Below are 54,712 nucleotides of genomic sequence, written 5' to 3'. Positions count from 1 at the left end.
CAGCTTCTGTCCGGCCGCGACGTGTCGGAAGTGCCGTCGGCGCTGATCGGCCTGCCGGCGCCGCAGACCAACCTGCCGCCGCTGCAAGGCAGCGCCTTGCCGGGGCTCGATTCGAAGGCCTTCGCCGGCAAGGTCACGCTGGTCAACGTCTTTGCCTCGTGGTGCGCGCCGTGCCGCGACGAGCATCCGGTGCTGCTCGCTCTGTCGAAGGACAAGCGTTTCGTGCTGGCGGCGCTGAACTACAAGGACGAGCCCGCGAACGCCCGCCGATTCCTCGGCGAGGTCGGCAATCCCTACCAGGCGATCGGTGTCGACGAGGCGGGCCGGGCGGCGATCGACTGGGGCGTCTACGGCGTGCCGGAGACCTTCGTCGTCGGCAAGGACGGCAAGATCGCCTACAAGCATGTCGGGCCGATCACGGCCGAATCTGCGGAAACTCTGCTCTTGCCGCAGATCGAGAAGGCGCTGGCGGCGCATTGATATCAGGTGATGGCGGCCTGCGAATCGCGGCTTCCTGCGCGCTTCCGGTGCTCACGTACCTAAGTACGCTCCGCTCCGGTTCTCGGAATCCACCATTCTCGACTCGGCCTGACCTGAATCTCAACGCGCCTGACGGCGCGGAGCTGGTTGGGGCGAAAAACTCAGCCGTAGATCTGCTTGTGGATCTGGTAGAGCATCTCGGAGCGGTCGGCGCGCATGTCGGCCAGATCGCGGCTGGAGAAGCTGTCGATTTCGGCGACGAGGCGGTTGTACTGCTTGCGCTTGGCGATGCTGGTGCGAGCGCGGGAAACAAAGTTGTCGAAGATCATGACGAGGGTCCTTTCGTGCCGCGTTCTGGCGGCGAATTGTTCCTCCCTTGATCGATACGGAGCATGACATAGGAATAGTGCGTTGCAAAAAGAAGATGTTGCAATGCACCATTGCGCTGAACGCATAGCCGGTTAACCGGCCGTTACCGCCGAGCAAACCTGATTGAAGGCTGCCAAGGCCTCAAGAGACGGTGAAGCCGTTATCACCGATCTTGCCATATCGCTCGCCGGCTGGCTTGATCGCGACCGACTGAATGCCGGGAGGAGATGCATGGCGGCCGCCGACTACTACGAAATTCTCGATCCGCGTTTCGCGCGGTTGTTCAACTCCAACGCGCAAGTGGAGAAGCTGTTCACCGGATGCCGCTGGGCGGAAGGCCCGGCCTGGTTCGCCGCCGGCCGTTATCTCGTCTGGTCGGATATCCCGAACAACCGCATGCTGCGCTTTGACGAGACCGACAGCGGCGTCAGCGTGTTCCGCCAGCCGTCGGGAAATTCCAACGGCAACACGGTCGACCGGCAGGGCCGGCTGGTCACCTGCGAGCATTCGGGCCGCCGTGTCAGCCGCACCGAGCATGACGGCTCGATCATCACCATCGCCGACAAATGGCGCGGCAAGCGGCTGAATTCGCCCAACGACGCGGTGGTGAAGTCCGACGGTTCGATCTGGTTCACCGATCCGAGCTACGGCATCGACACCGACTATGAAGGCGACAAGGCCGAGAGCGAGATCGGCGCCTGCAACGTCTACCGGGTCGATCCGGACAGCGGCGAGATCGATGCCGTCATCACCGACATGGTGAGGCCCAACGGGCTTGCCTTCTCGCTCGACGAAAGCAAACTCTATGTCGCCGACACCGGGCGCACCCACGGCGCCAAGAACCCTGCGCATATCCGCGTCTTCAACGTCGGCAAGGGCGGCAAGAAGGTCTCCGGCGAAAAGGTCTTCGCCGACTGCACGGCCGGCCTGTTCGACGGCTTCCGGGTCGACGAGGACGGGCGCATCTGGACGAGCGCCGCCGACGGCGTCCATTGCTACGATCCGGACGGCACATTGATCGGCAAGATCAAGGTGCCGGAGGTCGTCGCCAACTGCGTGTTCGGCGGCAACAAGCGGAACTGCCTTTACATCGCGGGCACGACGTCGCTCTACATGGTGCGGCTGATGGTGAATGGCGCCAAAACGTATTGACGGCTCGCCGGAGAGCGCCCCTCCATGCCGTGACCTTCGACGTCGGTGCAACGGCGCAGAATTCTGTAACCGTTGTAATGCCTTAGCGTAACGGCACGGGTCCTAGGGTCTGCGCTGCGTCGCTTCGCTCCAGGATGACGACCTCATATTCGACCGCGTATAGACGCCGCGAAGCCCTGCACCGCCGCGCGCATCGCCAGCCGGTTCTCGGCCGTCGTCAAGATCGCCTCCATCTCCGGCGGCTTCTTGCCGATCAGGACGATCTCCAGCGCCGTCTCCTCAAAGAGGACGAAAGACATGGTGCGCATGATCTCGCTGAGCGCGGCGCGGGCGTAGAGCGAGCGCGGCGAGGCGTGCACCAGCATGGCCGGCTTGGCGACGGCGGCGTCGCGCGACACCAGCCAGTCGAGCGCGTTCTTCATACCGCCCGGCACGCCATGGGCATATTCCGGACAGGAGACGATGACGCCGTCGGCCGCGGTGACGGCCTCGATCAGCGCTGCCGCTTCCGGTGGCGTGCGCTCGCCCTCGTCGTCCGGGTTGAAGATCGGCAGCCGGCCAAGTCCGTCATAGAGGGTCACGCGGGAGCCGGCCGGCGCGTTTTGAGCCAGCGCCGCGAGCAGCGCCGAATTCGTCGAGGCGGCGCGCAGGCTGCCGGAAATGGCAAAGATGTTGAGCAAGCGGGAACTGTCCGGGCGAATCGTGCCCGAGGCTACCACATGGTCTGCCGGTAATCCTGGTCCAGCTCGCGGTCGATGTCGCCGGCCGCCTCGGCGAGCGCCAGCTGGTCGCGGATGATCTGGCCGAGCGTCGGCAGCGTCGCGCGGTCGTACCAGGTCTCCGGCTTCCACAGATCCGAGCGCATGAAGGCCTTGGCGCAATGCATGTAGGCGGCCTTGACCGACACCACGACGACGCTCTGCGGCTCCTTGCCGTCGACGGCCAGCCGCCCGCGCAGGCCGGCATCGACGGTGATGCGGGCGTCGCCGTTGACGCGCAGCGTCTCGTCATGCCGGGAATGAGGAACAACAGCCCGACCGAGGGATTGCGGACGATGTTCTCCAGCGTGTCCAGCCGGTTGTTGCCGGGCCGGTCGGGGATGGCGATGGTGTTGTCGTCGAGGATGGCGGCGAAGCCGGGCTTGTCGCCTTTCGGCGTCACGTCGGCATTGCCGGCGCCGTCGGAGGAGCCGATCAGCACGAAGGGGCTCTTGCCGATGAAGGAGCGGCAGTGGCCGTCGAGCGCCTTCAGCTCCTTGCGGATGGGGCCGTCGGTCGGTCGGGGCGTCTTGTAGATCGTCCTCAGCTCGTCGCGCGTGGTGAGGAATTCCATGCCCGTCCCCCTCTCAGTTCTATTTGCCGGCGTTCTCTTCCTTGGCCTTTTCCTCCAGCGAATGGCGCATGATCAGCGGCATCTGGCTGAAGGTGAAGAGAAGCGTGATGGGCATGATGCCCCAGACCTTGAACGTAACCCAGGCATCGGTCGAGAAATTGCGCCAGACGACTTCGTTGACGATGGCCAGGAAGAGGAAGAACAGCCCCCAGCGGAAGGTAAGCTTCCTCCAGCCCTCGGTGTCGAGGCTGAAGGCGGAATCGAAGACGTAGCCAAGCAGCGACTTGCCGAAGAACAGGCCGCCGAGCAGCACGCCGCCGAACAGCGTGTTGACGATAGTCGGCTTCATCTTGATGAAGATGTCGTCCTGCAGATAGAGCGTCAGTGCGCCGAAGACGAAGACCACGACACCCGACACGAGCGGCATGATCGGCAAGGTGCGGGTCAGCAGCCAGGACGCCATCAGCGCGATGGCGGTGGCGGCCATGAACAGGCCCGTGGCGACGAAAATCGGTCCGCCGAGCTCGCCCAGCGCCGGAAATTTCTGCACCAGCCATTCGCCGCGCGCATTGGCGAAGAAGAACACCAGCAGCGGGCCGAGCTCAAGCAGCAGCTTGAGCGCCGGGTTGACGCCTTCCTTCTTCTGTTTCTGCGGGTCGGACGGGTCGCGTTCGAGGATGTTCATGGAAGTCCTTGTTGTCCCGAAAGTCGGCGCTTTTGGGATCGTTCAAGCCACGCCGGCGATCGCCCTGGCGAATTCGCTGGCTGAAAAAGGTTCGAGGTCGTCGACCTGTTCGCCGACGCCGATGAAATAGACCGGCAGCCTGTGCTTGGCCGCGATCGCCACCAGAATACCGCCGCGCGCCGTGCCGTCCAGCTTGGTCATCACCAGGCCGTTGACGCCGGCGACGTTGCGGAAGATCTCGACCTGGTTGAGCGCATTCTGGCCGGTGGTGGCGTCGACCGTCTGCAGCACGGTGTGCGGCGCTTCCGGGTCGAGCTTGCCGAGCACGCGCACGATCTTCTCCAGCTCCGCCATCAGCTCGGCCTTGTTCTGCAGCCGGCCGGCGGTGTCGATGATCAGCACGTCGGAGCCGGCCTCCTTGGCCTTCTCGAAGGCGTCATAGGCGAGGCCGGCGGCATCGGCGCCGAGCTTGGAGGCGATGACCGGCGATTTCGTCCGCTCACCCCAGATCTTGAGCTGCTCGATCGCGGCGGCGCGGAAGGTGTCGCCGGCGGCGAGCATTACCGACAGGCCGCCATCGGTCAGCTTGGCGGCCAGCTTGCCGATGGTCGTGGTCTTGCCGGTGCCGTTGACGCCGACCACCAGGATGACATGCGGCTTGTGGCTGAGGTCGAGCTCCAGCGGCAGCGCGACGGGGGTCAGCACCTTCTCCACCTCGGCCGCCATGACCGAGCGCACCTCCGTGTCGGAGACGTCCTTGCCGTAGCGGCTGGAGGCCAGCGCATCGGTGACGCGGAGCGCGGTTTCCAGGCCGAGATCGGCGCGGATCAGCACGTCCTCCAGGTCCTGCAGCGTGTCCTCGTCCAGCTTGCGCTTGGTGAAGACGCCGGCGATGTTGCCCGAGAGCTCGCGCGAGGAGCGGGCAAGCCCGTCGCGCATGCGCTGGAACCAGGAACGTCTTGCCACCGGCTCCGGCGCCTTCTGCGCCTCGGCCTTCTGCTCGACCTTTTTCGCGACGGTTACCTTGCCGGCGGACGGCGCGGGCCTTGGCTGCGGCGCGGGGACGGCTTCTGGCTCGGGTGCAATCTCGGCAAGGATCCGCTCCGGTTCGACCGGCGCAGGCTGGCGAATAGGAGGAGAGATTTCCGCCGGCGGAGCAGGCTCCAGTGACGCCAAATCCTGTGGAGGTCGGCGCTGCCCCTCACCCTTACCCTCTGCCCGTGAAGGACGGGGAGAGGGGGGCGTCGGCGTTGGCACTTCTTCCTTCTCCCCGTCACTATGCGGGGAGAAGGTGCCGGCAGGCGGATGAGGGGCGGCGCCGACCTCTGAAGATGGCTCGATAGAAGGTGCCTCGGCCGGTGGAATCTCGATCGGCGACGGCGTATCGGCAGGGACTTCGCTGGGCAGGGTCGGCACCTCGATCGGCGACGGCTCAGGCTGCGGTTCCGGACGCGACGGGACAATTTCCGGCTCGGCCGGCGCGGGTGCAGGCACCTCTTGGGGCTGCGGCTCGGGCGCTGGTGCCGGTACCGTCGGCTGTGTTGGGATTTCTTCGGGTACCGGCGGCTCGGGCTGAGGCTCCTCTATGGGTTCAGGCTCCGGCAGCGGTTCCGGCTCAGCCGGAACGGTTGGCTCCGGCACGGGCGGAATGATCGGAGCCGGCTCGGGCTTCGGCTCTTCCGGCGCCGGTTGCGGCGTGGGTGCGGCCTCCACTGCGGGAGGCGGAGCCGGCATCGTGACTTCCGCCTCAGGCTGCGGCTCGTCGCGCTTCAGCAATTCCGGAACAGCCTGCTCGGCCGCCGGTTTCAGCGCGTCCAGCGCATCCCATTTGATCGGCGGCAGCGGGGCGGTCTCGTCGACGCGCTCCTCGACGACTTCCTTCTTGCCGAACGAAAATATCTTCTTGAAGAAACCGGCCATGCTTTGCGTTTTCTCAGGCAGCGCGGGCGGTCAGCGGCGCCGCGATCAGGCGGGTGCCGTCATGGCCGGTGATGATGGCCTCGACGATCTCGCCCGGCATCCCGGCGTCGATGGCGGCCAGCGTGAACCCCTCGGTGCGGCCGAGGCCGTCGCGCTCGACCAGGATCGACTGGCGCGTGCCGGCAAGGGCAGCGAGATGGCGGCGATAGGCGGCCTCGCCGGCGGCGCGCAGCCTGGCGGCGCGCTGCTTGACCACCTCGCGGCGGACCTGCGGCATGCGCGCGGCGGGCGTGCCTTCGCGTGGGCTGAACGGGAAGACGTGGAGATGCGTCAATCCGCATTCCTCGACTATTCTTTCCGAATTCTCGAACATCGCCTCGGTCTCGGTCGGGAAGCCGGCGATGATGTCGGCGCCAAAGACGATGCCGGGGCGCAGCTTGCGCACGTCCTCGCAGAAGCGGATCGACTGGTCGCGCAGATGGCGGCGCTTCATGCGCTTCAGGATCATGTCGTCGCCCGACTGCAGCGACAGATGCAGATGCGGCATCAGCCGGGGCTCGGTGGCGATGGCATCCAGCAGGTCGTCGTCGGCCTCGATGGAATCGATCGAGGACAGCCTGAGCCGCGTCACCTCTGGCACCTGGCGCAGGATCGTCTTCACCAGCTTCCCAAGCTTCGGGGCGCCCGGCAGGTCGGCGCCAAAGCTGGTCATGTCGACGCCGGTCAGCACGACCTCGGCATAGCCATTGCCGGCCAGCCGCTTGACCTGCTCGACCACGGCGCCCATCGGCACCGAGCGCGAATTGCCGCGGCCGTAAGGGATGATGCAGAAGGTGCAGCGGTGGTCGCAGCCGTTCTGCACCTGGACGAAGGCGCGCGCCCGGCCCTCGATCGCATCGACCATGTGGCCGGCCGTCTCGCGCACCGAGAAGATGTCGTTGACGCGCGCCTTCTCAGTGTCGTTGACGCCGAAATCGGGCAGCGCGCGATAGGAGTTCGCCTTCAGCTTCTCCTCATTGCCGAGCACGAGGTCGACCTCGCCCATGGCGGCGAAGTTCTGCGGCTCGGTCTGCGCCGCGCAACCGGTGACGATGATGCGGGCGTGCGGGTTCTCGCGGCGGGCCTTGCGGATCGATTGCTTGGCCTGGCGCACCGCTTCCGCGGTGACGGCGCAGGTGTTGAAGATGACGGCGCCGCCCTTCAGCGCGCCGAGGCCGGCGCTTTCCGCCTCCTTGCGCATCACCTCGGATTCATAGGTGTTCAAGCGACAGCCGAAGGTGACGACGTCTATTGCCATCAGGCCGCGCTTTCGGTGTCGCGGGCCCAGGTGCCGGTCGAGGGGTCGAAGCTGCCGGAGAATTCCCATTCGGCGGCACCGGTCAGGATGACGTGGTCGTCGTCGCGCCATTCGACATGCAGCGAGCCGCCGCCGGGCGTCATCAGCGAGACGCTGCGGCCGGTGCGCTTGGTGCGGGCGGCCGCCACCACGGCGGCGCAGGCCGCCGAGCCGCAGGCCTTGGTCAGGCCGGCGCCGCGTTCCCAGGTACGGATGACCATGGTTTCGGGCGAGGTGACCTGAGCGATGGTGATGTTGGCGCGCTCGGGGAAGATCGGATGGTTTTCCAAAAGCGGGCCGAAGCGGTCGAGCTCATAGGACCAGACGTCGCGGTCGACCCAGAAGATGGCGTGCGGGTTGCCCATCGAGACTGCCGAGGGCGAATGCAGCACCGGCGCGTCGATCGGGCCGATCTGCAGCTCGATCATGCGGGTGTCGCGGAACTCCTCGGCAAGCGGGATCTCCTGCCAGCCGAAGCGCGGCGTGCCCATGTCGACCGAGATCGTGCCGTCGGCATGTTCCACGGCGTTGAGGATGCCGGCGCGGGTCTCGAAGGTGAAAGCCTTCAGGCCGGTCTCGGCGGCCAGCGCCTGCACCACGCAGCGTGTGCCGTTGCCGCAGGCCTGCGCGCCGGAACCGTCGGAATTGAGGATGTCGATATAGTAGGCGGTGCCGGGCGTCCTGGCGTCATGGATCGCCATGATCTGGTCGAACTTGGTCGCGGCGTCGCCATTGAGCGCGATCGCCGCCGCCGCCGTCACCCGATCGGCACGGCCGCGCATATCGGCAACGATGATCTCGTTGCCGATGCCGTTCATCTTGGCGAAGGGGGCGGTGCCTGCCATCTAGCCGGTCATTCCATGTCCGTTTGGCGCTATATGGCGGAAACGGGCGGGAATTACCAGTGCGGCGCGGTTGAAGCGGCGGCGAAGACGTCGCGCCTTGGCGACGACGAAGACGCCGCCGCTGATTACGGCAAAGATGCCGAACCGGCCACGACGAAGAGGTCGGGCCTAGCCCACGACGAAGACGACGCGGCTGGTTACGGCAAAGATGCCGAACCTAAGTAACCGCGAAGACGCCGAGCACGATCAGCAGGAAGATGACGAGGACGATGCCGATCAGGACGCGCGCGCCGGTGGCGGCCGCACCTGCCAATGCCGGCATGCCGAGCAGGCTCGCTGCGGCGGCGACAATAAGAAGGATGATGATCCACTTGATCATGGGAAGGCTCCCAGCCGAATTGCGTTGTGGGATCAACGCCTCTTGTCGGCTTGGGTTCCTGTGGTCGGCTCAGGTTCCGGGCTAGGCGGCCGGCACATCCCACACCTCGCCCGGCCGCAAGGCGCGGAAACGCTCGCGCGGCAGGCGCTCGGCGTCGAGCGCCTCGGCCAATTTGCGGGCAGGCTCGTCGATCGGTTCATTGGTGAGTTGAAAAGTGCCCCAGTGGCAGCCGGCGGCGTGGGCTGCGTTGCAGAGCTTCATGCCTTGCACCGCCTCCTCCGGATTCTGGTGCTGCGGCTCCATGAACCAGCGCGGCTCATAGGCGCCGATCGGCAGGATGGCGAGGCGGAAACCGCCATGCTTCTCCGCCATCAGCCGGTAGTTGGCGCCGCCATGGAAGCCGGTATCGCCGGCGAAATAGATTTTTGCGCTTGGCGTCTCGACCACGAACCCCGCCCAGAGGGCCATGCGCCGGTCGCGGGTGCCGCGGGCCGACCAGTGGTGCACCGGTTCGACATGGACGGCGGCATCCTTGCCGAGGTCGATCCTGTCGCCCCAGTCATGCGCGCTGAGCCGCATGCCGGGCACGGCGGCGTCGATAATGGCGTCGGTCGATCGGCGGCAGCTGCGAAAAGGCGATGCCCGGCGCGTTGACCCGTTTCGGCCCGGCGAAGGAAAGCGGCGAGACGCGCTGCGACCAGACCGGATCAGTAAGGATGTTCAGCCCCGCCGTCTGGATGAGCAGCGAGGAATGGCCGACCATGGTGAGCCGCAGCGCGCCGCTGTCGACGCGCTCGTCCGGCCTCGCCTGATGGAACGGGCTCGGATTGGCCGCCGGCCATTTCGCGCGCTCGCCGCCCAACTGCCATTTCAGGAGATCAGCGAAGCGGCCGGGCGGCTTGCCGTCGGGGTTGAAGAACAGGGTGCCGTCGAAATGGTCGCTTGGCGGGCCGCTGTAATAGCGGTTGGCGGCTCTCTTTCTTGCGGCCAAGGTTGCGGCTCCGGCATGTTTCTTCCTCTTGCAAGATAGGATCGATGCCATCTGGCGCAAGCATTTGGGGACGGGTGCATGCCCTGGCCAAAGGCCGCGCGCTGGCGCCGGCGATGATTTCCGGTATACGATCGCTCGGCGGAATGGAGGGGGCCACCATGCGTCGGCAGGCAGTTCTTGCAGTCGTGGCGGCGATCATGGGGATCGCGCCGATAGCGCCGGCTGCCGGCGCACAGGCGCAGCCCGGCGCTTGCGCTCACACGCCAGCCATCCTGGACGCGGGCGATTTCCTGCTCGCCGAACCGGCAACGTTCCCGAATTTCTGGCGCGATCGTTTTGGCGATGACGCGGCCTATCTGAAGATACGCTATGGCGGCCTTGCCTACGCCGAGGGCTCGGCGCTTCTGGCGGGTTTGGAAAAACGCAGTCACCCGCCGCTGCGCATTGTCGAACTCAGGCTTGCCTATGCAACAACGCCGGATCGGGCGGCGATGATTGCCGGTATGCAACCGCTGCCCAAGGCACAGTCCATTGTGCCCAGCTTGGCCAATCTGCCTGGCGCGCGCTGGTCACCGAAGATGGCGGCGACTGGCTGCTGGGCGAACTGGCGCGCTGGCAGGCATCCGATGCCAACAACGCATCGGTCGGCGCGGCGGGGATTGCGCAGGCACTGGCCGACCTTGATGACGAGGCGAAGTCGCGTTTTGCCAAGAGAGCGGAAGATGCAGGAATTTGGCGGCTGGCCCTCGATGTGCGGGCGTTCGAGGACAATCTTGCTGACTTCGTGCCCTCGATCGCCTTCCGGCCACGGTGCTTCCCAAAAAGGACGACCGCGCGCAGTTCATACGCAATGCGCTCCACGCGGCCGATCTTCGTCCTTCCTTCGATATTTCCAAACAGCCGGCGGAAGTCCAGGCGATCGACCGCAAGAATGATTTGGGCGCCGTTCTGCGGACGGTCGGGCGGCTTGTTGCCTATGCTCCGCAAACGGCGATTCTGCTGCAGGTGATAAATTACAGCGGCGACCTGCGCGTCGGCACAATGGTGGCCGAAGGCCTTAACGCGCGGATCGCGGCAAAACAGCTCGACCCGATCAACAATCCCGATGCCGTCACGGCGGCCATGCTCGATGGGCTCGACTATGTTCTCGGTCGCAAAGACCGGGAGAGTATCCTCGCTGGCTTTGGCATCTCCGATGTGCAGGGCGAAATGGCCGAGTCTTTCGTCGAAAGGCATTGGCGCGGTTTGCTTTGGCGCCTTTCATGCAAGGCGATGAGACCGAAGCGCCCCCTCGCCCGAAACAGCTGGCGGCGGCCTTCCCCTGGGAGCAGTGGGTCGGATTGGCCGGCAAGCTGAAGGCCGGCGAAACCATTTCACCAGACGATCGCATCGTCGCCGCAGATCTGATGATCGCGGCCGATCGCCCCGCAGACGCGGTGGGGTTTCTGAAGACAGCCGGCGACTGGAAGACGGCAGTGCGGAGAGCTCATCAGCTGGCGCTCGACCTGGACCGCCGCTGCGCCGACTTGCTGCGGCCCCCGGTGGCGCTCGCGCAACCGCTCTACCGGTTCGAGCCGCGCTGAGACCGTTCCAGCGACATCCCTGTAATTTCCGAGGGCAGCACGATGGCAATGAAGCGGACCAAGACACCGTGGATGAAGGCCGAGGATTTCGGCCGCTCGCTGCCGCGCGGGCTGGGCGTCAATCTTCTGGTCACCGACATGGCGGCGATGGAGGCCTTCTGCCGCGACGTGCTTGGCGCCCGCATCATCTATGCCGACGAGGATTTCGCCGCGATCGAGCTCTTGGGCTCGATATTCATGCTGCATGCCGACCATTCCTATCTCGACAATGAGATGAGCGGCGTCATCGCCGGCGCCGAGACGCGCGGGGCGGGCATCGAGCTGCGCCTCTATGGCGCCGATCCGGATGCGATCGAGGCGCGGGCGCGCGATCTCGGCCACATCGTGCTCGCCGGCACGATCGACAAGCCGCATGGCCTGCGCGAATGCTATGTCGTCGGTCCGGACGGCTATCTCTTCGTGCCGAGCGCGGCGCTTTCCGCATAGGGATGCGTCGGGCTTTGCCGAGCACGATGGGCTTCTTCGGGGCGCGCCACAACTAGGCCTTCGAGGGTCACACGCCTGTTGCGGTAAAATTGCAACAATTGCTCCGAAAACCCTATTTTAACCATATCGGGTTGAAATTCTGCCACCTTCTCCATCTTGGTGGAGGGAGAGATTGCGCGGACGGCGTCCCCCCAGCCGGATCCGACGGAGGTAGGAATGACTTTTTCGAAGACCGGTCTGGTGGCCGTATCGCTGGCCGCGCTGATTGCAAGCGGCTGCTCGACATCGCGATTCTCGTCGATGGATGACCAGCAGCCGGCGCCGCTGACTCCCGCGCCCGCCGGCACGGTGACCGGAAACCAGCTGCCGCCGCCGGCGGCTCCCGGCACCGCCGACGGCTCGCAGTTCCCAACCGCGCCGGCGAACAGCCAGGTCGCCTCGCTGCCGCCGGATGGAAGCGCGCCCGCAGGGGCGCCGGACCTGACCGCGGCCAGTGTCGCCGGTGTCTGGAACGCCAGCGTTTCCGGCCAGAGCTGCAAGGTGGCGACGCCGCAGACCAAGTTCGGCGCCGGCTACCGTGCCGGCCCGTTGCATTGCCCGGCGCCGATCGACGGCATCAAGTCCTGGAATGTCGCCGGCAAGCAGCTGACCCTCTATGACGAGAATGGCGGCACGCTGGCCAAGCTCTATTCCTCGGGCGGCGAGAAATTCGACGGCCAGACCTCCACCGGCCTGCCGATCTCGCTTACAAGGTAGGGCGAAACCGCCGCCCTTGAGGCGGTTCAGCGTTCGAAAGAGTCGCCTAACCGCTCCAATTGCGCGCGGAAAGCCGCTACTTTTCCTGGATGTGCTCAACAACGACGTGACCGATGCACCTGCGTGACGGCCTCCAGACCCATGCGACCGTCAGGCAGCGCTACGACCATCTGGTCGAGACGGGCGCCATCGCGCGCGATCCGGCGCAGGAGCGCATCGCCGCCGCGCTCGATCGGCTGACTGACGAGATCTCTGCAAAAAGACTGGCTCAGAAATCGAGCGCGCTGGGCTGGCTGTTCGCCCGCAAGCAGCCGCCGGCGGCGGTCAGGGGCCTTTACATCCATGGCGGCGTCGGCCGCGGCAAGACCATGCTGATGGACATGTTCTTCGAGCTGTTGCCGGTCAGGCGCAAGCGCCGCGTCCATTTCAACGACTTCATGGCCGATGTGCAGGACCGCATCCAGAAGCACCGGCAGGCGCGCAAGAACGGCGACGTCAAGGAGGACGACCCGATCCCGCCGGTGGCGCGCGCGCTGGCCGAGCAGGCCTGGGTGTTGTGCTTCGACGAGTTCTCCGTCACCGACATCGCCGATGCGATGATCCTGTCCAGGCTGTTCTCGGCGCTGTTTGCCAACGGCGTCGTGCTGGTCGCCACCTCCAATGTCGCGCCCGAGAACCTCTACCGCGACGGGCTGAACCGGCAGCTCTTCCTGCCCTTCATCGGCCTCTTGGAGCGCAACGCCGAGGTGATGACGCTGGACAGCGACAAGGACTATCGCCTCGAGAAGCTCAGCCGCATGGCGGTCTACGTCTCGCCGGCTGATGCGGCCGCCGACGCCGCCCTCGACGAGGCCTGGCAAGCAATGACGCACGGCAAGCCGACGGCCGAGACGGCGCTGACGGTGAAGGGCCGGCAGGTCGCGGTGCCGCGCGCGGCCGGCGACGCTGCGCGCTTTTCCTTCGCCGACCTTTGCGAAAAGCCGCTCGGCGCGCGCGATTTCCTGGCCATCGCCGGCCGCTTCTCGACCATTTTCATCGACCATGTGCCGGTGCTCGGCGAAGGCAGGCGTAACGAGGCCAAGCGCTTCATCCTGTTGATCGACACGCTCTACGATCATCACATCAGGCTGGTGGTGAGCGCCGATGCTCCGCCGACCGGGCTCTACACGGCCAAGCGCGGCAACGAGGTGTTCGAGTTCGAACGTACCGCCTCGCGCCTTATCGAGATGCAGGGCCACGAATGGCTGGAGGACTGGGCGGAAAGGCGGAAGGTGGAGACGGTGGCGCCGGAGGCACAGCAGGCGCGGGCTTGAAGAATCGCAACGGCTGCGACTTCGGCCAATCTCTGAAGCTCGCATCACCTTAATTGCGAGCGCCTTCGTTAGCCCATGCGGCTGTCCGCTCGCCACGGGCCTCGCCATCACAAGGGCGTCATCGCCGGCTGCCAGCCTTCAGATTTCCACCTTCATTGTATAAATTCTCCCAAGTCGGCTTAAGAATTTTGACGTTTACGTAAAACCCAAATTATCTAACCGATTGAAAATGCTCGCTCCAAAATAATCGTTTGAATTTTCCATCCACCGGAGCTATTGGGTGCGGCGAAATCTCACGGGTTCCCGGCAGCATTCGGCCTCCTTCCTCGACGCCGTCAGCAAGTCGCAAAGATTTGGCGCCGTCACAGACAAAGGGAAAAAATCCTCACATGGCACGCAACAAGATAGCGCTTATCGGCTCGGGCATGATCGGCGGCACCCTCGCCCATATGATCGGCCTCAAGGACCTCGGCGACGTGGTTCTGTTCGATATCGCCGAGGGCATTCCGCAGGGCAAGGGGCTGGATATCGCGCAGTCGTCGCCGGTCGACGGCTTCGACGCCAGGCTGACCGGCGTCAACGACTATGCCGGCATCGAGGGCGCCGACGTCTGCATCGTCACCGCCGGCGTGCCGCGCAAGCCGGGCATGAGCCGCGACGACCTGCTCGGCATCAACCTCAAGGTCATGGAGCAGGTCGGCGCCGGACTGAAGAAGTATGCGCCGAAGGCCTTCGTCATCTGCATCACCAACCCGCTCGACGCCATGGTATGGGCGCTGCAGAAGTTCTCCGGCCTGCCCAAGACCCATGTCGTCGGCATGGCCGGCGTGCTCGACAGCGCGCGCTTCCGCTATTTCCTGGCCGAAGAGTTCAAGGTCTCGGTCGAGGACGTCACCGCCTTCGTGCTCGGCGGCCATGGCGATAGCATGGTGCCGATGATCCGCTATTCGACGGTCTCCGGCATTCCGCTGCCCGACCTCGTCAAGATGGGCTGGACCTCGAAGGAAAAGCTCGACCAGATCGTGCAGCGCACCCGCGATGGCGGCGCCGAGATCGTCGGGCTGCTCAAGACCGGCTCGGCCTATTACGCGCCGGCGGCTTCGGCGATCGCGATGGCCGAATCCTTCCTCAAGGACAAGAAGCGCGTGCTGCCTTGCGCGGCCCATCTTTCCGGCCAGTACGGGGTGAAGAACACCTATGTCGGCGTTCCCGTTGTGATCGGCGCCGGCGGTGTCGAGCGCGTCATCGAGATCGACCTCAACAAGAGCGAGCAGAAGATGTTCGACAGTTCGGTGGCGACGGTGCAGGGCCTGACCGAGGCCTGCGTCAAGATCGCGCCGCACCTCGCCTCGAAGTGATCCGCCAGCAGTTGATCCGGAGATAAGCCATGAACATCCATGAATATCAGGGCAAGGCACTGCTGAAGTCGTTCGGCGCGCCGGTGGCGGATGGCGTGCCGGTGCTGAAGGCCGGCGATGCCGAAGCCGCCGCTAAGGCGCTGCCCGGCCCGCTGTATGTGGTGAAGAGCCAGATCCATGCCGGCGGCCGCGGCAAGGGCAAGTTCAAGGAGCTTTCCTCCGACGCCAAGGGCGGCGTGCGGCTGGCGAAGTCGGTGGCCGAAGTGGTCGCCAACGCCAACGAGATGCTCGGCCACACGCTGGTCACCAAGCAGACCGGCCCTGCCGGCAAGCAGGTCAACCGCCTCTATATCGAGGACGGCGCCGACATCGACCGCGAGCTCTATCTGTCGATCCTGGTCGACCGTTCGGTCGGCCGCATCGCCTTCGTCGTCTCGACCGAGGGCGGCATGGACATCGAGGCGGTGGCGCATGACACGCCGGAAAAGATCATCACCGTCGCCATCGACCCGGAAAAGGGCGTGACGGCGGATGATCTCAAGACGCTCAACGGCGCGCTGAAGCTCGACGGCGACGCCGCCAAGGACGGCGGCACGCTGTTCCCGATCCTCTACAAGGCCTTTGTCGAGAAAGACATGAGCCTGCTCGAGGTCAACCCGCTGATCGTGATGAAGAACGGCCGGCTGCGCGTGCTCGACGCAAAAGTCTCGTTCGACAACAACGCGCTGTTCCGCCACCCCGACGTGATGGAGCTGCGCGACACGACCGAAGAGGACGAGAAGGAAATCGAGGCGTCGAAATACGACCTCGCCTATGTCGCGCTCGACGGCAATATCGGCTGCATGGTCAACGGCGCAGGCCTCGCCATGGCGACGATGGACATCATCAAGCTCTACGGCGCCGAACCGGCCAACTTCCTCGATGTCGGCGGCGGCGCTTCGAAAGAGAAGGTGACGGCGGCGTTCAAGATCATCACCAAGGATCCGGCGGTCGAAGGCATTTTGATCAATATCTTCGGCGGCATCATGAAATGCGACGTGAGCGCCGAAGGCGTGATCGCCGCGGTCAAGGAAGTCGGGCTGAAGGTGCCGCTGGTGGTGCGGCTGGAAGGCACCAATGCCGAACTGGGCAAGAAGATCATCAATGACAGCGGCCTGAACGTCGTCTCGGCCGACGACCTCGACGACGCGGCCAAGAAGATCGTCAAGGCGGTGAAGGGCTGAGCGGATGCCTCCGCGCAAGATAAACCTGGTCGAGGCGGCGGATGCGAAGATCGCCAAGGTCTTCGATCCGCACATCGCCGGTGACGTCAATGACAGCCAAGCGAAGGTCGCCAAGTTCGGCGCGGCCTTCGACTGGCACGCGCATGAGCATGAGGACGAAGCCTTCCTCGTGCTGCGCGGCAGGATCGCCATCGATTTCCGCGACGGGCCGGTCGAGCTCGGCGAGGGCGACTTCATCGTCGTGCCGCGCGGTGTCGAGCACCGGCCGCGCTCGCTCACCGAAGAGCCTATCGTGCTGATGTTCGAGCCGGCGACGACGCTCAACACCGGCAATGCCAAGAGCGACCTCACCGTCACCGACCTGAAGCGGCTCTGAGCGATGAACGCGGCTTCTTTCTCCTCGCTCTCGGCCGATCACCAGCGCCTGCAGGCGCTGGTCGGCGCGTGGCGCGGCGAGGAGGACGTCGCGGCGACCCAATGGGCCGATGAAGGCGCGGCAACGTCGGAAATCTTGGCGGAAGCGCAGTTCGGCGGGTTGTTCGTGGTGCAGCGCTATCGCCAGCGCCGCGACGGCACGGTCTCGTTCGGCTCGCATAATGTGTTCGGCTTCGACCAGCAGGCCAAACTCGTCACCATGCATCAGTTCGATTCCATGGGCTTCGTGCCGGCCTCGCCGGCCACGGGCACCTGGAATGGCGACGAGCTGGTGCTGGAGCGGTCGTCACCGCGCGGCGCTGCACGGGTGACCTACAGTTTCGACGGCGACGATGCCTACCGCATGCGACTGAACTTCAAACCTGCCGGCAGCGATGGCTGGCAAGACATGGTGAGCGGGCTCTACCGGCGCGTCTCGCCTTCCTCGATCAACGTTTAGAAAAGGGCTCCGATGTCCATTCTCATCGACAAGAACACCAAGGTGCTGGTTCAGGGCCTGACCGGCAAGACCGGCACGTTCCACACCGAACAGGCGCTGGCCTATCACGGCACCAAGATGGTTGGCGGCATACATCCCAAGAAGGGCGGCGAGACCTGGACCGGCGCCAAGGGCGAGAGCCTGCCGATCTTCGCTTCCGTCGCCGAAGGCAAGGAAAAGACCGGCGCCAATGCTTCGGTCGTCTATGTGCCGCCGGCGGGCGCCGCCGAAGCCATCATCGAGGCGATCGAGGCCGAGATCCCGCTGATCGTCTGCATCACCGAGGGCATCCCGGTGATGGACATGGTCAAGGTCAAGGCGCGGCTCGATCGCTCGACGTCGCGGCTGATTGGACCGAACTGCCCGGGCGTGCTGACCCCCGACGAATGCAAGATCGGCATCATGCCCGGCAACATCTTCCGCAAGGGTTCGGTCGGCGTTGTTTCGCGCTCGGGAACGCTTACCTATGAGGCAGTGTTCCAGACCACCAATGTCGGCCTCGGCCAGACTACCGCCGTCGGCATTGGCGGCGATCCGGTCAAAGGCACCGAGTTCATCGACGTGCTGGAGATGTTCCTCGCCGACGACGAGACCAAGTCGATCATCATGATCGGCGAGATCGGCGGCTCGGCCGAGGAAGACGCCGCGCAGTTCCTCAAGGACGAAGCCAGGCGTGGCCGCAAGAAGCCGATGGCCGGCTTCATCGCCGGGCGCACGGCGCCGGCCGGCCGCACCATGGGCCATGCCGGCGCGGTCATCTCCGGCGGCAAGGGCGGCGCCGAGGACAAGATCGCGGCGATGGAATCGGCCGGGATAAAAGTTTCGCCGTCGCCGGCGCGGCTGGGCACGACGCTGGTCGAGGCGATCAAGGGTTAAGTGAGTAGGCAGTAGTCAGTAGTGAAAAGGGAAGAACGGGCGAGTAGCGGTTGAGCGGAATTTCCATCTTTCTACGCACTACTGACTACTCACTATTCCCCTCGAAAGGAGACGGAGCCAGGCTCCGACAAGTGACATGGCACGACAAGATCAGGCCAACGACCAATTTTCGCTCACCTCTTTCCTCTATGGCGGCAATGCCGACTATATCGACGCGCTCTACGCCGCCTATGAGGACGATCCCGGCTCGGTCGATCCGCAGTGGCAGGACTTCTTCGCGGCGCTGAAGGACGACGCCGCGGACGTCCGCAAGAACGCCAACGGCGCTTCCTGGGCCAGGCCCTCCTGGCCGCTCTCGGCCAATGGCGAACTGGTCTCGGCGCTCGACGGCAATTGGGGCCTGGTCGAAAAGACGATCGAGAAGAAGGTCAAGGAGAAGGCGGTCACCAACGGCGTCGTCCTGTCCGATGCCGACGTGCACCAGGCGACACGCGATTCCGTGCGCGCCATCATGATGATCCGCGCCTACCGCATGCGCGGCCATCTGCATGCCAATCTCGACCCGCTCGGCATCGCCAAGCCGCTCGAGGACTACAACGAGCTGTCGCCAGAGAATTACGGCTTCACGTCAGCCGACTACGACCGGCCGATCTTCCTCGACAATGTGCTGGGGCTCGAGTTCGGCACGATCCGGCAGATGCTGGACATTCTGACCCGCACCTACTGCTCGACGCTCGGCGTCGAGTTCATGCACATCTCCGACCCCGAGGAGAAGGCATGGATCCAGGCGCGCATCGAGGGCGCCGACAAGGAGATCACCTTCACGGCGACCGGCAAGAAGGCGATCCTGCAGAAGCTGATCGAATCGGAAGGCTTCGAGCAGTTCGCCGACGTCAAGTACAAGGGCACCAAGCGCTTCGGCCTCGACGGCGGCGAGGCGCTGATCCCGGCGCTGGAGCAGATCCTCAAGCGCGGCGGCCAGCTCGGCCTGAAAGAGGTCGTGCTCGGCATGGCGCATCGCGGCCGCCTCAACGTGCTCTCCCAGGTGATGGCCAAGCCGCACCGCGCCATCTTCCATGAGTTCAAGGGCGGCTCGGCCGCACCCGACGAGGTCGAGGGCTCGGGCGACGTCAAGTACCATCTCGGCGCCTCGTCGGACCGCGAGTTCGACGGCAACAAGGTGCACCTGTCGCTGACCGCCAATCCTTCGCATCTGGAAATCGTCGACCCGGTGGTGATGGGCAAGGCGCGCGCCAAGCAGGACCAGTTCGCCGGGCGCGAGCGCGGCGAGATCGTGCCGCTGTCGGAACGCGCCAAGGTGATGCCGCTGCTGTTGCACGGCGACGCCGCCTTTGCCGGCCAGGGCGTGATCGCCGAGATCCTCGGCCTATCCGGCCTGCGCGGCCATCGCGTCGCCGGCACGCTGCATGTCATCATCAACAACCAGATCGGCTTCACCACCAATCCGCGCTTCTCGCGCTCCTCGCCCTATCCGTCGGATGTCGCCAAGATGATCGAGGCGCCGATCTTCCACGTCAACGGCGACGACCCGGAGGCGGTGGTGCACGCCGCCAAGGTGGCGACCGAGTTCCGCATGAAGTTCCACAAGCCGGTGGTGGTGGACATGTTCTGCTACCGCCGCTTCGGCCACAATGAGGGCGACGAACCGGCCTTCACCCAGCCGATCATGTACCGCGCCATCCGCACCCACAAGACGACGGTGCAGATCTATGCCGACCGGCTGATGGCCGAGGGCCACATCACCCAGGCCGAGTTCGACAAGATGAAGGCCGACTGGCGGGCGCATCTGGAAGCCGAGTGGGAAGTCGGCCAGAGCTACAAGCCGAACAAGGCCGACTGGCTGGACGGCGCCTGGTCGGGCCTGCGCACGGCCGACAACCAGGATGAGCAGCGGCGCGGCAAGACCGCCGTGCCGGTCAAGACGCTGAAGGAGATCGGCAAGAAGCTGACCGAGGTGCCGAAGGGCTTCGAGGCGCACAAGACGATCGTCCGCTTCCTCGAGAACCGCCGCCAGTCGATCGACTCCGGCGAAGGCATCGACTGGTCGACGGCCGAGGCGCTGGCCTTCGGCGCCATCCTGCTCGACGGCAACCCGATCCGGCTCTCCGGCCAGGATTCCGAGCGCGGCACCTTCTCGCAGCGCCATTCGGTGCTCTACGACCAGCGCGACGAGACGCGCTACATCCCGCTCAATAACCTGTCGGCGGCGCAGGCCGGCTACGAAGTCATCAACTCGATGCTTTCGGAAGAGGCGGTGCTCGGCTTCGAATATGGCTACAGCCTGGCCGAGCCGAAGGCGCTGACGCTGTGGGAAGCACAGTTCGGCGACTTCGCCAACGGCGCCCAGGTGGTGTTCGACCAGTTCATCTCGTCGGGCGAGCGCAAGTGGCTGAGAATGTCGGGCCTCGTCTGCCTGTTGCCGCATGGCTATGAGGGCCAGGGGCCGGAGCATTCCTCGGCCAGGCTCGAGCGCTTCCTGCAGCTCTGCGCCGAGGACAACATGCAAGTGGCCAACGTCACCACGCCGGCCAACTACTTCCACATCCTGCGCCGGCAATTGAAACGCGATTTCCGCAAGCCGCTGATCCTGATGACGCCGAAGTCGCTGCTGCGCCACAAGCGGGCGGTGTCGACGCTGTCGGAGATTTCGGGCGAAAGCTCGTTCCACCGGCTGCTGTGGGACGACGCGCAGCTGTTGCCGAACCAGGCGATCAAGCTGACCAAGGATTCCAAGATCCGTCGCGTCGTGCTGTGCTCGGGCAAGGTCTACTACGACCTCTACGAGGAGCGCGAGAAGCGCGGCATCAACGACATCTACCTGTTGCGCGTCGAGCAGCTCTATCCGTTCCCGGCCAAGGCGCTCATCACCGAGCTGTCACGCTTCCGCAATGCCGAGATGGTGTGGTGCCAGGAGGAGCCCAAGAACATGGGCGCCTGGTCGTTCATCGATCCCTATCTCGAATGGGTGCTGGCGCATATCGACGCCAAGCATCAGCGGGTGCGCTACACCGGCCGGCCGGCGTCGGCCTCGCCGGCGACCGGATTGATGTCGAAGCATCTCAGCCAGCTCGCCGCCTTGCTCGACGACGCGCTCGGCGAATAGAACTCAAGAAGAGACAGAACGGACAGGCACAATGGCTACCGAAATCCGCGTCCCCACCCTCGGCGAATCCGTCACCGAAGCGACCATCGGCAAATGGTTCAAGAAGGTCGGCGATGCGATCGCCGCCGACGAGCCGCTGGTGGAGCTCGAGACCGACAAGGTGACGGTGGAAGTGCCGTCGCCGAGCGCCGGAACGCTCGGCGAGATCGCCGCCAAGGAAGGCGAGACGGTCGGCGTCGGCGCGCTTCTCGGGTCGATCTCGGCCGGCGGCGAGGCGGCCGCTCCGGCGACCAAGCCGCAAGCCGTCTCGCAGGCCTCGAGCCCGGACGCGGCCTCCACCGTCAAGCAGGCCGCGGCCGAGACCGCCAAGATCGCCGGCGATGCCGGCGCGATCGAGCAGCGCACCATGCCGCCGGCGCCGGCGGCTGCGAAGCTCATCGCCGAGGCCAACCTCGCGGTCGACCAGATCACCGGCACCGGCAAGCGCGGCCAGGTGCTGAAGGGCGACGTGCTTGACGCCATCGCCAAGGGCGCGCCGTCGCAGCCGGCCGAGACGCCGAGATCGGCCCCGGTCGCCGTGCGCGCGCCGTCGCCGGCCGAAGACGCTCCGCGCGAGGAGCGCGTGCGCATGACCAAGCTGCGCCAGACCATCGCGCGCCGGCTCAAGGAAGCGCAGTCGACCGCCGCCATGCTGACCACCTTCAACGAGGTCGACATGAGCGCGGTGATGGCGCTGCGGGCCAAGTACAAGGACGTATTCGAGAAGAAGCACGGCGTGAAGCTCGGCTTCATGGGCTTCTTCACCAAGGCGGTGACGCATGCGCTGAAGGAGATCCCGGCGGTCAACGCCGAGATCGACGGCACCGACATCATCTACAAGAACTTCGCCCATGTCGGCGTCGCAGTCGGCACCGACAAGGGCCTGGTGGTGCCGGTGGTGCGCGACGCCGACCAGATGGGAATAGCCGAGATCGAGAAGGAGATCGGCCGGCTGGGTCTCGCCGCGCGCGACGGCAAGCTCTCCGTCGCCGACATGCAGGGCGGAACCTTCACCATCTCCAATGGCGGCGTCTACGGCTCGCTGATGTCGACGCCGATCCTGAATGCGCCGCAGTCGGGCATCCTCGGCATGCACAAGATCCAGGACCGGCCGGTCGTGGTCGGCGGCCAGATCGTGATCAGGCCGATGATGTACCTGGCGCTCAGCTACGACCACCGCATCGTCGACGGCAAGGAAGCGGTGACCTTCCTGGTGCGCGTCAAGGAAAGCCTGGAGGATCCGGAACGGCTGGTGCTCGATCTCTGAGTGATCCGGGATGGCTGAAGCAGCCGAGACCATCGACCTATTCGATCTGCTGAAGTCAGGTCGGGCCGGACCGATTGAGTTGGGCGAGAGCGGCCGCGAAGCCATTCGGGGGATAATTGATCCTGAGGATTTGCGAGCGGACAACCATTATCGCCACGGAGACACTACGTCCGCCTGGTGCATTTGCGGTTCGAACTGCGAGTTCTTTTTCAGTCCCGACTTTCGCTTGAGGTCGATCAGCGTCGAACCGATCGTTGGAATATTACAGCCAGGTGGAATGATGCCGACTTGGCGCGGTCATCTGCAGGTTGATCTTGGGCGATATCCGGTCACTTTTGCAGGCAGCGAACCGATGGCAATGCACGCATTGCCTAAAGCGTTGCGGTTCCTGAACAAAAAGGAATTTGCCTGGGCTATCGGTGGCGGTGAAGAGCGCGACGTCTATCTCGAACTGACGGAAAGCTCTCGTACATTGACCCTCAAATATGAGGTGAAAACCATTCCGGTCCAAGGCGATAAGAACATTGTCTTCGAGATAGACTATTTCTTGTCTTCGGTCATCGATCAGAGCGTTCAGGGCGGATAGACAAAAGTGGCGATCCGTACCTTCCTGTCAAAAAGTATATCGGCTGCATCGATAATGATCGGCGCGGCCGTGGCCGCAGGGAGGGCCCACGCCGCCTGCCCGCTGGAACTCGCCGTCTATGGCGATGCCGAAAGCGAGGCCGGCATCGATTTCAGGCCGACCATGGACTCGGCCACCGTCACCAACAGCTTCAAGATGGTGCTCGACAAGGGCGTGGTGCTGGACGGCATCGTCATGTGGACCGACGGCGTGGCGCGGCCTCACGGCTCGCTGATGTACAAATGCCGGACCGGCGACGTCACCGGCGATGAGCTCGCCGCCTGCACGGTGTGGGAAGGCGTCGTCTACAGCGCCGACGACAAGGGCAACATCGCGCTGCTGCCGGCCGAAGGCACGGAGGCGCCGAAAAGCCTGATCTTTCCGGATCTAGGTGCCTCGCTGCAGATGTCGGCCGCTTATGGCCCGGACGGCTTTTCCAAGGTGCCGTGGGATGTCTTCCTGCTGAAAGGCTGCCAGGAATGAGCGCGGACAAGAAGACGCTGCTGGTCACCGGCGGCAGCCGCGGCATCGGCGCCGCCATCTGCCGGCAGTCCAGCCAGGCCGGCTATCGTGTCGCTGTCAATTTTGTCTCCAACCAGGCAGTCGCCGAGGCGCTGGTCGCCGAACTCAAGGCCGCGGGCGGCGAGGCCATTGCCGTCAAGGGCGATGTCGGCAACGAGGCCGATGTGCTGGCAATGTTCGAGGCGGTGGACAAGGGTTTCGGCCGGCTCGATGCTTTCGTCAACAATGCCGGCATCGTCGACGCCAAGGCGCGCGTCGACGAGATGAGCGCCGCGCGGGTAGAGCGCATGATGCGCGTCAATGTCGTCGGCTCCTTCCTCTGCGCGCGCGAGGCGGTCAAGCGCATGTCGACCCGGCATGGCGGCAAGGGCGGCGGCATCGTCAACATCTCTTCCGCCGCGGCGAGGCTGGGTTCGCCCGGCGAATATGTCGACTACGCCGCCTCCAAGGGCGCGATCGACACGCTGACCATCGGCCTGGCACGCGAGGTGGTGCTCGAAGGCATCCGCGTCAACGCGGTCAGCCCCGGCATCACCGAGACCGAGATCCATGCCTCCGGCGGCCAGCCGGACCGCGTGGCGCGAATGCGGGACATGCTGCCGATGAAAAGGCCGGGCACCGCGGATGAAGTCGCGAGCGCGGTTCTCTATCTTCTGTCGGACGCGGCCTCCTATATAACGGGCGCGATCCTGAATGTGAGCGGCGGCCGCTAGGCGCCAGAGCAAAGGACAAGACCATGGCCTATGACGTCGTAATCATCGGATCGGGACCGGGCGGCTATGTCTGCGCCATCAAGGCGGCGCAGCTCGGGCTGAAGACGGCGGTGGTCGAGAAGAACGCCACCTTCGGCGGCACCTGCCTCAACATCGGCTGCATTCCGTCGAAGGCGCTGCTCCACGCCTCCGAGATGTTCGCCGAGGCCGGCCATTCCTTCGACACGCTCGGCGTCGAAATCGGCGCGCCGAAGCTCAACCTGAAGAAGATGCTGGCGCACAAGGACGCGACGGTTTCGGCCAACGTCAACGGCGTCGCCTTCCTGTTCAAGAAGAACAAGATCGACAGCTTCCGCGGCACCGGCAAGGTGGTTGGTGCCGGCAAGGTGTCGGTCACCGGCGAGGACGGCAAGGTCGAGGAGATCGAGACCAGGAACATCGTGATTGCCACCGGCTCGGATGTCGCGGGCATTCCCGGCGTCAAGGTCGATTTCGACGAGAAGGTGATCGTGTCCTCGACCGGCGCGTTGTCGCTGGACAAGGTGCCGGGCCATCTGGTGGTGGTCGGCGGCGGCGTCATCGGGCTGGAGCTCGGCTCGGTGTGGGCCAGGCTCGGCGCCAAGGTGACGGTGGTCGAATTCCTCGACACCATCCTCGGCGGCATGGACGGCGAGGTCTCGAAACAGTTCCAGCGCCTGCTCTCCAAGCAAGGCTTCGAGTTCAAGCTCGGCGCCAAGGTCACCGGCGTCGCCAAGGCCAAGAAGGGCGCCAGCGTCACCTTCGAGCCGGTGAAGGGCGGCACCGCCGAAACGATCGATGCGGACGTGGTGCTGGTCGCGACGGGGCGCCGCCCCTATGCCGACAGCCTCGGGCTGAAGGATGCGGGCGTCGAGATGGACGAGCGCGGCCGCGTCAAGACCGACGGGCATCTCAGGACCAACCTTCCCGGCATCTATGCCATCGGCGACGTCATCGCCGGCCCGATGCTGGCGCATAAGGCGGAAGACGAAGGCGTGGCGGTGGCCGAGATCATTGCCGGCCAGGCCGGCCATGTGAACTACGACGTGATCCCTAGCGTCGTCTACACCAGCCCGGAAATCGCCTCGGTCGGCAAGACCGAGGAAGAATTGAAGAAGGCCGGCGTCGACTACAAGGTCGGAAAATTCCCGTTCACGGCCAATGGCCGGGCGCGCGCCATGCTGCACACCGATGGCTTCGTCAAGATCCTGGCCGACAAGCAAAGCGACCGCGTGCTTGGCGTCCATATCGTCGGCTTCGGCGCCGGCGAGATGATCCACGAGGCGGCGGTGTTGATGGAATTCGGCGGCTCGTCGGAAGACCTCGCCCGCACCTGCCACGCGCACCCGACCATGTCGGAGGCGGTGAAGGAAGCGGCGCTGGCCACCTTCTTCAAGCCGATCCACATCTGAAAGGCTCGTATAAACTCTACTCCGGCGGCCATCTGGAGCGGTTCTCTGCGCTTCCGGTGCTCACGTACTTTAGTACGCTCCGCTCCGGTTCTCGAAAACCACTCCAGCTGACTCACCGGAGCGAGTTTCTAAGGGCCTTTCTCGCGCCTGCCACCAAACAAAACGGCCCGCCTTTCGGCGGGCCGTTCGTCGTTCAGGTAAGCCTGATTACGGAGACGGCGCAGGTGCCGGAGCGGGCGCCGGGGCCGGTGCTGGCGCGGGAGCCGGCTCTGGTGCCGGAGCGGGCGCTGGCGCAGGTGCCGGGGCAGGTTCGGCAGGCTTCATCGGCTCCGGAGCGGGCGCCGGTGTGCTCGCGGCCGGCGGCTCGGCGGGCGCCGGAGCTTCGCCGCTTCTTCCGAAAACATAGTAGGCAACAATGGCCAGGATAATGACCACCAGGGCAATCAGCCAGCCACTGCCGCCGCCGCCCGATCTGGGAGTGTCGTTAGGGTTCGCCATAAAAGTGTCCTCCGTGGATGAAAAGTATCAAATAACACCCGTCAACGCGCGACCGTTGAACGGGTTTCATACTAGGCCCGGAAAATGCTGAAAGCAGGGCAATTCTGACCTGGAATCCCCTGCCGGCATGCATTTCCACCACAAAATGGGTCGGGATCGAGCCGAACCCGGTCTTTCGAGACCATTCGGCACGAAACCGGAGGAGGTTTGCGCCGCCAAGTCACGAATCAGCCCGGCGCCGGCGCTCCCGCCCTATCGAGGCGCAACCCGGCCGTGCGGATCAGTCGACGGCGGTCACCGTGTAGCCGGCCTTGCGCAAATCCTCGACCAGGCCCTGCGGGCCCGGAAGATGCATGGCGCCGACCGCCATGAAGGCATTGCCTCGGGCCAGGAGCGGTCCGGCATGATCGGCCATCACCTTGTTGCGGCTGGTGATCATGGTCTCCTCGAACGCGGCATAGCCGGCCGGATCATCCTCGTCGCCGGGCAGGACGACGCGAAACAGCGGCCAGAACATGCCGGTCTCGCCGCTCTGGTAGAGAACGATCATGGTTTCGTTGACGTCGTTCACCTTGTCGCCGAGCTTGAGCGTGTCGACCAGACCCTTCATGTGGAAGGCCAGCGGAAGCGAGGCCATCGCATGAAGCTGATCGGCGACAGTCTCCAGCCCCTCGACGGATTTGCCTGAAGCCTTGGCGTCCTCGGCGAGCTTGACGTCAAGCACCGGCGCGCCGCCGGCCTTGCGCGCCAGCTCGCAGGCCGGCAGCGCAACCATGGCCGACAGCAGCCAGGGCTTCATCTTGGCGACGGTGGCCGGCGGAATGCCGCGCGCGTCGAGCGCCTTGTTCATGGCGGCAGCGTCGTCGGGCGACAAAAGCGAGGACAGCGTGGTGCTGTCGGTGAACATCATCAGGTCCGGCTCCTTGAGCAGGGCGGCCATCATCTTCTGCTGGTCGAGCACTTCCGTGGTCTCGATGACGACCGTATCGGCGGCGTCGAAAGCCTTCTGCGCAGCCGGCGGCAGCGTGGTGACGCGCGGATCGGTCATGTGCATGGTGCCAAACAGGAAGGAGGGCTTTTCGCCGGGCTTTTCCAGTTTCCACAGCAGGCCCTTGCCGTTGGGCGTGGCCGCCGCCTCGGCTTCGATCTTGCTGTAGACGGTCGGATTGTCCTTGCGCAGCGCGCTCAGCATGTCGGTGCCGCCGCAGGCCGGGGTCTCGGCGTGCGCCCGACCGGCAAGCAGCGCGACGATCAGGAAAGACAGGAAAAACAGGACGTTGAGCGCGACAAGCAGCTTCAGCGACACGAGGGCCGCGCGGTCAGCGATGGCTATGACGCGTTTCATAAGTCGCTTCTTACGATCAAAAAGCGGCAAAACGGTTAATCGGCGCAGCCAATTTGAAGGGTTCACGCCCTTGGGTGAGCAGATTCGTAAATCTCGAGCAGCCTTGCGGTGTCGACGCCGGTATAGACCTGGGTGGTCGACAGGCTGGCGTGGCCGAGCAGTTCCTGGATGGTGCGCAGGTCACCGCCGCGGCCGAGCAGATGCGTGGCGAAGGAGTGGCGCAAGGCGTGCGGAGTCGCGGTGTCGGGCAGGTTGAGCGCCGAGCGCAGCCTCGCCATGTCGCGCTGGACGATCGCCGGATTAAGCGGACCGCCGCGCGCGCCGCGAAACAGCAGGCCCTTCGGATCGATATGGAAGGGGCAGAGGCGGCGGTATTCGGCGACCGCGCGCAAGGCCACCGGCAGCACCGGCACCAGCCTGGTCTTGCCGCCCTTGCCGGTGACGCGCAGCACGGTGTCCGTTTCCGACGACAGCTCGGCGCCGGCGAGGCCAAGCGCCTCGGAAATGCGCAGGCCCGAGCCGTAGAGCAGCGTCAGCACGGCGGCGTTGCGGGCGGCGATCCAGGGTTCTTCCGCCAGCTGGCCCTGGACGGAAACGACCTCTTTTGCATCGCTCGCCGTCAGCGGCTTGGGCAGCGACTTCGGCTGGCGCGGCGCGCGCAACGCCGCCGCACCTGCGGCATTTGCGAGGCCGCGCCGTTCGAGGAAGCGCAGCAGTGAGCGGATGCCGGCCAGCCCGCGCCCGAGCGTGCGGGCGCCGGCGCCGGCGTTGCGGCGGGCGGCGAGGAAGCCGCGCAAATCGGCCGGGCGCAGGTCGGCGATGTCGGAGATGCCGGGCGGACCGCCGCAATGGCCGGTCAGGAAATGCAGGAACTGGCGGGTGTCGCGCTCATAGGCTTCCACCGTCTCCGGCGACAGCCGGCGCTCGCGTGCCAGCATCTTCAGCCAGTTCTCGCGCGCCGCCTGGAGGTCGGGCTTTGCCGGGATGAGGAATTCCTGCATGCGCCGCATTTTCGGGCAGCCAGGTTAGGAAGCGGTGAAGAGCGCGTCATTGAAATGACGGCTGGGGAGGGTTAGAGCAGGGCAAAGGATGTCGCGCCATGACCAAGCCCCAGAACCCCGTCCAGTTGGCCGTGATCGGCGCCGCGCATGGCATCAAAGGCGAGCTACGGGTGAAGACCTTCACCGGCGATCCGCTGGCGCTGGCCGACTACGGGCCGCTCTACGCCAAGGATGGCCGCGCCTTCCAGATCATAGACATCCGGCCCGCCAATACCGTCGTGGTGGTGCGCTTCAAGGGTGTCAGCGACCGCAACGCCGCCGAGGCGCTTTCCGGCACCGAGCTGTTCGTCGACCGCTCGATGCTGCCCGACGACGGCGAGGAGGACGAGTTCTACCACGCCGACCTGATCGGGCTGGAGGTCCGGGACGAGACAGGTGCTGCCATCGGCAAGGTGGTCGCCGTGCATAATTTCGGCGGCGGCGACATCCTCGACATCACGTTTGCCGGCCGCAAGGGCGTGCTGATTCCGTTCACGCAGGCCGCCGTTCCGCAGGTTTCGGTCGTCGAAGGGTTCGTCCGCGTCGATCCGCTGGCCGCCGGCCTGGTCGAGGACGAGGACGGCGAGGCCGCGCCCGGCCGCGACGGCTTCGATCCGAAGGGCCGGCCGCGCGGGCCGAAGGATGCCGGGGGCAACCGGTGAGTTTTGCCGCCTCGGTGCTGACGCTCTATCCAGAGATGTTTCCCGGCCCGCTCGGCCTGTCGCTGGCCGGCCGGGCGCTGGAAGCCGGCACATGGTCGCTTGAGGCGATCCAGATCCGCGATTTCGCCACCGACAGGCATCGCAACGTCGACGACACGCCGGCCGGCGGCGGCGCCGGCATGGTGATGCGCGCCGACGTGCTGGCAAAAGCCATCGACCATGCTTCGCCTCCCGGCGATGCGCGGCCAAGGCTGCTGATGAGCCCGCGCGGCAAGCCGCTGACGCAGGCCCGGGTGCGCGAACTTGCCGCCGGACCGGGCGCGGTCATCCTGTGCGGCCGCTTCGAAGGCGTCGACCAGCGGCTGATCGACGCGCGGGGATTAGAGGAGGTCTCAGTCGGCGACTTCATCCTGTCGGGCGGCGAGCCGGCGGCCCTGGTCCTGCTCGACGCGGTGGTGCGGCTGTTGCCGGGCGTCATGGGCAATGCCGTCTCGGGCGAGGAGGAGAGTTTCGAGAACGGATTGCTCGAGCATCCGCACTATACGCGGCCGCAGGAGTTCGAGGGCCGGCCGATCCCGGATGTGCTGATCTCGGGCAACCACAGGAAGATCGCCGAATGGCGGCGGGCCGAGGCGGAGAAGCTCACCAGGGAGCGGCGGCCGGATTTGCTGGCGGACGATCCGCCCCGATAGCTCGGGGCGGATCGTCCTTCTCTTTATCTGACCATGATCTTTTCCGAAAACCGGGTCCCGCTTTTCGCTTACGCGGTCCTGCGGTTCGGGATCATGGTTCTCAGCCCTTGGCGAAATAGTAGAAGGCCAGGAACAGGCCGACGGCGACGACGAAGCCGCGCACGACGTTCTGCGGCACGCGCTTGGCGATCCAGACGCCGGCATAGCCACCGAGGGCGCCGCCGGGGATCATGACGATCGCCTGCGGCCAGGCGACGACGCCGCCGGAGACGAAGACCAGGATGGCGATGGCGGCGATGACCACCGCCAGCATGTTCTTCATCGCGTTCAGCCGGTGGTAGTCGCCGGCCTGGGTGAGGCCCAGCGTGGCCAGCATCATGACGCCCATGCCGGCGCCGAAGAAGCCGCCATAGATCGAGGTCAGGAACTGGACGAGCGAACCGGCGAACGAGCCGACGGCCGGCTGGTGTCCGGGCTTCGGCGCCGGCTTCAGCCAGGGGCCGGCGGCGAAAAGGGCGGTCGCCGCCAGAAGCAGCCAGGGCACCAGCGCGCGAAAAGAGGGATTGTCGAGCGCCAGCAGGATAAGCGCGCCGGCCAGCGCGCCGAGGGCCGAGATCAAGCAGAGCAGCAATGCCTCGCGCCAGAAATGCCGGATGTCGGACGCGTAGGCGAGCGTCGAGGTTATGTAGCCCGGAAACTGCGTCACCGAGGAGGTGGCATTGGCGACGATCGGCGGCACGCCGACCAGCGTCATGGCGCCGAAGGTGATGAAGGTTCCGCCACCGGCCACCGCATTGGCGGCGCCGGAGACAAAACCCGCCAGAAAGAGCAGGATCGCGTCGAATGGAGACATCAGCACGTCGTCGGAGTAGGTTGTCCAGCCCGGATTAGGAAGCTTGACGGGCGCGCGCAACCCCGCGGCTGGCAATTGCGTGATGGCATGCGGCCAAAAAAGACAGGGCCAAGGCGTGACAAAGCGTCAAAATAGCTGTATGTGCCCGCCCGAACCGGAAGAACAATCTTTCGGAACCCGTCAACAATGACGGTGTAGCCGTCCCTGCCCGATGTCCTATGTTGGACAAAGGGCATAGCCGAGCGGTCATTGGAACTGCAAGGCGAGTCGAGGACGCTCTGACTGTCGGAAGAACAAGAAGTGGATATTTGAGATGGATCTCATCCGCCAGCTCGAGGCCGAACAGGCCGCCAAGATCGAAGCCAAGCGCAAGCTTCCCGAATTCCAGCCCGGCGACACCGTGCGCGTCCAGGTCCGCGTGACCGAAGGCAGCCGCACCCGCGTCCAGGCCTATGAGGGCGTCGTCATTGCCCGTTCCGGCTCGGGCTTCCAGGAGAATTTCACCGTCCGCAAGATTTCCTACGGCGAAGGCGTGGAGCGCGTGTTCCCGGTCTACTCGCCGATGGTCGAGGGCGTCGAGATCGTGCGCCGCGGCAAGGTGCGCCGCGCCAAGCTCTATTACCTTCGCGACCGTCGCGGCAAGTCGGCCCGCATCTCGGAGAACACCGGCGTGCGCGCCCGCAAGCTCAACGACGAGGAGCGTGATGCGCTGAACGCCGAGAAGGCGCGCATCGAGGCCGAGAAGGTCGCCGCCGCCGAGGCGCTGGCCGTCGAGAAGGCCGCGCAGGACGCCGCCGAGAAGAAGGCCGCCGCCGAGGCTGCCAAGGCCGCGGAAGCCGCCGCCGAATAAGCTTCTCGACAATTCGTTTATGGAAAAGGCGGCTTCGGCCGCCTTTTTTCGTTTGGTGGTGTCGAAAGCGTTTGGATTTGGCCGAGGCTCCGCCCGTGGATGACGACGTCGGGGTTGACATTCAAATATCTTGTACACTAGGTAATCGTGCACAAGATAACAGGAGACCACCTATGTCAGCACTCTACACCACCCAGGCCCGCGTCAGCGGCGGCCGCGCCGGCCACGCCGAGACCAGCGACGGGCTGCTCAAGGTCGATCTGGCAATGCCGAAGGAACTGGGCGGGCAGGGCGGCGCCACCAATCCCGAGCAGCTTTTCGCCGCCGGCTACGCGGCCTGCTTCGAAAGCGCGATCCGCTTCGTCGCGCGCAAGGAGAAGCTGCCGCTCGAAGACGCCGCGGTGACCGCCAGCGTCAGCCTCCACCCCAACGGCCAGGGCGGGTTCCGGCTCGGTGTGTCGCTGGCGGCGGAAACGAAAGGCCTTGATCACACGGCGGCGGAAGCGCTTGTATCGGCGGCGCACCAGATTTGCCCCTATTCCAACGCCATCAGGGGCAACATAGATGTTGCGCTTTCGACCGTGGCGCTTCCGGCAAAGGCAGCATGACAACAAGAACCACAGAGACCGTCAGCGACGTCCCGGCGGATAGCGCCGGGGCGATTGCCGTTCCGCGGCTGGACCAGCAGCTCTGCTTTGCGCTCTATTCGGCGAGCGGGCTGATGACCAAGCTCTACCGGCCGCTGCTCGATCCGCTGGGCCTCACCTATCCGCAATATCTGGCCATGCTGGTGTTGTGGGAGCGCGCGCCGAGCACGGTCGGCGCGCTTGGCGAAGCGCTGGGCCTGGATTCGGCGACGCTGACGCCGTTGATCAAGCGGATGGAAGCGGGTGGTCTCGTTACGCGCAGGCGCGACAGCGCCGACGAGCGCAGGGTGCTGGTCGAGCCGACGGCCAAGGGGCAGGCGCTGCGCGCCCGCGTGAAGGGTGTGCAGGCGGGCCTCGACTGCGCCATGCCGATGGAGCGCGCCGAGCTCAAGGCCCTGCATGGAACGCTCACCCGTCTCGTCGCCGGCTTGCGCGAGGCAACGGAATAGGCACCCGCCGAAGATGCTGCAAATCCGCTTCGTCGTGAGCATGGGATCAGCTTCCGCCACGTGGCGTTGCGGATCGACTTGCAAGGCGCTTGCGGAAAGCTAAAGTCGGCGCCGGATTTTCCTGCAAGCCCCGCGCCTTCGCGGGGCGTTTCAAGTTCTGGAGCGTGTCATGACAAAATCGAAACTGCTGCTGGCGACTGTGCTGGCCTGCCTTCTCGCGCCTGTCGCCGCGTTGGCCGAGACGCTGCCCGACCTCGGCGGCAAGAAAGTGGTGGTGGTGACGGAGAACGCCTATCCGCCGCTGCAGTTCATCGATTCCAAAACCGGCAAGCAGATCGGCTGGGAATATGACGCGATGGACGAGATCGCCAAGCGGCTGAACTTCAAGGTCGAGTACCAGAACACCTCCTGGGACGCGATGATTCAGGCGGTTTCCGACAACCAGTACAACATCGGCATGACCGGCATCACCATCAAGGACGACCGCAAGGAGAAGGTCGACTTCTCCGACCCCTATATGCGTTCGGAGCAGTTCATGCTGGTGCGCGGCGATGAAAGCCGCTTCACCGACGCCAAGACCTTCGGCGCCTTCAAGGACGGGCTGATCGGCGCGCAGGCCGGCACCACGCCCTTCTACACCGCCGTCTACAGCGTGCTCGACGGCAACGAGCAGAACCCGCGCATAAAGCTGTTCGAGACGTTCGGCGCCACGGTGCAGGCGCTGAAGTCGGGCGACGTCGACGTGGTGCTGACCGACGGCACCGCCGGCAAGGGCTATGTCGACGCTTCGGAAGGCAAGCTGAAGCTGATCGGCGGGCCGCTCGGCACCGAGGATTTCGGCTTCATCTTCCCCAAGGGATCGGACTTGGTGAAGCCGGTCAACGCCGCGATCGCCTCGCTCAAGGCCGACGGCACGCTCGATGCGCTGAACAAGAAGTGGTTCCTTGATTACAAGATGGGGCAGTAGGGCTTCTTGTTGACAGCGGTGTCCTACGGCCGCGGACGAAAGACCGCGAAAGCCTCGTTTCTTCCCACCCCCCTCTGTCCTGCCGGACATCTCCCCCGCAAGGGGGGAGATCAGATGTCGCCTCGGCTTTCGCTAATCTCCAACGCTGTAGGATGGGCAGTGAGGCCGAAGCTGCTAATCTCCCCCCTTGCGGGGGAGATGCCCGGCAGGGCAGAGGGGGGTGTGCCGGAACGCAGCCTCCGTAGATCTGGCTCCGCTTGGCTCGCCTGATGGCAACGCCCGCAACCTCCTCCGCCAAAGCCGAATTCCCCTGGTGGCTGGCCGCCGCCCTGGCGCTGGCGCTGGCGGCGGCGCTGTTCATTGCGTCGAGCGACCTCTACGCCCAGGTCTTCGCCACCGTCGCCAAGGGCATCGGCATCACCGTCTTCGTCACCGTGGTCGCCTTCGCGCTGGCCTCGGCGATCGGGCTGGGCATCGCCCTGATGGGGCTGTCGAGCTCGCGGGTGCTTCGCCAGATCGCCCGCTTCTATGTCGAGATCATCCGCGGAGTGCCGATCCTGGTGCTCTTGTTCTGGATCGCGTTCGCCGGCGCGCCGGCCGTCGTCGCTGCGTGGAACGCCCTGACCGCGCCGCTGCAAAGCGCCGGCTATCTCGGCGAACTGCTGGTGCGCGACGTCTCGCTTTTGTGGCGCGCCATCATGGCGCTGACCATCGGCTATTCCGCCTTCATCTCGGAAGTGTTCCGCGCCGGCATCCAGTCGGTCGAGAAGGGCCAGATCGAGGCGGCCAAGGCGCTCGGACTGACGCGCGCGCAGCGCTTCCGGCTGATCGTGTTCCCGCAGGCGATCCGCACCATCCTGCCGCCGCTCGGCAATGACTTCGTCGCCATGGTCAAGGATTCCTCGCTGGTCTCGGTGCTCGGCGTCGCTGACATCACCCAGATGGGCAAGGTCTATGCCGCCGGTTCGTTCCGCTTCTTCGAGACCTATTCGATCGTCGCCTATATCTACCTGATCCTCACCGTCGGCCTGTCGCTGGCGCTCAGGGCGCTGGAGCAGCGGCTGCGCCGCCAGCACCAGGAATAGAAGTCCAACAAAGACCGCGCTACGATCCGTCCCGCGCGCCAGCGGAGGAGGACAATTTGGTGGATTTCGACAAGGCCAATGCGGCGCTGGATTCCGTCTATACGGCCGACACGCCGGAGGCGCTCGCCAAGGCCTATGCCGAATGGGCCGCGACCTATGACAGCGAGACCGCGTCGCTCGGCTATCTGCTGCCGTTCCTGATCACCGCCTGGGTGGCGCGCCATGTGCCTGTCGGCGCAGGCCCGCTGCTCGACGCCGGCTGCGGCACCGGGCTCTCCGGCCCGTCGCTGAAGGCGCTTGGCTATGCCGACATTGCCGGGCTCGATCTCTCCGACGACATGCTGAAGATCGCCGGCAGCCGCAACGCCTACAGCGAGCTGAAGAAGGCGATGCTCGGCGGGCCGCTGCCTTGGCCGGACGGCCATTTCCGCGCCTTCTTCTCGACCGGCGTGTTCACCATCGGCCATGCGCCGGCATCTGGCCTGCATGAGCTGGTGCGCATCACGAAGAGCGGCGGCCACGCCATCTTCACGGTGCGAGACCAGGTGTTCGAGAGCGGCGGATTTCAAGATGTCTTCGACAGCCTTGAGCGGGAGGAGAAATGGCGGCTGGTAGAGCAAAGTCCCTGGTTCCGCTGCTATGCGATCGGCGATCCCGAGGCGCTGGTGAAGACGTTTGTGTTTGAGGTGGTGTGAGCGCCAATCACCGATGTCGGCGCCGCCCCTCATCGCCCTGCCGGGCACTTCTCCCCGTATAGTGACGGGGAGAAGTGGCTGGCCGCAACGCCGGCTCTCTTCGTCCAAACTTAGCAATTGGCGAAATCGCCGATGAGAGCGTTCCTCTCCCCGTCACTATACGGGGAGAGGGTGCCGGCAGGCAGGTGAGGGGCAGCGCTGACGTTCGGTGTCTAAGCCGCAAATGCCAGCCGATTGCCGAAATCGGCAAACATTGATATGAGCAGCGCCATGGAAGAGCTTTTCGGCGATCCGGCCTACAAGGGTTTCGTGCTGCAGGACAGAAAGCGCCTGCCGTCGCGATTTGCCGCGCGCGTTTGCGGCGCGCTCACCAGCCGACTTAGCTAGGCCGTCTTCGCCTCGTCGCCCTTGCCGGGCTTGCATGGCCCGGCACCGGCTTCTTCCCTTTTTCATATCGACGGATTTACGCACATGAGCGCACCGCGCACCCTCTACGACAAGATCTTCGACGACCATCTGGTCGACCGCCAGGACGACGGCACCTGCCTGCTCTACATCGACCGCCATCTCGTTCACGAGGTGACCAGCCCGCAGGCCTTCGAGGGCCTGCGCATGAGCGGCAGAAAAGTCCGGCATCCGGAAAAGACGCTGGCCGTGGTCGACCACAATGTGCCGACCTCGCCCGAGCGCAAGTTCGGCATCAAGAACGAGGAAAGCCGCATCCAGGTCGAGGCGCTGGCCAGGAACGCCAAGGACTTCGGCATCGAGTACTATTCCGAGAACGACATCCGCCAGGGCATCGTCCACATCATCGGCCCGGAGCAGGGTTTCACCCTGCCCGGCATGACCATCGTCTGCGGCGACAGCCACACTTCCACGCACGGCGCCTTCGGCGCGCTGGCGCACGGCATCGGCACGTCGGAAGTCGAGCATGTGCTGGCGACGCAGACGCTGATCCAGCGCAAGGCCAAGAACATGCTGGTGCGCGTCGACGGCACGCTGCCGGAAGGCGTCACCGCCAAGGACATCATCCTCGCCATCATCGGCGAGATCGGCACCGCCGGCGGCACCGGCTACGTCATCGAATATGCCGGCGAGGCGATCCGCGCGCTGTCGATGGAAGGCCGCATGACGATCTGCAACATGTCGATCGAGGGCGGCGCGCGCGCCGGCCTGATCGCGCCGGACGAGACGACTTTCGCCTATGTCAAGGACAAGCCGCGCGCGCCCAAGGGCGCGGCCTGGGATGCCGCACTTGCCTATTGGAAGACGCTGCATTCGGATGAAGGCGCGCATTTTGACAAGGTGGTCGTGCTCGACGCGCAGAAGCTGCCGCCGATCGTCTCCTGGGGCTCCTCGCCCGAGGATGTCGTCTCGGTGCAGGGCTTCGTGCCCAATCCGGAAGAGATCACCGACGAGAACAAGCGCTCGTCGAAGCTGCGCGCGCTCGACTATATGGGGCTGACCCCCGGCACAAAGATCACCGACATCGAACTCGATCGCGTCTTCATCGGTTCCTGCACCAATGGCCGCATCGAGGATCTGCGCGCCGCCGCCAAGGTGGTCGAGGGCAGAAAGGTCAATCCGCGCGTCAACGCCATGATCGTGCCGGGCTCCGGCCTGGTCAAGGAACAGGCGGAGGCCGAAGGGCTGGACAAGATCTTCCTCGCCGCCGGCTTCGACTGGCGCGAGCCGGGCTGTTCGATGTGTCTCGCCATGAACGACGACCGGCTGAAGCCGCATGAGCGCTGCGCCTCGACCTCGAACCGCAATTTCGAGGGCCGGCAAGGCTTCAAGGGCCGCACCCATCTGGTGTCGCCGGCCATGGCCGCGGCGGCCGCGATCGCCGGCCATTTCGTCGACATCCGCGACTGGAAATAGCAGCCGCGGCATTCGCATACGGACGAGGTCAAAACCCCGAACCATCCAGGTGGCTTGGGGTTTTTCTTTGCCGCGCCTCCGGTTTCTTCGGCAAAGCGGCCTTCGCTTAACCGCTTGTTTGGGCTTGCGCTTTAGCATCTTCCCTCACGTAAGCGGGGAAATCACAGTCGTTTGGACACGGGTCTGCTCATAGCGCTGCTCAACCCGACGATCGCGCTGGCGCTTGGCGCCGCGTTCCTCGTCCTGTGGTTCCATCAGCGCCATCGCCCCTACCTGGCGGTGCTGGCCACGAGCTACTGCCTCTCGGCCCCCGGCTTCCTGTTCCAGTATTTCACCCTTCCTGTCGGGATGGTGCTGACCAAGCTTGTCTCCAACATATGCTTCACGGCGGCCGGCTGTTGCCTCTCCAGCGCGATCGTTGCGCGCTACGGGCGGCGCGTCCCCTATGTCGGCATCGCGCTCACCACCGGCGGCGGGCTCGCCGCCTTTTCATGGTTCATGTTCGTGCAGCCGGATCTCACCTGGCGCATCCTGTCGATGAATTTCGGTTTCGGCGCCCTCAGCCTGCTGGTCGCCGCGGAACTGCGCACGGTGCGCGGCAACGGCCCGACCGAGAAGATCCTGTTCGTGCTGTCGCTGCTTTCGGGGTTGAACTTCGTCGTCCGAACCCTGATCGTCGTCATCGCGCACGGGCCGTTCCCGAGCTATGACGGATTCTACGGCTCGTCCTACTGGACGACGGCGCTGCTCTCGCATGCGCTGCTGTCGCTGCTGATCGCGCTTTCCCTGTTCTCGGCGGCCGCGCTCGACGTCTTGAAGGCGCTGAAGGCCGAGACCCATACCGATCCGCTGTCCGGCCTGCTCAACCGCCGCGGCTTCGAGGAGCGGGCGGCGCTGCTGCTCGACCAGTGCGCCAAGGCGAAATTCCCCGTCGCCATGGTGCTTGCCGACCTCGACCACTTCAAGGCGCTCAACGACCAGCACGGGCACGCGGTCGGCGACAGGGTGATCGCCGACTTCGCCGCCAAGCTGAGCTTCGCCACCGGCACGCGCGGCGCTGCCGGCCGCATCGGCGGCGAGGAGTTCGCCGTGCTCCTGCCGCTGTGCGACCTGGCCTCGGCCCGCCTGTTCGCCGAGGCGATCCGCTCGCTCTATTCGTCCGGCGGCGTCGCCAGCCTGCCGCGAGGCGTCAGGGTGACGGCGAGCTTCGGCGTCGCCGCCCGCACCGGCGACGAAGGCCTGGCGCCGCTGATGCGCCGCGCCGACGACGCGCTCTACAAGGCCAAGAAGAACGGCCGCGACAGCGTGCGCCTGTCCTATGAGCGCCCCGAAACGGTCTTCGTGCCGGAGCCCGCCAGCGTCGGGTGAGGCCAAGCAGCCCGATCATGACCCGACGTTAACGTCTTTTTCGCCCGTCGATGCTTTGCTGTCGGCGGGGGTTTTTGGACCATGGGCAGCGCGGACGTCATCCTCGTGATCAACCTGTTCGTCGCCGGACTGCTGGCGGCGGCGTTCATGACGATCGCCATCTACGACAAAAGCCGGGTGTCGGCGCGCTGGCTGGCCCTCGGCTATGTGCTGGGCATGGCCTATTTCGCGCTCGAATTCGTCATTCCCGCCTTCGACAATGCCCGGCTCCCGGTGGTCGCGGCCTTTGCCGTCTTCCTCGGCGCCACCATCGTCTTCAATGGCGGACTTGCGCATAAATACGGCGTGGCGCCGCCCTGGTGGCCGATGCTGTTCTTCCTGGCCATCGCCTCCGTCGCCGTCTATCTGGTGCAGGAATTGCCGCGCCAGTCGCTGACGGCGATGATGGCCTATCAGCTTCCCTACGCCGTCATGCAGTTCACCGCGCTCGGCATCGTCTGGTCGTCCAGGCAAAGGCGCGAGCGGCTCGACACCATACTGATGGCGGTGCTGACGGCCAGCGCGCTGCAGTTCGCCTCCAAGCCCTTCATCGCGCATGCGCTGGGCGGCCGCGGCGCCGACCCGCAATCCTATGTGCAGACGAGCTACGCGCTGGTGTCGCAATCGCTCGGCACCGTTTTCGGCCTGGCGCTGGCGCTGCTTGCGCTGGCCATACTGGTGCGCGATGTGCTGGCCGAGGCGACGTCGAAATCGGAAACCGACGCGCTGTCCAGGCTGCTCAACCGCGGCGGCTTCGAACGTCATGCCGAAATCACCCTGAGGGATGCCGCGCGCCGTGGCGTTCCGGTGGCGCTCGTGATCGCCGACCTCGACCATTTCAAGGGCATCAACGACAATTTCGGCCACGCCTGCGGCGACCGGGTGATCGAGACCTTCGCCGGCTTCCTGCGCGAGGCGGCGGCCGACCATCACGTCGCCGGGCGCATCGGCGGCGAGGAGTTTGCGATCATCCTGCCGGGCACCAATCTCGCGGCCGCGCGGCTGTTCGCCGAAGGCGCGCGCAGCGCTTTCGGCGCCCTGCCGATCGACAGCCTGCCGGCCGAGCATCGCTGCAGCGCCAGCTTCGGCGTCGCCGAGCTTGGCGCGGGTGAGGGTTTTTCCGATCTGTTGCGGCGCGCCGACGAGGCGCTCTATCAGGCCAAGGGCGGCGGCCGCGATTGCGTGCGCGTCTCGGCCGGGCCGGCCGGACGGCAGGCGTCCCCCGTCTTCAACGGCAGGGGCTGAGGTTCGGCATCTCGCCGTCGGACAGGCCGTACATATAGGAGCGGCCCTTGATGAAGACCGGCGGCTGGTAGCAGCCGCGGCCAACGGTCTCGTCGGATTCATTCTCGTAGACCACGTCGGGCTCGCCGGCACTGGTAAAGTTCGAGAGTTCCTTGGCGTGCCTGCCTTCGCCGACGATGATGCGCTTGTAGCCGGCGGCGCTGTCGATGACGAGATTGCCGAAGGAATCGGCATAGACGCGGTCGTGGTGGCGCAGCCCGGCCTCGGCCGGCGCCGTGAAGCCGACGGCGAGTGCCGCCAGCGCAAGCGCCGCAAGGCGCAGTCTGCTCGAATTCGAACGCATGGCACCCTCCGTTTGCTTCGACCGTTTCGGTCTGGAGCCTGTTCGAATCGGAAATTAACCTTTTCTTAACCTTTGTTAAGAGCCGGGACGTTTTCTCAGCCGGACTTTAACAAACATGGTTAATTTCGGCAGACGGGGTGGCCATCTTTCGGCCATGCTTGCCCGCACCATCGCGCCATCTCGACCAGCCGCTTGAGCCGGGTGAGCTTGATCAGGAACGACATCGTGGCTAGCGTGCCGCGCACAGGAGGGGCAGCACATGGCGTCACGCCGCTTGGTTCGGGGATTGCTCCTTGCTCCGTTGCTCGCTGCGGCCGCAGCCTGTGTGCCGCAGGACGGCGCGCCCAAGGCGGCATCGGCTGCGGTCTCTCCTGCTCCGGTCCTGCAGTCCACCGCACCCGCGGCGCCTCCAGCACCTGCTCCGGCATCCGCAGCCAAGATCACCACCGACCTGACTGCGCCGCGATCGGCTATCGGCATGGCCACCTACAGATGCAATGGCTCCGTGATCTCGATCCAAAATCTCGGCACGTCGCTGCGTGTCGCGGGGCCGGATGGCTGGACCGAGGAGTTTGCGGCATCGCCCGCCAACCAGAGCAGCCGCTACCAGGCGGCGGCGACGCATGACGCGGTTGTGATCGACGGACGCGAGGCCCTGCTGATGAAGAAAGGATCGACGCCGCTCACCTGCAGAAGGTAGCAATCTTCATCGGCATACCGCACTGCAGCGAAACATTGCGCCGGCTTTCGGCCGCGCCCTAATCGATTGAAGCAAAAGCCGGCCTTTTTGTCAGACTAAATGACGTTTCCAAAACGATTTTCCGGCTTTGACGCGGTGCAAAAAGAGCATTAGAAACCGGCTGTCCGAAGTCGCAACCGAAGGCGGCAATGCCGCCTTTCCGCTGGGGCTCCAGGAGACGCCGAACTGGGGGAGCCATGAGCAAATCACCAGCCACCCGCGAATTTGCCAGACGTGAACGGCCGCTTTCGCCGCACCTCACCGTGTATCGGCCGCCGATCACCATGACGATGTCGATCATCCATCGCATCACCGGCGGCGCGCTCTATTTCGGCACGCTGCTGGTGGCGTTCTGGCTGATGGCGGCGGCGAGCTCCGAGGCCACCTTCGATTGGGTCAATTGGGCCTTCGGCTCGTGGCTGGGGCGGCTGGTGCTGTTCGGCTACACCTGGGCGCTGATGCACCACATGCTGGGCGGCATAAGGCACCTGGTCTGGGACACGGGCGCCGGGCTCGAGAAGCACACGGCCTCGAAGATCGCCTGGGCGACTCTGGCCGGCTCGATCCTGCTCACGCTGCTGATCTGGATCGCCGGCTACATGGCGCGGGGAGCCTGACCATGAGCGGCAAGAACACCGACATGCGCACGCCGCTGGCCAAGGTGCGCGGCCTCGGCTCCGCCCGCGAGGGCACCGGCCATTTCTGGCGCCAGCGGCTGACGGCGATCGCCAACATCCCGCTCATCCTGTTCTTCGTCGGCTTCCTGATCGCGCTCAACGGCCACGGCTACACGGAAGTGCGGGCGGCGCTCGCCAATCCGTTCGTGGCGCTGGTGCTGGCGCTGGTGCTGATTTCCGGCCTCTACCACATGCGGCTCGGCATGCAGGTGATCATCGAGGATTACGTGCATGGCGAAGGCATGAAGCTGGCGCTGATCGCGCTCAACACATTCTTTTCCGTAGCGGTCGGCGTCGCCTCGCTCTTCGCCCTGCTCAAACTGGCATTCGGAGGCTGACATTTTGGCCAAGGACGCGAAATCAGCCAATTCCGCCTACACTTTCGTCGACCACAAGTTCGACGTGGTGATCGTCGGCGCCGGCGGCGCCGGCCTGCGCGCCACGCTCGGCATGGCCGAGCAGGGCCTGCGCACCGCCTGCATCACCAAGGTGTTCCCGACGCGCTCGCATACGGTGGCGGCGCAAGGCGGCATCGCCGCCTCGCTCTCCAACATGGGCCCGGATTCCTGGCAGTGGCACATGTACGACACCGTCAAGGGCTCGGACTGGCTGGGCGATGTCGACGCCATGGAATACATGGTGCGCGAGGCGCCGGCCGCCGTCTACGAGCTCGAGCATTACGGCGTGCCGTTCTCGCGCACCGAGGAAGGCAAGATCTACCAGCGGCCGTTCGGCGGCCACATGATGAACTACGGCGACGGCCCGCCGGTGCAGCGCACCTGCGCCGCCGCCGACCGCACCGGCCACGCCATCCTGCACACGCTCTACGGCCAGTCGTTGAAGAACAACGCTCAGTTCTTCATCGAGTATTTCGCGCTCGACCTGATCATGGAGCCGAACGGCACCTGCACCGGCGTCGTCGCGTGGAACCTCGACGACGGCACCATCCACCGCTTCTCGGCCAAGATGGTGGTGCTGGCGACCGGCGGCTACGGTCGCGCCTATTTCTCGGCGACGTCGGCGCATACCTGCACCGGTGACGGCGGCGGCATGGCGGCCCGCGCCGGGCTGCCGCTGCAGGACATGGAGTTCGTGCAGTTCCACCCGACCGGCATCTATGGCGCCGGCTGCCTGATTACCGAGGGTGCGCGCGGCGAAGGCGGCTACCTCGTCAATTCCGAGGGTGAGCGCTTCATGGAGCGTTACGCGCCGTCGGCCAAGGACCTCGCCTCGCGCGACGTCGTCTCGCGCTGCATGACGCTGGAGATCCGCGAGGGGCGCGGCGTCGGCAAGAACAAGGACCACATCTTCCTGCATCTCGACCATCTCGATCCGGCGGTGCTGCACGAGCGGCTGCCCGGCATCTCGGAGTCGGCGAAGATCTTCGCCGGCGTCGACCTCACCAAGGATCCGATCCCGGTGCTGCCGACGGTGCACTACAATATGGGCGGCGTGCCGACCAACTACTGGGGCGAGGTGTTGAACCCGACAGCCGCGAGTCCGGACAAGGTGTCGCCAGGGCTGATGGCGGTCGGCGAGGCCGGCTGCGCCTCGGTGCACGGCGCCAACCGGCTGGGTTCCAACTCGCTGATCGATCTCGTCGTGTTCGGCCGCGCCGCGGCGATCCGCGCCGGCCAGGTGATCGACCGCAAGTCGGCGATCCCGTCGCCGAACGAAGCCTCGGTCGAGAAGATCATGGACCGCTTCGACCGGCTTCGCCACGCCAACGGCTCGACGCCGACGGCGGTGCTTCGCGAAAAGATGCAGAAGGCGATGCAGGAAGACGCGGCGGTGTTCCGCACGCAGGAATCGTTGGAGAACGGCTGCAAGCGGATTTCGCAGATCTGGGGCGAGCTCAAGGACATAAAAGTGTTCGACCGCTCGATGATCTGGAATTCGGACCTGGTCGAGACGCTGGAGCTGGAAAACCTGATGGCAAACGCCATCACCACGGTCTACGGCGCCGAGGCGCGCAAGGAGAGCCGCGGCGCGCACGCCCGGGAGGACTTCTCGACCCGCGACGACGCCACCTGGCGCAAGCACACGCTGGCCCATCTCGGCGAGGACGGCAAGGTGACGCTGACCTATCGTCCGGTGCACACCGAGCCGCTGCTGGCCGAAAAGGACGGCGGCATCAGCCTCGCCAAGATTGCGCCGAAAGCCAGGGTGTACTGACGATGGCGCTGGCGGCAACGGGATATTCCGGCACCCCGCTTCCGGCCAAGCTCGGCCTGAAGGACGGCATGGTCGCCGCCTTCATCGCGCTGCCGCCGGAGCTGGATGATCTTGCCGGAGCCGTGGACTTTGCTGCGATCGACCGGCTGGCCGACTGGTCGGAAATTTCTGGTCGCCAGAAATACGATGCCGTGCATGCCTTCACCCGGCAGCGCGCCGAGATCGAGGACGGCTTGGCCCTCATCGAGACGGCGATCAAGCGCGATGGCATGGTCTGGGTTTCATGGCCGAAGAAGGCGTCGAAAGTGGCGACCGACGTCACCGAGGACGTCATCCGCGCCGAGGCGCTGAAGCGCGACCTGGTCGACGTCAAGGTCGCGGCCGTGAATGAAATCTGGTCCGGGCTGAAGCTCGTCATCCGAAAGGACCGCAGGTAATGGTCGAACTCACGCTTCCCAAGAATTCGAAAGTTCAGCAGGGCAAGACCTGGCCGAAGCCGGAGGGCGCCACCAATCTTCGCGAATACCGCATCTACCGCTGGTCGCCGGACGATGACGAGAACCCGCGCATGGACACCTATTTCGTCGACATGGACGATTGCGGCCCGATGGTGCTCGACGCGCTGCTCTACATCAAGAACAAGATCGACCCGACGCTGACGCTGCGCCGCTCCTGCCGCGAAGGCATTTGCGGCTCCTGCGCCATGAACATCGACGGCTCCAACACGCTCGCCTGCACCAAGGGCTGCGACGACATTTCCGGCGCGGTGAAAGTCTATCCGCTGCCGCATATGCCGGTGATCAAGGACCTGGTTCCCGACCTCACCAATTTCTATGCCCAGCACGCCTCGATCGAGCCGTGGCTGAAGACGGTGTCGCCGGAGCCGGCCAAGGAATGGCTGCAGAGCCATGAGGACCGCGAGAAGCTCGACGGGCTCTACGAATGCATCCTGTGCGCCTGCTGCTCGACGTCCTGCCCGAGCTACTGGTGGAACGGCGACCGCTATCTCGGCCCGGCGGTGCTCTTGCAGGCCTATCGCTGGCTGATCGACAGCCGCGACGAGGCCAAGGGCGAGCGGCTCGACAATCTCGAGGACCCGTTCCGGCTCTATCGCTGCCACACCATCATGAACTGCGCGCAGACCTGCCCCAAGGGGCTCAATCCCGCCAAGGCGATCGCCGAGATCAAGAAGATGATGGTGGAGCGGCGGGTTTAGCCTTGGCGGGATAACCCACGAGAACCTCAAACGCGGCGATCCTTCGCGCCCCCCTCTGTCCTGCCGGACATCACCCCCACGGGTGGGGAGATTGGCTGTCATGAGGGCTTTCGCCTATCTCCAAGGTTGAAGGATGAAGCGCGGTCGGCGAAGCTGCTGATCTCCCCCCAGGTGGGGGAGATGTCCGGCAGGACAGGGGGGCGTTGTCCCGCCAGCGTCAGAAAGGATAGCATGCAATGAGCGAAGACCTTCCCATCCTCTCTCCCGCCGAAGCGCGCGTGCTCGGCTGCCTGATCGAGAAGAAGGAGTTAACGCCGGATGTCTATCCGCTGACGCTCAATGCCGCGCTTGCCGCCGCCAACCAGAAGACGGCGCGCGAGCCGGTGATGGCGCTGGAACAGACCGAGGTGCACCGGGCCCTGAAGCTGCTTGAGCAGAAGGGGCTGGTACGGCAGATGTTCGGTTCGCGCGTGGAGCGCTATGAGCATCAGATGGCGCAGCGATTCTCGCTGACCACGCCGCAGACCGCCTTGGTCGGGCTGCTCCTGTTGCGCGGGCCGCAGACTGCATATGAGCTGTTGGCGCGAAGCGAGCGCATGGCGCGGTTTTCGTCGATCGAGGATTTGCGCGGTGAACTCGACATGCTGATCGGCCGGCGGCCGCCGCTCGTTCAGGAGATACCGCGCGGGCCAGGCCAGCGCGAGGACCGCTATGTGCATCTGCTCGCAGGGCCGGTGGACGTGGCGGCGGTCGCGGCGGCGCCGTGGCAGCCGGCTGCGTCAGCGTCGGATGCCGATCTAGAGGCCAGGGTGCGGGCGCTAGAAGAAGAGGTCGCGGCTTTGCGGGCGAAGATCGAGGCGCTGGGCGGGTAGCCAATCAGATACCTTGTCGCGAGGCCCCCCTCTCTGTCCTGCCGGACATCTCCCCCTCAAGGGGGGAGATTGGCAGCTCCAGCGACGACACTCCCCTTACAACGTCGGCGATTGGCGAAACCCTGCGCGACATCTGATCTCCCCCCTTGAGGGGGGAGATGCCCGGCCGGGCAGAGAGGGGGGCGAAGGATCGCTGCCCCTCAAACGAAAACCCCAATCACCCCAGCTTCGCGTCGAGCGAAACCTTGATGGCGCCGAGCGCTTTCGAGACCGGGCATTCGGCCTTGGCCTTCTCGGCCAGCTCCTTGAACTTTGCCGCGTCGATGCCCGGCACCTTGCCGACGACGGTGAGAGCGCTGCCGGTGATGCCGGTGCCGGGCACCAGCGTCACCACCGCCTTGGCGTCGAGTTCGGTGGCGGGCGTGCCGTTCTCGGCGAGGAAGTGCGAGAACTGCATGGCGTAGCAGCCGGCATGCGCGGCGGCGATGAGCTCCTCCGGGTTGGTGCCGGATTTGCCGCTCTCGTCCTCGAAGCGCGCCTTGAACGAATAGGGCGTACCTTTAAGCGCCCCGCTCTGGCTGTCGAGCGTGCCCTTGCCTTCCTTCAGATTGCCTTTCCAGACGGCGTTCGCGGTGCGGTCCATGAAATCCTCCTTGATCGTCGGGGTTGCGCCGGCGGAGCGCCGGGGTTCTCCCGAACTATAGCGCGGGCACGCGCGAAGGCCACCGCGCTCTTGGAGCGCCGGCGTCCAAAAAATCCTCTTTTAAAAAAAGCGCGCGCAAAAATGTCGACTTCCATCGGGCTCGACCGTCCTGCGGGCGGCCACGGATTTCGCGGCCGGATGGAGGCTCACATGGACAATCTGTTTTTCGCGCTGTGGAAATGCCCTGGGCGCAAGGCCGGGCGACAGGAAGACTATTGGCTCGATCCGCCGCCCTCCGGCTTCGGCCGGCTGCTGGCGGCGGTCGCCATCATCGGCATCGCGGCATGCCTTCTCGATCATGCGGCGGCGTTCGGAGGCGCGGCTGACACCATCATCACCGCATCCTATGGTCCATCACAACACGGGAGATCGGAATGAGATATGTCTGCCTGGTCTATGGCGAGGAACAGAGCCTGTATGCGCTGACCCCAGAAGGATCGGCCAAGCTAGACGCCGATTCGCTGGCCTATGACAGATCGTTGGATCAACAAGGCAAGCTGATCATCGCGCAGGCGCTGCAATCGGTGAAGACGTCGAAGAGCGTGCGGCGGCGCCACGGGAAAAGACTGGTCACCGACGGCCCGTTCGCCGAGACCAAGGAGCAGTTGCTCGGCTTCGTCATGATCGAGGCCGAGACCCTCGACGAGGCGCTGGAGATCGCCGGCGACATTCCGCTGGCCGAACTCGGCACCATCGAGGTCAGGGCGATCTACGACATACCGGGCTCATAGCCGGTCGCCGCTGGTTCATGCAGGTCGGCGGATCATGTCCGCCGCCTTCTCGGCGATCATCACCACGGGCGAGGCGGTGTTGCCGGAGACGATGCGCGGCATGATCGAGGCGTCGATGACGCGCAGACCCTCGACACCGGTCACGCACAGGTCGGGACTGACGACGGCGCGGTCGTCGACGCCCATTCGGCAGGTGCCGACCGGATGAAAGATCGTCGTCGCGATCGAGCCGATCTCGTGCAGCAGGTCGTCGTCGGACTGGTGGGCGAGACCGGGCAGGATTTCCTCCGGATGGAAGTCGGCAAGCGCCTTTGCGGTCATGATCTTGCGCGCCTGGCGCACCGAGCGCAGCGCGATCTCGCGGTCGCGCACCGTGGAGAGGTAGTTCAGCCGGATTTCCGGCTGCACGGCCAATTCAGGTGTCGTGGCATGTACGGAGCCGATGCTGTCGGGCCGCAAATTGCAGACCGACATGGTGATCGCCGGGAACGGGTGCAGCGGGTCGCCCAGCCGGTCCGTCGACAAGGGCTGGACGTGGTATTCCAGGTCCGGCGTCGCCATCGACGGATCGGATTTGCTGAACATGCCGAACTGGCTTGGCGCCATCGACATCGGCCCCGACCGGGCAAAGGCATATTGCAGCGCGATCCGCGCCTTGCCGGTCAGGCTGTTGGCAAGGGTGTTGAGCGTCAGCGCCGACGACACTTTGTAGACGGTGCGGATCTGCAGGTGGTCCTGCAGGTTCTCACCGACATCGGGGCTGGCGTGAACCAGATCGATGTCGAGCGAGGCGAGGCGATCCGGCTGGCCGACACCGGAAAGCTCCAGCAGTTTCGGCGTGTTGATCGCGCCGGCCGTCAGCAACACCTCTCGTCCGGCGCTGGCCTGGCGTGCCTCGCCGCCTGCGAGGTAGCTGACCCCGGTAGCCCGCTTGCCCTCGAACAGCACCTTCTCGACATGCGCCTTGGCGACCAGCCGCAGGTTGGGCCGCCGCAGCGCCGGGCGCAGGAATGCCTTGGCGGTGTTCCAGCGCACGCCCCTGCTCTGGTTCACCTCGAAGAAGCCGGAACCCTCATTGTCGCCGTCGTTGAAATCCTCGCGCGGCATGATGCCGAATTCCTTCGCCGCTTCCTGCACCGTGTTCAGGATCGGCCAAGACAGGCGTTGCCGCGCCACTTTCCATTCGCCGCCGGAACCATGCAGCCTGGTCTTGCCGCCATGATGGTCTTCGGATTTGAGGAAATAGGGCAGTACGTCGTCCCAGCCCCAGCCGACATTGCCCATCTGCCGCCAGCCATCATAGTCCGCAGCCTGGCCACGCATGTAGATCATGCCATTGACCGATGTGCAGCCGCCCAGCACCTTGCCCCTGGGATAGACCAGCGAGCGGCCGTTCAGGCCTGCCTCCGGCGCCGTCTTCATCATCCAGTCGGTGCGCGGATTGCCGATGCAATAGAGATAACCGACAGGAATGTGCACCCAGTGGTAATTGTCGCTGCCGCCGGCCTCGAGCAGCAGCACGCGCGTCGCCGGATCTTCGCTCAGGCGGTTGGCCAGCACGCAGCCGGCGGTACCCGCGCCGACGATGATGTAGTCGTAGTCGCCGTCCAGCCTTGGGGTCATTCTGCTGCTCTGCCTGGTCCTGCGGCCTGTTCGGTCCAGAACGATCGCAGCGTATCGGCGAGGCCGCAATAGGCGCGATAACGCCTGGCATAGTGACGCTGCATGGCCGGATCCGGACGGTAGGCGGCGCGCGGACGGGTCATGGCGTCGACGCCGGACTCATAGTCGGCGAACAGTCCGATCGCCACGCCGGCGCCAATCGCCGCGCCAAGCGCGCCGGTCTCGCGGGCTTCAGGAACGGTGATCGGCACGCCGAGCCCGTCGGCGAAGATTTGCGGCCAGTGCTCGCTGCGTGAGCCGCCGCCGGACAGCACCGCCTTGTCGAAGCCGACGCCGGCGTCTTTCAACACATCGATGTGGCGCCGGTGCTCGAACATCACGCCTTCGAACAGCGCGCGCAGCAGATGGCCTTCGCTGTGCCAGCCGGCCAGCCCGTAGAAGCCGGCGCGGAACTCGGCGCTCTGGCCCGAGCCGTAGAGGAACGGGTGGAAAATCGGGTCGTCCCAGGCCGGCGTTACTTCGCCGACAGCCGCGTTGCAATGGCCGAACGGATCGCCGAGGTGGCTGCCGCGCTCGACGAATTCACGCACGTACCATTCAAGATTGGCGGCCGATGTCGCGCTGGATTCGATGTTGACGAAGCGTCCGGGGCCGAACCGCGCCACCATGAAAACATCGGGATCGACAACCGGCGCGGTGGAGAAAACCTGGTTGACCGACCAGGTGCCGGCGATGATCGAGGCTTCGCCGGGGCGCACGACGCCGGCCCCCATGGCGCTGGCGACGACATCGAAATAGCCGGCGATGACCGGCGTGCCTTCTGCCAGCCCGGTCTCTTCGGCCGCGCTGGCGGTGACCGTGCCGGCAATGTCGGCGCTGTCGAGCAGCCGCGGCAGTTTTGCCTGCGCGTCCTCGATGCCGTAGAGCGCCAGAAGCTCGGCATCATAGACGCCTTCGGGCATGCGGACGAGGCCGCAGCCGGACATGTCGGAGACATCGCTCACCTGCTCTCCGGTGAGGCAAAAGGCGATGAAATCCTTGCACAGCAGCGCCGTGCCGGTCGCGGCATAAAGGTCGGGCTCATGCTGCTTGACCCAGGCCAGCAAGGTTGGCGTCTGCGCCGGCCAGGGCTTTTGCAGGCAGATCGCGTGCAGGGCCCCGGCGTTGCGCGAAGCCAGCTCCGCCGCCATGCCGGCGGCGCGGGTGTCGAGCGACTGGATGCCGATCAGCGGGGCGCCGGCGCGGTCGATCAGATAGAGGCCGTTGCCATGGCCGGCGCAGCCGACAGCGGCGATCTGGCGCGCGTCGATACCAGCCTGCGCAATGCAGCGGCGGATGGCGTCGCGCGCAGCGGCCCACATATCGCCGAGGTCGCGTTCGACATAGCCGGGCTGCGGCGTGTGCGAGCGCCCGGCGACGGTGTGCATGGCGACCTGCCGCCCGGCGAGGTCGAACAGCACTGCCTTGATGATGGTGTTGCCGGCGTCGAGACCGAGCAGATATGCGGCCTGATCAGCCATTGTTGTAGATATCCCAGGCCTCTTCGCCGCCGGCGTCCGTGTGGATCATCGCCATCAGCGCGTTGACCACCGCCTTCGGGTTGGCATGCTGATAGATGTTGCGGCCATAGACCAGCCCCTTGGCGCCTTGTCTGAGCAGGGCCGACGATTTTGCCAGCACCGTCCTGAGGTCGTCCTTGCCGCCGCCGCGCACCAGCACCGGCACGCGCGCCGCCTCGACGACGCGGTGGAAATCCTCAGGCCGGTCGGTCGGATCGGCCTTGATGATGTCGGCGCCCATTTCGGCGGCGAGCCGCACCAGGGTGACGATCTTCTCGGCGTCGCCGTCGACCTGATAGCCGCCGCGCACATCGTTGGGCAGCATCACCAGCGGCTCGATCATCAAGGGCATGCCGTATCTGTGGCAGGCGGCGCGGACCTTGCTGATGTTTTCGACGCATTGGCGAAACAGCTCCGGCTCGTCAGGCAGCATGAACAGGTTGACGACGACGCAGGCCGCATCCATCTCCAGCGCGCCGATGATCGGCTCGTCATGGTTCTGCAGCATCGACCACATCACGCGGTGGCGCTGGACATTGTAGGGATTGCCCATGTCGATGCGCATGACCAGCGCCGGCTTGTTCTTATCCGGTCGCGATTGCAGCAAATCGGCCTGCCCGTAGGCGAGCTGCAGCGCGTCCGGTCCTGCCGCGACCAGCGTGTCGATGACGCGCGGCATGTCCTCCAGGCCGACGAGAAAACCCGGTTCATTGCAGACGCCGTGATCGAGCGCCACGTCGAGGCAATTGCCGTTGGTGAACATCCGGTTCATGCGGGCCTTGGCGCTGACCTTCATCTTCTGCTCCTGAAATCGTGCGTTGGTCGAGCATCTCCTGCGAGACGCCGTGATAGGTGTCGAGTTCGACAACCAGGCTTTGCACCTCGCCGACGCGCTGCCGATCGCTCCAGCCGCGTTCGGCGGCGAGTGCGTCGGCGATGCGTTCGATGGTCGCCATCGAGATGTCGCCGCAAATGGCAAGCGATGTGCGGCGCAGGACAAGGTCGGACAGGCAGGTCACGAACTCATGCCGGATCAGGTAGACGATTTCGGCTGCCGTCGTTTCGGTCCTGCCGTCCAGCCTGATATCGTCGGGACGCCCGACGCAAAACAGGGCGATGTCGCGCGCGCCGCTGCCGTAGCGGTCGACAAGATAGGCGGCGCGGTCGCCGCTGAGCGCGAACTCGCCAGCCAGATCGGCCGCCAGCGACGCCGGATCCCCGGGAAAGCCGAGGCCGCCGCCGATCGGCATGGTCAGCGTGCCGCAAAGGCGTTCGCGCCCAAGCTCGGCCAGCACTGCGTCGGCCGCCTGTTCGGCGAAGGCGCGGAAGGTCGTCCATTTGCCGCCGATCATGCAGAACTGCGGGATGTCGCCGGCAATGCGATGCACGGAATGGCCGCGCGAGATCCTGCCGGTGAAGGCATGGTCGCTCTTCGGCAGCGGCCGGATGCCGCTATAGGTGAACACGACGTCGGAGGCGTGAACCGGAATAGCCGGAAAGACCAGCCGCGCCGCCGCCAGAATGTAATCGGCTTCCGCCGGTTCGCAGCGCACGCGGCTGGCCTCGCTGACGCGAATATCGGTCGATCCGACCAGCACCTTGCCGAGATAGGGAAACATGATGCAGATTCGGCCGTCGGCGTTCTCGAAGAAAATCATGTGGCCGCCAAGGGCCTGGTAAAGCGGCTCGTTGTCGAGGATGAGGTGCGAGCCCTTGGTGCCCTCGACCAGCGGTGCCAAAGGCTTTTCGGATGCGTCGAGCCGGGCGATCGCCGAATCGATCCATGCGCCCGTCGCGTTGACGATTGCCTTGGCGCTGACAGGGAAGCGCTCGTCGGTCGTCATGTCGGTAAGTTCGAAGGCCGAACCGGCGCGCGTGATCTGGGCGCGGTTGAGCGCGAGGCTGTCGGGCGCCAGGCGTCCGGCATCGAGCAGCAGTTCGATGCCAAGCCGTTCCGGATAGCTGATCCAGGCGTCGTAATAGGTGGCGGAAAAGCGCAGTTTCGGGTCGAGCGCAGGCCATTGCGCGAATGTCGTCCTGGCGCCGCGGAACTTGTGGCGCGGCAGCACCCGGCGCTTGCGCGTCGTCCAGTCGTAGAGCGCGAGCCCCGCCTTGATCGCCAGCGCGCCGCGACTGGAAGGCGCCTCGGAAAGCCCGAGAAAACCGGCCGCGCCGTTCATCAGACCGGAGAAGACGGTGCGGATCGGAATCGTCGTCGGCAATGGCCGCACCATGTGCGGCGCGTTGGCCAGCAGCGCATCGCGCTCGCGCAACGATTCCTGCACCAGGCCGAACTCGCCATTCTCGAGATAGCGCAGACCGCCGTGGATCATGCGCGAAGGGGCCGCGCTGCAGCCCGAGCAGAAATCGCTGCGCTCGACCAGCAGCACCTTGAGGCCCTGCAGCGCCAGCTCGCGGAAAACGCCGATGCCGTTGATGCCGCCGCCCACGACGACGACATCGAACGCGCCATTGTGGCGGATCTTGTCGAGGATGAGGCTTCTCTGGTCAGGCATGGCTTCGCCGTTCGGCCGTCCGGCGGACGGCAGCTCGATTTGTTTCGGATTCACAGGTGGCGGTCAGGCGTCGAGACTTGTCAGATGGCGGCTGGCGGCCTCGCTGATCTGGCTGATCTCCTGTCCGGACAATCTGATGCGGCCGGCCTGCGCGTTCTCCCTGGCCTGCTGCGGGCTGCGGGCGCCGCAAAGCGAGAAGGTGATGCCCGGCTGCTGCAGCGTCCAGGCGATGACGATCTGCGCCTCGCTCGCGCCGTGTGCCTCGGCAATCGGCCGTATCTCTTCCATCAGCGTCGCGACCTTGCGGCGGTTGGCCTGCGAGAACCACGGATTGTCCTTGCGCTGGTCATCGCCGGTAAAGACGCGGTCCGGACCGATCCTGCCCGACAACAAGCCAAGCGCCAGCGAGGAGTAGCTGAGCACGGACACATTGTTGTCCGCGCAGAAAGGCAGCAGGTCGCGCTCCATGTCGCGCACCACCATGCTGTATTGCTGCTGGACCGCGTCGAGCTGGCCGGCGGCGAGATAGGCTTCGACATCCGCAACCCCGACATTGCTGGCGCCGATGGAGCGGATCTTGCCTTGGGTCTTGAGGCGATCGAGCGCTTCCATGGTCTCGGCGACCGGCGTCGTCGAATCCTGCCAGTGGGTAATATAGTGGTCGATGTGGTCGGTGCCGAGACGACGCAGGCTCTGCTCCACTTCGTAGACCACGGAGTCGGCGCCGAGATAGCGATGCACCGGCGCGCCGTCATAGTCGAAGAAGTGATTGCCCTTTTTTGCGTGCCAGATCAGTCCGAGCTTGGTGGCCAGCACGACCTCGCCGCGGCGTCCCTTGATCGCCTTGCCGACGATTTCCTCCGACAGGCCCTGGCCGTAGGCCGGCGCGGTGTCGATCAGCGAAACGCCTTCGTCGATCGAGGCGCGTATGGTATCGATGGACTGCGCCTCGTCGGTGCCGCCCCACATCCAGCCGCCGATGGCCCAGGTGCCGAGGCCGATCGCGGAGGCGGAGATTCCCGACGCGCCAATGGTGCGCGTCAACATTTCAGGCGACATTGCGTAGGCTCCCCGCATTGTTCAGGACTGCGTTGGCCGTTTCTTCGTCGACGACCAGAGACTTGAGATAATTGCCGCGTAGCGCGGCGCGGATCGGCCCGACCTTTTCGGCGCCGCTGGCGACGCCCATCACCGTCCGGCAGCGAGCGAGTTCCGAAGGCGCCAGCGCCACCAGGCGGTCGTTGGGCGGGTAATCCGCCAGCGTGCCGTCATCGCGGATCAGATGCGCAAGGAACTCGCCGACCGCGCCGCTGGCGGCCAGCTTTTCGCGGTCGGGGTCGAGGCCTGGGCGAAGGTCGTAGTAGCTCGACCCAGGCGTCTGGATCGAGCCGATGCCGACCAGCGCGATCGCCGCCTTGCGCGCCAGGTCGAAGATCTCGCGCACCGACGCCATCTCCAGAAGCAGGTCGCGCTGCTCCCGGCTCTCGGCGAACAACGGCGCATGCAGGAGCATGCTGGAACCGCC

The 54,712-nt window shown here is 65.3% G+C and carries 57 protein-coding genes and 2 pseudogenes (2 of these 59 cut by a window edge); 38 read left to right on the top strand and 21 right to left on the bottom strand.

Annotation, left to right across the window (positions count from 1 at the left end; all coding sequences use genetic code 11):
- Positions 1-480 carry the 3' portion of a DsbE family thiol:disulfide interchange protein gene (locus EN846_RS16410; protein WP_127393094.1) on the top strand. Its footprint begins 105 nt before the window's first position, so only the last 480 of its 585 coding nucleotides appear in the window; its start codon lies beyond the left edge, outside the window; its stop codon occupies positions 478-480.
- 161 nt (positions 481-641) lie between these two features.
- On the opposite strand, the gene EN846_RS16405 is transcribed toward EN846_RS16410, so the two are convergent.
- Positions 642-809 carry a hypothetical protein gene (locus tag EN846_RS16405; protein ID WP_127393095.1) on the bottom strand — a complete coding sequence of 56 codons (168 nt, stop codon included), beginning with the start codon at positions 807-809 and terminating at the stop codon, positions 642-644.
- 271 nt (positions 810-1,080) lie between these two features.
- Here EN846_RS16405 and EN846_RS16400 point away from each other — a divergent pair, with 271 nt between their 5' ends.
- A complete protein-coding gene (locus EN846_RS16400) occupies positions 1,081-2,001 on the top strand; it encodes an SMP-30/gluconolactonase/LRE family protein (RefSeq protein ID WP_127393096.1) in 921 nt (306 codons plus the stop codon).
- Between the two features lie 143 nt (positions 2,002-2,144).
- Here the strand turns inward: EN846_RS16400 and EN846_RS16395 are convergent, their stop codons facing one another.
- From EN846_RS16395 to dapF, 6 genes and pseudogenes are all read right to left on the bottom strand, one after another.
- Complete coding sequence (locus EN846_RS16395) at positions 2,145-2,681, bottom strand: NADPH-dependent FMN reductase (protein ID WP_127393097.1); 537 nt, start codon at positions 2,679-2,681, stop codon at positions 2,145-2,147.
- A gap of 32 nt (positions 2,682-2,713) precedes the next feature.
- Positions 2,714-3,333, bottom strand: a pseudogene (locus EN846_RS16390) (pyridoxamine 5'-phosphate oxidase family protein).
- A gap of 19 nt (positions 3,334-3,352) precedes the next feature.
- A complete protein-coding gene (locus EN846_RS16385) occupies positions 3,353-4,018 on the bottom strand; it encodes a septation protein A (protein ID WP_127394137.1) in 666 nt (221 codons plus the stop codon).
- Between the two features lie 42 nt (positions 4,019-4,060).
- Complete coding sequence (gene ftsY, locus EN846_RS16380; RefSeq protein ID WP_135858953.1) at positions 4,061-5,938, bottom strand: signal recognition particle-docking protein FtsY; 1,878 nt, start codon at positions 5,936-5,938, stop codon at positions 4,061-4,063.
- A 13-nt stretch (positions 5,939-5,951) separates the two neighbouring features.
- Positions 5,952-7,235 (bottom strand): tRNA (N(6)-L-threonylcarbamoyladenosine(37)-C(2))-methylthiotransferase MtaB, encoded by a 1,284-nt coding sequence (mtaB, locus tag EN846_RS16375; protein ID WP_127394176.1) that lies wholly within the window; start codon positions 7,233-7,235, stop codon positions 5,952-5,954.
- Positions 7,235-8,119, bottom strand: a complete 885-nt coding sequence (gene dapF, locus EN846_RS16370; protein ID WP_127394177.1) for a diaminopimelate epimerase — start codon at positions 8,117-8,119, stop codon at positions 7,235-7,237. Before dapF ends, mtaB begins: the two co-directional genes overlap by 1 nt.
- 15 nt (positions 8,120-8,134) lie before the next feature.
- On the opposite strand from dapF, the gene EN846_RS16365 reads away from it, so the two are divergent.
- Complete coding sequence (locus EN846_RS16365; protein WP_127282103.1) at positions 8,135-8,344, top strand: hypothetical protein; 210 nt, start codon at positions 8,135-8,137, stop codon at positions 8,342-8,344.
- On the opposite strand, the gene EN846_RS16360 is transcribed toward EN846_RS16365, so the two are convergent.
- From EN846_RS16360 to EN846_RS16350, 3 genes and pseudogenes are all read right to left on the bottom strand, one after another.
- On the bottom strand, positions 8,337-8,498 hold the full coding sequence (locus EN846_RS16360) for a DUF1328 family protein (protein ID WP_023683859.1): 162 nt from the start codon (positions 8,496-8,498) through the stop codon (positions 8,337-8,339). The two genes, EN846_RS16365 and EN846_RS16360, sit on opposite strands and share 8 nt — an antisense overlap.
- Positions 8,499-8,579: 81 nt before the next feature.
- Positions 8,580-9,540: pseudogene (locus tag EN846_RS16355) on the bottom strand (MBL fold metallo-hydrolase).
- A gap of 402 nt (positions 9,541-9,942) precedes the next feature.
- Positions 9,943-10,725 (bottom strand): hypothetical protein, encoded by a 783-nt coding sequence (locus EN846_RS16350; RefSeq protein WP_135913916.1) that lies wholly within the window; start codon positions 10,723-10,725, stop codon positions 9,943-9,945.
- A gap of 26 nt (positions 10,726-10,751) precedes the next feature.
- Between EN846_RS16350 and EN846_RS16345 the strand changes: the two genes are divergently transcribed.
- The 15 genes from EN846_RS16345 (at position 10,752) to lpdA (ending at position 25,717) form a co-directional block, all read left to right on the top strand.
- Complete coding sequence (locus tag EN846_RS16345; RefSeq protein WP_135913915.1) at positions 10,752-11,072, top strand: hypothetical protein; 321 nt, start codon at positions 10,752-10,754, stop codon at positions 11,070-11,072.
- A 42-nt stretch (positions 11,073-11,114) separates the two neighbouring features.
- Positions 11,115-11,558 (top strand): VOC family protein, encoded by a 444-nt coding sequence (locus EN846_RS16340; RefSeq protein WP_127392894.1) that lies wholly within the window; start codon positions 11,115-11,117, stop codon positions 11,556-11,558.
- 216 nt (positions 11,559-11,774) lie between these two features.
- Positions 11,775-12,314, top strand: coding sequence for an AprI/Inh family metalloprotease inhibitor (locus tag EN846_RS16335; RefSeq protein ID WP_127282099.1), 540 nt, complete (start codon positions 11,775-11,777; stop codon positions 12,312-12,314).
- 113 nt (positions 12,315-12,427) lie between these two features.
- Positions 12,428-13,627 (top strand): cell division protein ZapE, encoded by a 1,200-nt coding sequence (gene zapE / locus EN846_RS16330; protein ID WP_127392893.1) that lies wholly within the window; start codon positions 12,428-12,430, stop codon positions 13,625-13,627.
- Between the two features lie 389 nt (positions 13,628-14,016).
- The gene (mdh, locus tag EN846_RS16325) at positions 14,017-14,985 is read left to right on the top strand and encodes a malate dehydrogenase (RefSeq protein WP_126057450.1); all 969 of its coding nucleotides are present in this window, start codon (positions 14,017-14,019) and stop codon (positions 14,983-14,985) included.
- 29 nt (positions 14,986-15,014) lie between these two features.
- The gene (gene sucC / locus EN846_RS16320) at positions 15,015-16,208 is read left to right on the top strand and encodes an ADP-forming succinate--CoA ligase subunit beta (RefSeq protein ID WP_135928096.1); all 1,194 of its coding nucleotides are present in this window, start codon (positions 15,015-15,017) and stop codon (positions 16,206-16,208) included.
- Between the two features lie 4 nt (positions 16,209-16,212).
- Complete coding sequence (locus EN846_RS16315) at positions 16,213-16,584, top strand: cupin domain-containing protein (protein WP_127392891.1); 372 nt, start codon at positions 16,213-16,215, stop codon at positions 16,582-16,584.
- A gap of 3 nt (positions 16,585-16,587) precedes the next feature.
- Positions 16,588-17,082, top strand: a complete 495-nt coding sequence (locus EN846_RS16310; RefSeq protein ID WP_128272915.1) for a DUF1579 family protein — start codon at positions 16,588-16,590, stop codon at positions 17,080-17,082.
- Positions 17,083-17,094: 12 nt separating this feature from the next.
- Positions 17,095-17,997 (top strand): succinate--CoA ligase subunit alpha, encoded by a 903-nt coding sequence (gene sucD / locus EN846_RS16305; protein WP_127392491.1) that lies wholly within the window; start codon positions 17,095-17,097, stop codon positions 17,995-17,997.
- Between the two features lie 136 nt (positions 17,998-18,133).
- The gene (locus EN846_RS16300; RefSeq protein ID WP_127282093.1) at positions 18,134-21,121 is read left to right on the top strand and encodes a 2-oxoglutarate dehydrogenase E1 component; all 2,988 of its coding nucleotides are present in this window, start codon (positions 18,134-18,136) and stop codon (positions 21,119-21,121) included.
- A gap of 31 nt (positions 21,122-21,152) precedes the next feature.
- Positions 21,153-22,427 carry a 2-oxoglutarate dehydrogenase complex dihydrolipoyllysine-residue succinyltransferase gene (gene odhB, locus EN846_RS16295; protein WP_127392492.1) on the top strand — a complete coding sequence of 425 codons (1,275 nt, stop codon included), beginning with the start codon at positions 21,153-21,155 and terminating at the stop codon, positions 22,425-22,427.
- A gap of 10 nt (positions 22,428-22,437) precedes the next feature.
- Complete coding sequence (locus EN846_RS16290; protein ID WP_127392493.1) at positions 22,438-23,013, top strand: hypothetical protein; 576 nt, start codon at positions 22,438-22,440, stop codon at positions 23,011-23,013.
- A gap of 54 nt (positions 23,014-23,067) precedes the next feature.
- The gene (locus tag EN846_RS16285; RefSeq protein WP_187331384.1) at positions 23,068-23,535 is read left to right on the top strand and encodes a hypothetical protein; all 468 of its coding nucleotides are present in this window, start codon (positions 23,068-23,070) and stop codon (positions 23,533-23,535) included.
- On the top strand, positions 23,532-24,287 hold the full coding sequence (locus tag EN846_RS16280) for an SDR family oxidoreductase (RefSeq protein WP_127392494.1): 756 nt from the start codon (positions 23,532-23,534) through the stop codon (positions 24,285-24,287). Before EN846_RS16285 ends, EN846_RS16280 begins: the two co-directional genes overlap by 4 nt.
- Positions 24,288-24,310: 23 nt before the next feature.
- Positions 24,311-25,717, top strand: coding sequence for a dihydrolipoyl dehydrogenase (lpdA, locus tag EN846_RS16275; protein ID WP_127392495.1), 1,407 nt, complete (start codon positions 24,311-24,313; stop codon positions 25,715-25,717).
- 778 nt (positions 25,718-26,495) lie between these two features.
- Here the strand turns inward: lpdA and EN846_RS16270 are convergent.
- Entirely contained in the window at positions 26,496-27,560 is a 1,065-nt protein-coding gene (locus EN846_RS16270) for a TraB/GumN family protein (RefSeq protein ID WP_127392496.1), read from the bottom strand.
- A 62-nt stretch (positions 27,561-27,622) separates the two neighbouring features.
- Positions 27,623-28,561: a tyrosine recombinase XerC gene (locus EN846_RS16265; protein WP_128345960.1), complete on the bottom strand. Its 939-nt coding sequence runs from the start codon at positions 28,559-28,561 to the stop codon at positions 27,623-27,625.
- Between the two features lie 98 nt (positions 28,562-28,659).
- Between EN846_RS16265 and rimM the strand changes: the two genes are divergently transcribed.
- Both rimM and trmD read left to right on the top strand, forming a co-directional pair.
- A complete protein-coding gene (rimM, locus tag EN846_RS16260; protein ID WP_127394037.1) occupies positions 28,660-29,262 on the top strand; it encodes a ribosome maturation factor RimM in 603 nt (200 codons plus the stop codon).
- Positions 29,259-29,954: a tRNA (guanosine(37)-N1)-methyltransferase TrmD gene (trmD, locus tag EN846_RS16255; RefSeq protein ID WP_127394038.1), complete on the top strand. Its 696-nt coding sequence runs from the start codon at positions 29,259-29,261 to the stop codon at positions 29,952-29,954. The genes rimM and trmD overlap by 4 nt, the downstream gene beginning before the upstream one ends.
- Before the next feature lie 100 nt (positions 29,955-30,054).
- Here trmD and EN846_RS16250 read toward each other — a convergent pair whose 3' ends face one another.
- Positions 30,055-30,807, bottom strand: coding sequence for a sulfite exporter TauE/SafE family protein (locus EN846_RS16250; protein ID WP_127309321.1), 753 nt, complete (start codon positions 30,805-30,807; stop codon positions 30,055-30,057).
- A 313-nt stretch (positions 30,808-31,120) separates the two neighbouring features.
- Between EN846_RS16250 and rplS the strand changes: the two genes are divergently transcribed.
- The 9 genes from rplS (at position 31,121) to EN846_RS16195 (ending at position 40,033) form a co-directional block, all read left to right on the top strand.
- A complete protein-coding gene (rplS, locus tag EN846_RS16245) occupies positions 31,121-31,657 on the top strand; it encodes a 50S ribosomal protein L19 (RefSeq protein ID WP_127282082.1) in 537 nt (178 codons plus the stop codon).
- A 173-nt stretch (positions 31,658-31,830) separates the two neighbouring features.
- Positions 31,831-32,265, top strand: a complete 435-nt coding sequence (locus EN846_RS16240) for an organic hydroperoxide resistance protein (RefSeq protein WP_127309322.1) — start codon at positions 31,831-31,833, stop codon at positions 32,263-32,265.
- Entirely contained in the window at positions 32,262-32,753 is a 492-nt protein-coding gene (locus tag EN846_RS16235) for a MarR family transcriptional regulator (protein WP_127394183.1), read from the top strand. The genes EN846_RS16240 and EN846_RS16235 overlap by 4 nt, the downstream gene beginning before the upstream one ends.
- A 169-nt stretch (positions 32,754-32,922) precedes the next feature.
- A complete protein-coding gene (locus EN846_RS16230) occupies positions 32,923-33,720 on the top strand; it encodes a transporter substrate-binding domain-containing protein (RefSeq protein ID WP_127394182.1) in 798 nt (265 codons plus the stop codon).
- Between the two features lie 269 nt (positions 33,721-33,989).
- Positions 33,990-34,805, top strand: a complete 816-nt coding sequence (locus tag EN846_RS16220) for an amino acid ABC transporter permease (RefSeq protein ID WP_128345961.1) — start codon at positions 33,990-33,992, stop codon at positions 34,803-34,805.
- A gap of 59 nt (positions 34,806-34,864) precedes the next feature.
- Positions 34,865-35,500: a class I SAM-dependent methyltransferase gene (locus EN846_RS16215; protein WP_127392714.1), complete on the top strand. Its 636-nt coding sequence runs from the start codon at positions 34,865-34,867 to the stop codon at positions 35,498-35,500.
- Positions 35,501-35,971: 471 nt separating this feature from the next.
- Positions 35,972-37,381: a 3-isopropylmalate dehydratase large subunit gene (gene leuC, locus EN846_RS16205; protein ID WP_127392715.1), complete on the top strand. Its 1,410-nt coding sequence runs from the start codon at positions 35,972-35,974 to the stop codon at positions 37,379-37,381.
- Between the two features lie 171 nt (positions 37,382-37,552).
- The gene (locus tag EN846_RS16200; RefSeq protein ID WP_127392716.1) at positions 37,553-38,749 is read left to right on the top strand and encodes a GGDEF domain-containing protein; all 1,197 of its coding nucleotides are present in this window, start codon (positions 37,553-37,555) and stop codon (positions 38,747-38,749) included.
- A gap of 81 nt (positions 38,750-38,830) precedes the next feature.
- The gene (locus EN846_RS16195; RefSeq protein ID WP_127392717.1) at positions 38,831-40,033 is read left to right on the top strand and encodes a GGDEF domain-containing protein; all 1,203 of its coding nucleotides are present in this window, start codon (positions 38,831-38,833) and stop codon (positions 40,031-40,033) included.
- On the opposite strand, the gene EN846_RS16190 is transcribed toward EN846_RS16195, so the two are convergent.
- Positions 40,017-40,376: a hypothetical protein gene (locus EN846_RS16190; protein WP_127392718.1), complete on the bottom strand. Its 360-nt coding sequence runs from the start codon at positions 40,374-40,376 to the stop codon at positions 40,017-40,019. The two genes, EN846_RS16195 and EN846_RS16190, sit on opposite strands and share 17 nt — an antisense overlap.
- A 259-nt stretch (positions 40,377-40,635) precedes the next feature.
- Between EN846_RS16190 and EN846_RS16185 the strand changes: the two genes are divergently transcribed.
- The 7 genes from EN846_RS16185 to EN846_RS16150 all read left to right on the top strand — a co-directional run bounded on the left by EN846_RS16185 (position 40,636) and on the right by EN846_RS16150 (position 46,055).
- Positions 40,636-41,076: a hypothetical protein gene (locus tag EN846_RS16185; protein ID WP_127392719.1), complete on the top strand. Its 441-nt coding sequence runs from the start codon at positions 40,636-40,638 to the stop codon at positions 41,074-41,076.
- Positions 41,077-41,312: 236 nt separating this feature from the next.
- Entirely contained in the window at positions 41,313-41,732 is a 420-nt protein-coding gene (sdhC, locus tag EN846_RS16180) for a succinate dehydrogenase, cytochrome b556 subunit (protein WP_127282071.1), read from the top strand.
- A 2-nt stretch (positions 41,733-41,734) separates the two neighbouring features.
- On the top strand, positions 41,735-42,130 hold the full coding sequence (sdhD, locus tag EN846_RS16175; protein WP_127282070.1) for a succinate dehydrogenase, hydrophobic membrane anchor protein: 396 nt from the start codon (positions 41,735-41,737) through the stop codon (positions 42,128-42,130).
- 4 nt (positions 42,131-42,134) lie between these two features.
- Complete coding sequence (gene sdhA / locus EN846_RS16170) at positions 42,135-43,967, top strand: succinate dehydrogenase flavoprotein subunit (RefSeq protein ID WP_127392720.1); 1,833 nt, start codon at positions 42,135-42,137, stop codon at positions 43,965-43,967.
- Between the two features lie 2 nt (positions 43,968-43,969).
- Positions 43,970-44,404 carry a DUF3052 family protein gene (locus EN846_RS16165; protein WP_128345962.1) on the top strand — a complete coding sequence of 145 codons (435 nt, stop codon included), beginning with the start codon at positions 43,970-43,972 and terminating at the stop codon, positions 44,402-44,404.
- A complete protein-coding gene (locus EN846_RS16160; RefSeq protein WP_127282067.1) occupies positions 44,404-45,183 on the top strand; it encodes a succinate dehydrogenase iron-sulfur subunit in 780 nt (259 codons plus the stop codon). The genes EN846_RS16165 and EN846_RS16160 overlap by 1 nt, the downstream gene beginning before the upstream one ends.
- Positions 45,184-45,419: 236 nt before the next feature.
- The gene (locus EN846_RS16150) at positions 45,420-46,055 is read left to right on the top strand and encodes a DUF480 domain-containing protein (protein ID WP_127393053.1); all 636 of its coding nucleotides are present in this window, start codon (positions 45,420-45,422) and stop codon (positions 46,053-46,055) included.
- Positions 46,056-46,272: 217 nt separating this feature from the next.
- Here EN846_RS16150 and EN846_RS16140 read toward each other — a convergent pair whose 3' ends face one another.
- The gene (locus EN846_RS16140; RefSeq protein ID WP_127393051.1) at positions 46,273-46,698 is read right to left on the bottom strand and encodes an OsmC family protein; all 426 of its coding nucleotides are present in this window, start codon (positions 46,696-46,698) and stop codon (positions 46,273-46,275) included.
- 90 nt (positions 46,699-46,788) lie between these two features.
- Between EN846_RS16140 and EN846_RS16135 the strand changes: the two genes are divergently transcribed.
- Positions 46,789-47,136, top strand: a complete 348-nt coding sequence (locus EN846_RS16135) for a hypothetical protein (RefSeq protein ID WP_245493224.1) — start codon at positions 46,789-46,791, stop codon at positions 47,134-47,136.
- Entirely contained in the window at positions 47,133-47,489 is a 357-nt protein-coding gene (locus tag EN846_RS16130) for a YciI family protein (RefSeq protein ID WP_127393050.1), read from the top strand. The genes EN846_RS16135 and EN846_RS16130 overlap by 4 nt, the downstream gene beginning before the upstream one ends.
- 15 nt (positions 47,490-47,504) lie before the next feature.
- On the opposite strand, the gene EN846_RS16125 is transcribed toward EN846_RS16130, so the two are convergent.
- The 6 genes from EN846_RS16125 to EN846_RS16100 form a co-directional block, all read right to left on the bottom strand.
- On the bottom strand, positions 47,505-49,112 hold the full coding sequence (locus EN846_RS16125; protein ID WP_127393049.1) for a GMC family oxidoreductase N-terminal domain-containing protein: 1,608 nt from the start codon (positions 49,110-49,112) through the stop codon (positions 47,505-47,507).
- Positions 49,109-50,632 (bottom strand): FGGY-family carbohydrate kinase, encoded by a 1,524-nt coding sequence (locus tag EN846_RS16120; protein ID WP_127393048.1) that lies wholly within the window; start codon positions 50,630-50,632, stop codon positions 49,109-49,111. The genes EN846_RS16125 and EN846_RS16120 overlap by 4 nt, the downstream gene beginning before the upstream one ends.
- Positions 50,625-51,467 carry a class I fructose-bisphosphate aldolase gene (locus EN846_RS16115; RefSeq protein WP_127393047.1) on the bottom strand — a complete coding sequence of 281 codons (843 nt, stop codon included), beginning with the start codon at positions 51,465-51,467 and terminating at the stop codon, positions 50,625-50,627. The genes EN846_RS16120 and EN846_RS16115 overlap by 8 nt, the downstream gene beginning before the upstream one ends.
- Complete coding sequence (locus EN846_RS16110; protein ID WP_128345963.1) at positions 51,379-53,187, bottom strand: glycerol-3-phosphate dehydrogenase/oxidase; 1,809 nt, start codon at positions 53,185-53,187, stop codon at positions 51,379-51,381. Before EN846_RS16110 ends, EN846_RS16115 begins: the two co-directional genes overlap by 89 nt.
- Before the next feature lie 63 nt (positions 53,188-53,250).
- Positions 53,251-54,246, bottom strand: a complete 996-nt coding sequence (locus EN846_RS16105) for an aldo/keto reductase (RefSeq protein WP_127392938.1) — start codon at positions 54,244-54,246, stop codon at positions 53,251-53,253.
- Positions 54,236-54,712 carry the 3' portion of a sugar-binding transcriptional regulator gene (locus tag EN846_RS16100; protein ID WP_127392937.1) on the bottom strand. 504 nt of this gene lie beyond the right edge of the window, so the window shows 477 of its 981 coding nt (coding positions 505-981); its start codon lies off the right edge, out of view; its stop codon occupies positions 54,236-54,238. The genes EN846_RS16105 and EN846_RS16100 overlap by 11 nt, the downstream gene beginning before the upstream one ends.

Origin of the sequence: Mesorhizobium sp. M4B.F.Ca.ET.203.01.1.1, from assembly GCF_004791025.1 — a bacterium.
Lineage (GTDB): Bacteria > Pseudomonadota > Alphaproteobacteria > Rhizobiales > Rhizobiaceae > Mesorhizobium > Mesorhizobium abyssinicae.
This window is presented reverse-complemented; position numbering and strand designations above follow the sequence as displayed.

Coding starts and splice junctions, on each gene's coding strand:
- EN846_RS16405 (WP_127393095.1), bottom strand. CDS start 809: ATGATCTTCGACAACTTTGTTTCCCGCGCTCGCACCAGCATCGCCAAG.
- EN846_RS16400 (WP_127393096.1), top strand. CDS start 1,081: ATGGCGGCCGCCGACTACTACGAAATTCTCGATCCGCGTTTCGCGCGG.
- EN846_RS16385 (WP_127394137.1), bottom strand. CDS start 4,018: ATGAACATCCTCGAACGCGACCCGTCCGACCCGCAGAAACAGAAGAAG.
- ftsY (WP_135858953.1), bottom strand. CDS start 5,938: ATGGCCGGTTTCTTCAAGAAGATATTTTCGTTCGGCAAGAAGGAAGTC.
- mtaB (WP_127394176.1), bottom strand. CDS start 7,235: ATGGCAATAGACGTCGTCACCTTCGGCTGTCGCTTGAACACCTATGAA.
- dapF (WP_127394177.1), bottom strand. CDS start 8,119: ATGGCAGGCACCGCCCCCTTCGCCAAGATGAACGGCATCGGCAACGAG.
- EN846_RS16365 (WP_127282103.1), top strand. CDS start 8,135: ATGTCCGTTTGGCGCTATATGGCGGAAACGGGCGGGAATTACCAGTGC.
- EN846_RS16360 (WP_023683859.1), bottom strand. CDS start 8,498: ATGATCAAGTGGATCATCATCCTTCTTATTGTCGCCGCCGCAGCGAGC.
- EN846_RS16350 (WP_135913916.1), bottom strand. CDS start 10,725: ATGCCTTTCGACGAAAGACTCGGCCATTTCGCCCTGCACATCGGAGAT.
- EN846_RS16345 (WP_135913915.1), top strand. CDS start 10,752: ATGCAAGGCGATGAGACCGAAGCGCCCCCTCGCCCGAAACAGCTGGCG.
- EN846_RS16340 (WP_127392894.1), top strand. CDS start 11,115: ATGGCAATGAAGCGGACCAAGACACCGTGGATGAAGGCCGAGGATTTC.
- EN846_RS16335 (WP_127282099.1), top strand. CDS start 11,775: ATGACTTTTTCGAAGACCGGTCTGGTGGCCGTATCGCTGGCCGCGCTG.
- zapE (WP_127392893.1), top strand. CDS start 12,428: ATGCACCTGCGTGACGGCCTCCAGACCCATGCGACCGTCAGGCAGCGC.
- mdh (WP_126057450.1), top strand. CDS start 14,017: ATGGCACGCAACAAGATAGCGCTTATCGGCTCGGGCATGATCGGCGGC.
- sucC (WP_135928096.1), top strand. CDS start 15,015: ATGAACATCCATGAATATCAGGGCAAGGCACTGCTGAAGTCGTTCGGC.
- EN846_RS16315 (WP_127392891.1), top strand. CDS start 16,213: ATGCCTCCGCGCAAGATAAACCTGGTCGAGGCGGCGGATGCGAAGATC.
- EN846_RS16310 (WP_128272915.1), top strand. CDS start 16,588: ATGAACGCGGCTTCTTTCTCCTCGCTCTCGGCCGATCACCAGCGCCTG.
- sucD (WP_127392491.1), top strand. CDS start 17,095: ATGTCCATTCTCATCGACAAGAACACCAAGGTGCTGGTTCAGGGCCTG.
- EN846_RS16300 (WP_127282093.1), top strand. CDS start 18,134: ATGGCACGACAAGATCAGGCCAACGACCAATTTTCGCTCACCTCTTTC.
- odhB (WP_127392492.1), top strand. CDS start 21,153: ATGGCTACCGAAATCCGCGTCCCCACCCTCGGCGAATCCGTCACCGAA.
- EN846_RS16290 (WP_127392493.1), top strand. CDS start 22,438: ATGGCTGAAGCAGCCGAGACCATCGACCTATTCGATCTGCTGAAGTCA.
- EN846_RS16285 (WP_187331384.1), top strand. CDS start 23,068: ATGATCGGCGCGGCCGTGGCCGCAGGGAGGGCCCACGCCGCCTGCCCG.
- EN846_RS16280 (WP_127392494.1), top strand. CDS start 23,532: ATGAGCGCGGACAAGAAGACGCTGCTGGTCACCGGCGGCAGCCGCGGC.
- lpdA (WP_127392495.1), top strand. CDS start 24,311: ATGGCCTATGACGTCGTAATCATCGGATCGGGACCGGGCGGCTATGTC.
- EN846_RS16270 (WP_127392496.1), bottom strand. CDS start 27,560: ATGAAACGCGTCATAGCCATCGCTGACCGCGCGGCCCTCGTGTCGCTG.
- EN846_RS16265 (WP_128345960.1), bottom strand. CDS start 28,561: ATGCAGGAATTCCTCATCCCGGCAAAGCCCGACCTCCAGGCGGCGCGC.
- rimM (WP_127394037.1), top strand. CDS start 28,660: ATGACCAAGCCCCAGAACCCCGTCCAGTTGGCCGTGATCGGCGCCGCG.
- EN846_RS16250 (WP_127309321.1), bottom strand. CDS start 30,807: ATGTCTCCATTCGACGCGATCCTGCTCTTTCTGGCGGGTTTTGTCTCC.
- rplS (WP_127282082.1), top strand. CDS start 31,121: ATGGATCTCATCCGCCAGCTCGAGGCCGAACAGGCCGCCAAGATCGAA.
- EN846_RS16240 (WP_127309322.1), top strand. CDS start 31,831: ATGTCAGCACTCTACACCACCCAGGCCCGCGTCAGCGGCGGCCGCGCC.
- EN846_RS16235 (WP_127394183.1), top strand. CDS start 32,262: ATGACAACAAGAACCACAGAGACCGTCAGCGACGTCCCGGCGGATAGC.
- EN846_RS16230 (WP_127394182.1), top strand. CDS start 32,923: ATGACAAAATCGAAACTGCTGCTGGCGACTGTGCTGGCCTGCCTTCTC.
- EN846_RS16220 (WP_128345961.1), top strand. CDS start 33,990: ATGGCAACGCCCGCAACCTCCTCCGCCAAAGCCGAATTCCCCTGGTGG.
- leuC (WP_127392715.1), top strand. CDS start 35,972: ATGAGCGCACCGCGCACCCTCTACGACAAGATCTTCGACGACCATCTG.
- EN846_RS16195 (WP_127392717.1), top strand. CDS start 38,831: ATGGGCAGCGCGGACGTCATCCTCGTGATCAACCTGTTCGTCGCCGGA.
- EN846_RS16190 (WP_127392718.1), bottom strand. CDS start 40,376: ATGCGTTCGAATTCGAGCAGACTGCGCCTTGCGGCGCTTGCGCTGGCG.
- EN846_RS16185 (WP_127392719.1), top strand. CDS start 40,636: ATGGCGTCACGCCGCTTGGTTCGGGGATTGCTCCTTGCTCCGTTGCTC.
- sdhC (WP_127282071.1), top strand. CDS start 41,313: ATGAGCAAATCACCAGCCACCCGCGAATTTGCCAGACGTGAACGGCCG.
- sdhD (WP_127282070.1), top strand. CDS start 41,735: ATGAGCGGCAAGAACACCGACATGCGCACGCCGCTGGCCAAGGTGCGC.
- EN846_RS16165 (WP_128345962.1), top strand. CDS start 43,970: ATGGCGCTGGCGGCAACGGGATATTCCGGCACCCCGCTTCCGGCCAAG.
- EN846_RS16160 (WP_127282067.1), top strand. CDS start 44,404: ATGGTCGAACTCACGCTTCCCAAGAATTCGAAAGTTCAGCAGGGCAAG.
- EN846_RS16150 (WP_127393053.1), top strand. CDS start 45,420: ATGAGCGAAGACCTTCCCATCCTCTCTCCCGCCGAAGCGCGCGTGCTC.
- EN846_RS16140 (WP_127393051.1), bottom strand. CDS start 46,698: ATGGACCGCACCGCGAACGCCGTCTGGAAAGGCAATCTGAAGGAAGGC.
- EN846_RS16130 (WP_127393050.1), top strand. CDS start 47,133: ATGAGATATGTCTGCCTGGTCTATGGCGAGGAACAGAGCCTGTATGCG.
- EN846_RS16125 (WP_127393049.1), bottom strand. CDS start 49,112: ATGACCCCAAGGCTGGACGGCGACTACGACTACATCATCGTCGGCGCG.
- EN846_RS16120 (WP_127393048.1), bottom strand. CDS start 50,632: ATGGCTGATCAGGCCGCATATCTGCTCGGTCTCGACGCCGGCAACACC.
- EN846_RS16115 (WP_127393047.1), bottom strand. CDS start 51,467: ATGAAGGTCAGCGCCAAGGCCCGCATGAACCGGATGTTCACCAACGGC.
- EN846_RS16110 (WP_128345963.1), bottom strand. CDS start 53,187: ATGCCTGACCAGAGAAGCCTCATCCTCGACAAGATCCGCCACAATGGC.
- EN846_RS16105 (WP_127392938.1), bottom strand. CDS start 54,246: ATGTCGCCTGAAATGTTGACGCGCACCATTGGCGCGTCGGGAATCTCC.